Origin of the sequence: Chryseobacterium balustinum (genome assembly GCF_900168205.1) — a bacterium.
Lineage (GTDB): Bacteria > Bacteroidota > Bacteroidia > Flavobacteriales > Weeksellaceae > Chryseobacterium > Chryseobacterium balustinum.
The window spans coordinates 1-57671 of record NZ_FUZE01000025.1; the positions used below are offsets into that span (position 1 = coordinate 1).

52 protein-coding genes, 8 tRNA genes and 1 other RNA gene (1 of these 61 running past the window's edge) are annotated in these 57671 nt (G+C 35.0%); 40 read left to right on the top strand and 21 right to left on the bottom strand.

All coding sequences use genetic code 11. From position 1 onward, the window contains the following. Positions 1-429 precede the first annotated feature (429 nt). From coaE to ruvB, 5 genes are read right to left on the bottom strand one after another with little or no spacing between them, the layout of a single operon-like run. Positions 430-1065 (bottom strand): dephospho-CoA kinase, encoded by a 636-nt coding sequence (coaE, locus tag B5X64_RS19215; RefSeq protein WP_079466785.1) that lies wholly within the window; start codon positions 1063-1065, stop codon positions 430-432. A gap of 8 nt (positions 1066-1073) precedes the next feature. Next, positions 1074-1940, bottom strand: a complete 867-nt coding sequence (locus tag B5X64_RS19220; RefSeq protein WP_079466786.1) for an MBL fold metallo-hydrolase — start codon at positions 1938-1940, stop codon at positions 1074-1076. A gap of 26 nt (positions 1941-1966) precedes the next feature. Further along, positions 1967-2578 (bottom strand): FMN-binding negative transcriptional regulator, encoded by a 612-nt coding sequence (locus B5X64_RS19225; RefSeq protein ID WP_079466787.1) that lies wholly within the window; start codon positions 2576-2578, stop codon positions 1967-1969. Between the two features lie 28 nt (positions 2579-2606). After that, positions 2607-2975, bottom strand: a complete 369-nt coding sequence (locus tag B5X64_RS19230; protein ID WP_079466788.1) for a four helix bundle protein — start codon at positions 2973-2975, stop codon at positions 2607-2609. A gap of 34 nt (positions 2976-3009) precedes the next feature. Beyond that, positions 3010-4032 (bottom strand): Holliday junction branch migration DNA helicase RuvB, encoded by a 1023-nt coding sequence (gene ruvB, locus B5X64_RS19235; RefSeq protein ID WP_079466789.1) that lies wholly within the window; start codon positions 4030-4032, stop codon positions 3010-3012. 305 nt (positions 4033-4337) lie between these two features. On the opposite strand from ruvB, the gene hutI reads away from it, so the two are divergent. From hutI to B5X64_RS19255, 4 genes are all read left to right on the top strand, one after another. Then, positions 4338-5564, top strand: coding sequence for an imidazolonepropionase (hutI, locus tag B5X64_RS19240; RefSeq protein WP_079466790.1), 1227 nt, complete (start codon positions 4338-4340; stop codon positions 5562-5564). A 1-nt stretch (position 5565) separates the two neighbouring features. After that, positions 5566-6672 (top strand): DUF695 domain-containing protein, encoded by a 1107-nt coding sequence (locus B5X64_RS19245; RefSeq protein ID WP_079466791.1) that lies wholly within the window; start codon positions 5566-5568, stop codon positions 6670-6672. A 9-nt stretch (positions 6673-6681) separates the two neighbouring features. Next, positions 6682-7596, top strand: a complete 915-nt coding sequence (hutG, locus tag B5X64_RS19250) for a formimidoylglutamase (protein WP_079466792.1) — start codon at positions 6682-6684, stop codon at positions 7594-7596. Positions 7597-7731: 135 nt separating this feature from the next. Continuing rightward, positions 7732-9024: an aldehyde dehydrogenase family protein gene (locus tag B5X64_RS19255; RefSeq protein ID WP_079466793.1), complete on the top strand. Its 1293-nt coding sequence runs from the start codon at positions 7732-7734 to the stop codon at positions 9022-9024. 61 nt (positions 9025-9085) lie between these two features. Here B5X64_RS19255 and pyk read toward each other — a convergent pair whose 3' ends face one another. Genes pyk through B5X64_RS19280 form a run of 5 tightly spaced genes read right to left on the bottom strand, consistent with a single transcriptional unit; the run spans position 9086 to position 13267 of the window. Continuing rightward, the gene (gene pyk, locus B5X64_RS19260; protein WP_079466794.1) at positions 9086-10531 is read right to left on the bottom strand and encodes a pyruvate kinase; all 1446 of its coding nucleotides are present in this window, start codon (positions 10529-10531) and stop codon (positions 9086-9088) included. Beyond that, entirely contained in the window at positions 10524-10997 is a 474-nt protein-coding gene (locus tag B5X64_RS19265; protein WP_079466795.1) for an IPExxxVDY family protein, read from the bottom strand. Before B5X64_RS19265 ends, pyk begins: the two co-directional genes overlap by 8 nt. Beyond that, positions 10975-11739 (bottom strand): ribonuclease III, encoded by a 765-nt coding sequence (gene rnc / locus B5X64_RS19270; protein WP_079466796.1) that lies wholly within the window; start codon positions 11737-11739, stop codon positions 10975-10977. The genes B5X64_RS19265 and rnc overlap by 23 nt, the downstream gene beginning before the upstream one ends. Positions 11740-11749: 10 nt before the next feature. Continuing rightward, entirely contained in the window at positions 11750-12994 is a 1245-nt protein-coding gene (fabF, locus tag B5X64_RS19275) for a beta-ketoacyl-ACP synthase II (RefSeq protein WP_079466797.1), read from the bottom strand. A gap of 33 nt (positions 12995-13027) precedes the next feature. Then, on the bottom strand, positions 13028-13267 hold the full coding sequence (locus tag B5X64_RS19280; RefSeq protein ID WP_002976354.1) for an acyl carrier protein: 240 nt from the start codon (positions 13265-13267) through the stop codon (positions 13028-13030). 457 nt (positions 13268-13724) lie between these two features. Between B5X64_RS19280 and B5X64_RS22885 the strand changes: the two genes are divergently transcribed. From B5X64_RS22885 to B5X64_RS19340, 13 genes are all read left to right on the top strand, one after another. Next, a complete protein-coding gene (locus B5X64_RS22885) occupies positions 13725-13889 on the top strand; it encodes a bacteriocin-like protein (RefSeq protein WP_164463466.1) in 165 nt (54 codons plus the stop codon). A gap of 411 nt (positions 13890-14300) precedes the next feature. Then, the gene (locus tag B5X64_RS19285) at positions 14301-15542 is read left to right on the top strand and encodes a tyrosine-type recombinase/integrase (RefSeq protein ID WP_056013289.1); all 1242 of its coding nucleotides are present in this window, start codon (positions 14301-14303) and stop codon (positions 15540-15542) included. 15 nt (positions 15543-15557) lie between these two features. Then, complete coding sequence (locus B5X64_RS19290) at positions 15558-16292, top strand: hypothetical protein (protein WP_079466798.1); 735 nt, start codon at positions 15558-15560, stop codon at positions 16290-16292. A gap of 78 nt (positions 16293-16370) precedes the next feature. Further along, on the top strand, positions 16371-16649 hold the full coding sequence (locus tag B5X64_RS19295) for a helix-turn-helix domain-containing protein (protein ID WP_002976362.1): 279 nt from the start codon (positions 16371-16373) through the stop codon (positions 16647-16649). A gap of 73 nt (positions 16650-16722) precedes the next feature. After that, a complete protein-coding gene (locus B5X64_RS19300; protein WP_079466799.1) occupies positions 16723-17961 on the top strand; it encodes a primase-helicase family protein in 1239 nt (412 codons plus the stop codon). 265 nt (positions 17962-18226) lie between these two features. Next, the gene (locus B5X64_RS19305) at positions 18227-19105 is read left to right on the top strand and encodes a toprim domain-containing protein (protein ID WP_079466800.1); all 879 of its coding nucleotides are present in this window, start codon (positions 18227-18229) and stop codon (positions 19103-19105) included. 149 nt (positions 19106-19254) lie between these two features. Further along, entirely contained in the window at positions 19255-19704 is a 450-nt protein-coding gene (locus tag B5X64_RS19310; protein WP_079466801.1) for a plasmid mobilization protein, read from the top strand. Beyond that, a complete protein-coding gene (locus B5X64_RS19315) occupies positions 19697-20845 on the top strand; it encodes a relaxase/mobilization nuclease domain-containing protein (protein ID WP_079466802.1) in 1149 nt (382 codons plus the stop codon). Before B5X64_RS19310 ends, B5X64_RS19315 begins: the two co-directional genes overlap by 8 nt. 22 nt (positions 20846-20867) lie before the next feature. Further along, positions 20868-21479, top strand: a complete 612-nt coding sequence (locus tag B5X64_RS19320; RefSeq protein WP_079466803.1) for a hypothetical protein — start codon at positions 20868-20870, stop codon at positions 21477-21479. Between the two features lie 166 nt (positions 21480-21645). Beyond that, positions 21646-21972, top strand: coding sequence for a DUF6660 family protein (locus B5X64_RS23270; protein WP_079466804.1), 327 nt, complete (start codon positions 21646-21648; stop codon positions 21970-21972). A 128-nt stretch (positions 21973-22100) separates the two neighbouring features. Further along, the gene (locus B5X64_RS19330; RefSeq protein ID WP_079466805.1) at positions 22101-26465 is read left to right on the top strand and encodes a CusA/CzcA family heavy metal efflux RND transporter; all 4365 of its coding nucleotides are present in this window, start codon (positions 22101-22103) and stop codon (positions 26463-26465) included. A 1-nt stretch (position 26466) separates the two neighbouring features. Then, complete coding sequence (locus B5X64_RS19335) at positions 26467-27723, top strand: efflux RND transporter periplasmic adaptor subunit (RefSeq protein WP_079466806.1); 1257 nt, start codon at positions 26467-26469, stop codon at positions 27721-27723. Positions 27724-27741: 18 nt separating this feature from the next. Next, positions 27742-29787 carry a heavy metal translocating P-type ATPase gene (locus tag B5X64_RS19340; protein ID WP_079466807.1) on the top strand — a complete coding sequence of 682 codons (2046 nt, stop codon included), beginning with the start codon at positions 27742-27744 and terminating at the stop codon, positions 29785-29787. A gap of 260 nt (positions 29788-30047) precedes the next feature. On the opposite strand, the gene B5X64_RS19345 is transcribed toward B5X64_RS19340, so the two are convergent. Both B5X64_RS19345 and B5X64_RS19350 read right to left on the bottom strand, forming a co-directional pair. After that, positions 30048-31142, bottom strand: coding sequence for a hypothetical protein (locus B5X64_RS19345; RefSeq protein ID WP_079466808.1), 1095 nt, complete (start codon positions 31140-31142; stop codon positions 30048-30050). A gap of 1 nt (position 31143) precedes the next feature. Continuing rightward, positions 31144-31959, bottom strand: a complete 816-nt coding sequence (locus tag B5X64_RS19350; RefSeq protein ID WP_056028938.1) for an RNA polymerase sigma factor — start codon at positions 31957-31959, stop codon at positions 31144-31146. A gap of 387 nt (positions 31960-32346) precedes the next feature. On the opposite strand from B5X64_RS19350, the gene B5X64_RS19355 reads away from it, so the two are divergent. After that, on the top strand, positions 32347-32580 hold the full coding sequence (locus B5X64_RS19355) for a helix-turn-helix domain-containing protein (protein ID WP_056028936.1): 234 nt from the start codon (positions 32347-32349) through the stop codon (positions 32578-32580). 362 nt (positions 32581-32942) lie between these two features. On the opposite strand, the gene B5X64_RS19360 is transcribed toward B5X64_RS19355, so the two are convergent. From B5X64_RS19360 to ssrA, 8 genes are all read right to left on the bottom strand, one after another. After that, positions 32943-35486 carry a multicopper oxidase domain-containing protein gene (locus B5X64_RS19360; RefSeq protein WP_096030810.1) on the bottom strand — a complete coding sequence of 848 codons (2544 nt, stop codon included), beginning with the start codon at positions 35484-35486 and terminating at the stop codon, positions 32943-32945. A 3-nt stretch (positions 35487-35489) separates the two neighbouring features. Further along, positions 35490-37529, bottom strand: coding sequence for a copper-translocating P-type ATPase (locus B5X64_RS19365; protein WP_063969328.1), 2040 nt, complete (start codon positions 37527-37529; stop codon positions 35490-35492). 90 nt (positions 37530-37619) lie between these two features. Next, entirely contained in the window at positions 37620-38090 is a 471-nt protein-coding gene (locus B5X64_RS19370; protein WP_063969327.1) for a heme-binding domain-containing protein, read from the bottom strand. Between the two features lies 1 nt (position 38091). Further along, positions 38092-38751 carry a DUF3347 domain-containing protein gene (locus tag B5X64_RS19375; protein ID WP_063969326.1) on the bottom strand — a complete coding sequence of 220 codons (660 nt, stop codon included), beginning with the start codon at positions 38749-38751 and terminating at the stop codon, positions 38092-38094. 39 nt (positions 38752-38790) lie between these two features. Continuing rightward, positions 38791-39303, bottom strand: coding sequence for a DUF305 domain-containing protein (locus B5X64_RS19380; RefSeq protein WP_228419028.1), 513 nt, complete (start codon positions 39301-39303; stop codon positions 38791-38793). Positions 39304-39324: 21 nt separating this feature from the next. Continuing rightward, the gene (locus B5X64_RS19385) at positions 39325-40194 is read right to left on the bottom strand and encodes a DUF3347 domain-containing protein (RefSeq protein WP_056028928.1); all 870 of its coding nucleotides are present in this window, start codon (positions 40192-40194) and stop codon (positions 39325-39327) included. A 226-nt stretch (positions 40195-40420) separates the two neighbouring features. Beyond that, entirely contained in the window at positions 40421-40603 is a 183-nt protein-coding gene (locus tag B5X64_RS19390) for a hypothetical protein (RefSeq protein WP_056012959.1), read from the bottom strand. A 284-nt stretch (positions 40604-40887) separates the two neighbouring features. Further along, positions 40888-41289, bottom strand: a transfer-messenger RNA (tmRNA) gene (gene ssrA / locus B5X64_RS19395). Positions 41290-41437: 148 nt separating this feature from the next. Between ssrA and rpsU the strand changes: the two genes are divergently transcribed. The 16 genes from rpsU to B5X64_RS19475 all read left to right on the top strand — a co-directional run bounded on the left by rpsU (position 41438) and on the right by B5X64_RS19475 (position 52546). Next, positions 41438-41635, top strand: coding sequence for a 30S ribosomal protein S21 (gene rpsU, locus B5X64_RS19400; protein WP_034723363.1), 198 nt, complete (start codon positions 41438-41440; stop codon positions 41633-41635). Positions 41636-41718: 83 nt separating this feature from the next. Beyond that, positions 41719-42606 (top strand): tyrosine-type recombinase/integrase, encoded by an 888-nt coding sequence (locus tag B5X64_RS19405; protein WP_079466809.1) that lies wholly within the window; start codon positions 41719-41721, stop codon positions 42604-42606. Continuing rightward, entirely contained in the window at positions 42603-42893 is a 291-nt protein-coding gene (locus B5X64_RS19410; RefSeq protein WP_079466810.1) for an HPF/RaiA family ribosome-associated protein, read from the top strand. Before B5X64_RS19405 ends, B5X64_RS19410 begins: the two co-directional genes overlap by 4 nt. Before the next feature lie 107 nt (positions 42894-43000). Beyond that, positions 43001-43074, top strand: a tRNA-Thr gene (locus B5X64_RS19415). A 20-nt stretch (positions 43075-43094) separates the two neighbouring features. After that, positions 43095-43175 (top strand) — tRNA-Tyr (locus B5X64_RS19420). Positions 43176-43273: 98 nt separating this feature from the next. Beyond that, positions 43274-43346: transfer RNA gene (locus B5X64_RS19425), tRNA-Gly, on the top strand. A gap of 93 nt (positions 43347-43439) precedes the next feature. Continuing rightward, positions 43440-43513, top strand: a tRNA-Thr gene (locus B5X64_RS19430). A 20-nt stretch (positions 43514-43533) separates the two neighbouring features. Continuing rightward, positions 43534-43614, top strand: a tRNA-Tyr gene (locus B5X64_RS19435). 87 nt (positions 43615-43701) lie between these two features. Next, positions 43702-43774: transfer RNA gene (locus B5X64_RS19440), tRNA-Gly, on the top strand. Positions 43775-43814: 40 nt separating this feature from the next. Further along, a tRNA-Thr gene (locus tag B5X64_RS19445) sits at positions 43815-43886 on the top strand. Positions 43887-43967: 81 nt separating this feature from the next. Continuing rightward, positions 43968-44342 carry a hypothetical protein gene (locus B5X64_RS19450; protein WP_079466811.1) on the top strand — a complete coding sequence of 125 codons (375 nt, stop codon included), beginning with the start codon at positions 43968-43970 and terminating at the stop codon, positions 44340-44342. A gap of 166 nt (positions 44343-44508) precedes the next feature. Continuing rightward, positions 44509-45189 carry a response regulator transcription factor gene (locus B5X64_RS19455; protein ID WP_079466812.1) on the top strand — a complete coding sequence of 227 codons (681 nt, stop codon included), beginning with the start codon at positions 44509-44511 and terminating at the stop codon, positions 45187-45189. Between the two features lie 41 nt (positions 45190-45230). Next, a complete protein-coding gene (locus B5X64_RS19460) occupies positions 45231-46595 on the top strand; it encodes a HAMP domain-containing sensor histidine kinase (RefSeq protein ID WP_079466813.1) in 1365 nt (454 codons plus the stop codon). Between the two features lie 317 nt (positions 46596-46912). Further along, positions 46913-48154: a TolC family protein gene (locus tag B5X64_RS19465; RefSeq protein ID WP_079466814.1), complete on the top strand. Its 1242-nt coding sequence runs from the start codon at positions 46913-46915 to the stop codon at positions 48152-48154. Positions 48155-48161: 7 nt separating this feature from the next. After that, positions 48162-49244, top strand: coding sequence for an efflux RND transporter periplasmic adaptor subunit (locus tag B5X64_RS19470; protein ID WP_079466815.1), 1083 nt, complete (start codon positions 48162-48164; stop codon positions 49242-49244). Between the two features lie 200 nt (positions 49245-49444). Next, on the top strand, positions 49445-52546 hold the full coding sequence (locus tag B5X64_RS19475; protein ID WP_079466816.1) for an efflux RND transporter permease subunit: 3102 nt from the start codon (positions 49445-49447) through the stop codon (positions 52544-52546). 96 nt (positions 52547-52642) lie between these two features. Here the strand turns inward: B5X64_RS19475 and B5X64_RS19480 are convergent, their stop codons facing one another. Continuing rightward, complete coding sequence (locus tag B5X64_RS19480) at positions 52643-54145, bottom strand: DUF4394 domain-containing protein (protein ID WP_079466817.1); 1503 nt, start codon at positions 54143-54145, stop codon at positions 52643-52645. Between the two features lie 247 nt (positions 54146-54392). Between B5X64_RS19480 and tuf the strand changes: the two genes are divergently transcribed. The 6 genes from tuf to rplA all read left to right on the top strand — a co-directional run. Then, entirely contained in the window at positions 54393-55607 is a 1215-nt protein-coding gene (gene tuf / locus B5X64_RS19490) for an elongation factor Tu (protein WP_076452082.1), read from the top strand. Positions 55608-55659: 52 nt separating this feature from the next. Continuing rightward, positions 55660-55730 (top strand) — tRNA-Trp (locus B5X64_RS19495). A 12-nt stretch (positions 55731-55742) separates the two neighbouring features. Continuing rightward, positions 55743-55949, top strand: a complete 207-nt coding sequence (gene secE, locus B5X64_RS19500) for a preprotein translocase subunit SecE (RefSeq protein ID WP_079466818.1) — start codon at positions 55743-55745, stop codon at positions 55947-55949. A gap of 18 nt (positions 55950-55967) precedes the next feature. Next, positions 55968-56510 (top strand): transcription termination/antitermination protein NusG, encoded by a 543-nt coding sequence (gene nusG / locus B5X64_RS19505; protein ID WP_079466819.1) that lies wholly within the window; start codon positions 55968-55970, stop codon positions 56508-56510. Positions 56511-56929: 419 nt separating this feature from the next. Further along, a complete protein-coding gene (gene rplK, locus B5X64_RS19510) occupies positions 56930-57376 on the top strand; it encodes a 50S ribosomal protein L11 (RefSeq protein ID WP_034679146.1) in 447 nt (148 codons plus the stop codon). A gap of 11 nt (positions 57377-57387) precedes the next feature. Continuing rightward, a protein-coding gene (rplA, locus tag B5X64_RS19515) for a 50S ribosomal protein L1 (RefSeq protein ID WP_066678609.1) crosses the window boundary here: on the top strand, positions 57388-57671 show its 5' portion. It continues 409 nt past the right edge of the window; the window shows 284 of its 693 coding nt (coding positions 1-284); it begins with the start codon at positions 57388-57390; its stop codon lies off the right edge, out of view.

Below are 57671 nucleotides of genomic sequence, written 5' to 3' on the forward strand. Positions count from 1 at the left end.
CAGAGAAAATTCATTAAAGAATAAAGCAATTCATTAAATAGAATAAGCTCTCAGAAATGAGAGCTTATTTTTTTATTATAAAAGCAACAAAAAATGTCATGATGCAATAAGCATTCAAAAGCTAGCAAAATAAGTAATAAATGAAAGTTTTACATTTTGTGAACTTTTGAATTTCTTTTTTTTGAATTATTTTTTTGTTTCGTTTGTGGTAAAAAGGAAATTTAAGTTTTTTGTCATTTGTTAAAATCTAAAGCTTTACAAAAATCCCGCTGAAAAAATTTCAGCGGGATTTTATTTATTCAAAATGTATGTATTGTCGGGTTCTAAAAACTGATAAGCTATAAAACCAGAAAGGTTTTCATATTTTACTTATTAATATTTGTGCATTCGTGGCAAAAATAAATATAGATAAGCGAACAAAAATTAGATTTATTCAATCTCAAAAACGATTCTTTCAGTTTGATCTTTAAGGTCATCAAGATTGGTATTGTTATAGATTATACAATTGGCCAACTTAATTTTTTCCTTTTCAGGCATTTGCTTCTCCATCACAGATTGTACTTCACGATAGGTTTTTCCGTCCCGATCCATCACTCTTTTTATTCTTATATTATCTTCTGCAGTGACCAAAACAGAACGATAACATTGCTTATGAAGTTTTAGCTCAAACAGTAAAGCAGTCTCTTTAAATACTAAATACTTGGTCTGCTTTTTTACCCAATCTTCAAAATCAAGACGCACTGCAGGATGAATAATCTCATTAAGACTTTGAAGTAATTCTTTATCATTAAAAACTTTTCCAGCGACAAATTTACGGTCATAAATCCCATCTTTGTCATAAGAATCATTGCCTAATAGTTCTTTGATTTTATGCTTTAAATCATTGTTTTCATTCACAATGTCTTTCGCTCTGTCATCCGAATAATAAACGGGAAACCCAAACTCTTCAATAAATTTTGCAACGGTCGTTTTTCCAGAACCAATTCCTCCTGTTAAACCAATAATCTTGGGCTCTGATGGCGAATCAGGTTCGCTTTTTTGACTCTCTGAATACAATTCTTCCATAATTAATATTAATATCCAAAAACATCATTAAAACTGAAAGTCTCATCAAGACGAACTCCTTTCTCAGTCATTTTTAAGCTTGCCAATTCGTTGTGGGCATCATGTTCAAAAAACAATAAATAATCATTGTCTACACATTGTTTCAAAAACTTGGCTTTTTCTTCAATCGTCAGCAAAGGTCTTGTATCATAACCCATTACATAAACCTGAGGAATATGTCCTGCTGTAGGAATTAAATCGGCTGCAAAAACAATTGTTTTTTCCTGATACTGAATCACGGGTAACATTTGCTTTTCCGTATGACCATCTACAAAGATGACATCCATTTTCAAGTCTGGTGCAAAGCCATAATTTCCGTTTGCGGGAAGGGGTAAAAAGTTTAGTTGCCCACTCTCTTGGATAGGAATAATGTTTTCTTTTAAAAAACTTGCTTTTTCTCTGGCATTCGGTTCAGTTGCCCATTGCCAATGGTTTTCATTGGTCCAGAACTGAGCATTTTTAAAAGCCGGTCTGTATCCCGATTTATCATCGTTCCATTCAATGGCGCCTCCACAATGGTCAAAATGAAGATGGGTAAGGAAAACATCGGTGATGTCTTCTTTCACAAAACCGTATTTTTTTAAGTTATGATCTAAATTATCGTCTCCCCAAAGCGAGTAATGACCAAAAAACTTGTCATCCTGCTTATTTCCGAGCCCGCAATCAATTAAAATTAATTTTTTTCCGTCTTCCACAAGAAGAGATCGGGTTCCCAATTCTATTAAGTTTCTTTCGTCTGCAGGGTTTGTTTTTTCCCACAGACTCTTTGGGACGACCCCAAACATGGCACCTCCGTCCAGTTTAAATTTCCCACATTGGATAGGATATAATTTCATATAATATTAGGTTTTTATAATGTTGTTTATTTTTTCAGTTGTTTCATCTTTGCGGCAACTTGTCTTCCGTTCTCATCGCCATTTTCAAGATTTAAAATAATATTTTCAAAATCATCTTCTTTTCTGTTTTGAGACAATTTTTGTTTAATGAAAATCTCAGTTGGAATGATCTTTAAACCAAAAGCACCTTTCATTTCCTTTTCAACAAATTCTTTTCCCATATCTTTCATCATCATCGGACATTGCTGAAATTTTTCATATTTTGAAGTTAATTTGTCTAAATGTTGATACAATTCATCATGATTCATCAGCTCAACTTTTCCATAAATCTGTACCGCTTCATAATTCCATGTCGAAACATTAATATGGTCATACCAACTACTCGAAATATAAGTATGTGCTCCTAAAAAATCACAAAGAACTTCATCTCCGTTAGTCAAAGTTTTCGCTTGCGGATTTGCCCTTGAAATGTGAGTTTCAATATAAATATTTTCCCGATTATCTTCATTCAACATCATCATAGAATGGGTTGCACGAATTTTATCCACCGAGGAAATTAGTAAAGCAAAAGAATTTTCTCTGATGATTTCTTTCATCAAATTGTAATCTTCACTTTTATATAATTTAGGAATAAACATTTTATAATTAAAAATTAAGAATGAATAATTAAGGGTTTTGTTTGGAAGTTTTTAAAATTGTAGTTAATAGTTTTATGATTTCCTCAATATTTATTTTTATAGAATTAAATTCTGTATCATTAATGAACCCTGTTTTATGTAAAAGCTTAATCCAATAAAAAGATTCATAGGCTTCTTTATAGGATATTTGTTTATAGATGAATTCTTTTTTACTAAACGAGGCAATACCTTCTTCTATATTTGCTCCAATTGAAGTTCCGCTTCTAAGCAATTGCTTTGAAAGAGTTTTTTCATTTCTTTCATTGTAAAGAACTTTATACAAGTTGATAATTCTAATTGAAAAATCAAAAGATTTATTTCGAATAATATTATCCTTTTCTTGAAAGTTACTTTCCATTTTCCGATATTAATTATTCATTTTTAATTATTCATTAAAAAAGTTCTCCAGGATTTCTCGGTATCGCAATATTCAAATGCTTATAAGCCTTCTCAGTAACCTCTCTTCCTCGTGGAGTTCTGATAATAAATCCTTCCTGAATTAGAAATGGTTCATAAACCTCTTCCAATGTTTCAGGATTTTCTGCGATAGATGTAGCCAAAGCTGAAATTCCTACAGGTTTTCCTTTGAAATTTTCAATCATCACACGCATGATTTTATTATCCATTTCGTCTAGCCCAAATTCATCTACATTTAAAGAATTTAAAGCATATTTGGTAATTCCTATTTCGATTTCGCCATCACCTTTAATTTCTGCAAAATCACGGACTCTTCTTAAAAGTGCATTGGCAATTCTCGGAGTTCCACGGCTTCTTCTTGCAATTTCAATCGCAGCATCTTCATAAATTTTCACACCCAAAACTCTTGCACTTCGGATGATAATCATAGACAAAAGTTCAATGGTGTAATATTCCAATCTGCTTTGAATGCCAAATCTTGCCAACATAGGCTTGGTCAACATTCCGCTTCTGGTTGTTGCTCCCACCAATGTAAAAGGATTTAGTCCGATCTGAACACTTCTTGCATTCGGACCGGTTTCCAGCATAATATCGATTTTGTAATCTTCCATTGCAGAATACAGATATTCTTCCACAACAGGTGAAAGACGATGAATTTCATCAATGAAAAGCACATCGTTTTCTTCCAGATTGGTTAGTAAACCAGCTAAACTTCCCGGTTTATCCAAAACAGGACCGGATGTGATTTTACAGCCTACACCAAGTTCATTCGCAATAATATTTGCCAAAGTTGTTTTTCCCAATCCGGGAGGACCGTGAAGCAAAACATGATCGAGCGCACCACCACGTCTTTTGGCAGCGGTAACGAAAACTTCAAGATTTTCTAAGGTTTTTCGCTGTCCTGCGAAATCCTTAAAACTCTGCGGACGAATCTGCTCTTCCTGAATGAGCTCTTCGTCGGAATAATTGTCTTTATCTGGATGTAAAAAATCGGGCATTAATTCAGTTTCATTTACCGTAAAGATAGGAAAATTAGGTTAAGATTTAGATTGAGTCTGAGATTAATTTCAGGCTGAAGCTAAGGTTTAGGTTAAGATTGCAGACTCGACCTTTTATCATTTACAAGATTGATATATTTTAAGTAATTTTGAGAGAGAAAATTTTAAATATAAAAATTGCTTAGCTTCTAATATCGTTTAGATTCCTACGGAATGACAAATTATACGTTCTTTTTGTCATTCCGTAGGAATCTCGACGAAGTATATTAAAAGAAAAGTTAAACTTTAGCTTTTAAACTAAATAAATGAAATTAATTGGCCCTTTCAAGCAAGTTGTAACACTTGCCAACCTTCCGTTAAGAGGAAAACTTTCTGATGAACAACTTGAGATTATTGTTGATGGCGGAATTTTAATTAATAAAGATAAAATCCAACAAATTGGAAATTTTGAAACTTTAAGATCTGAAAATCAAAATATAGAAATTGAAACCATTGAAGGCGAGCAAATCGTACTTCCTGCTTTTGTAGACTCTCATACTCATATTTGCTTTGGTGGAAACCGTGCCAACGATTTTGCAATGCGAAATGCAGGAAAAACCTATCTTGAAATTGCCGAAAGTGGAGGCGGGATCTGGAGCTCAGTACAACATACCAGAAATGCTTCAGAAGAAGAATTATTAAAAACTTTACTAGAAAGAATCGACTTTTTAATTGCTCTGGGAATTACAACCATTGAAGTGAAAAGCGGATACGGTTTGGATGTTGAAAACGAGCTGAAAATGCTTAGAATGATTAAAAAAGCTCAGGGACAAACAAAGGCTACTTTAGTTCCGACGTGTCTTTCAGCACATTTAAAGCCAAGAGATTTTGAGGGAAGTAACGAAGAATATTTAAACTATATTTTATCTGAAATTCTACCAAAAGTAAGAGAAGAAAACCTTGCAAAACGAGTAGATATTTTTATTGAAAAATCAGCATTCCAACCTGAAGAAAGTAAAGAGTTCTTACTTAAAACTAAAGACTTAGGTTTCGAAATTACGGTTCATGCAGACCAATTTACACCGGGAAGCTCCAGAGTTGCCGTCGAAGTTGGCGCGAAATCTGCAGATCATTTGGAAGCTACAATTGATGAAGATATCGACTTTTTGGCAAAGTCTGAAACCGTGGCAACTGCTTTGCCGGGAGCTAGTTTGGGATTAGGTGAAAAATTTACTCCTGCAAGAAAATTATTGGATGCTGGAGCAATCGTTGCAATTGCAAGTGATTGGAATCCTGGTTCTGCACCAATGGGAAATTTGATTACACAAGCTTCTATTTTAGCAACATTTGAAAAGTTAACAACCGCAGAAGTTTTGGCAGGAATGACATTCCGTTCGGCTTTTGCCTTAGGTTTGGAAGACAGAGGTCAACTGAAGTCAGGTTTAAAGGCAGATTTTGTAACTTATAAAACCAACAATTTCCAAAATGTTCTATATAATCAGGGAAGCTTGCAGGCAGAGAATGTTTACATCGACGGAATTAAAGTAAAATAATATGGGAATTTTCGATAAATTTTTCAGTAAAAATGAAGAGAAAGAAGATGCTAAAATTAAAAATTATAAAAATTTTTGGGATTGGTTTCTTACTAAAGAAAAAGATTTTTTTGAGGTCGTAAAAAACCACGATAATATAGAAAATAACTTTTTTGATGTTATTGCTCCAAAACTTAAAGAGTTAAACGGAGGATATTATTTTCTTGCGGGAATGAGTGATGATTCTACTGCAGAATTAATTCTAACGGTAGAAGGTGATATTAAAAATATAGTTTTTGCTGAAGAAATTATTACCAATGCTCCAAAACTTGATCGCTGGAAGTTTACCGCATTAAAACCGGAAATGAATCTCACAAGCGGAATTGAAATGGACGGCACAAAATTTTCAGGTGAAAATATTTTCTTTTATGAGAACGAAGTCGAAGGATATCCTGACGAAATCGACATCACATTTGTTTACGAAGGTTTAACCGAAGAAAACAAAGATGCTATTGTAACAGGAGTCTGTGTTTTTCTTGATAACTTTTTAGGGGAACTGAATTTTGCCACTCAGATTGATACCTTTAATGTAATTGGAAAAGATAATGCTCAAAAAGAATTGGTACCGGTTACGAAACTGAAAGACTTTTTATCGTGGCGCGAAAGAGAGTTTACTGAAAAATATAAAAATGTGAAAAGCTTTAGCGAAGAAGATAAATTTTCTGTTTTTGAAGCGACTCTGCAAAACGGTTCTCCTCTTATTGCGACGATCAATACATCTTTGTTAACCTACGATTCAAAAGCTTCGTATCCATGGATTTCTATTTTGAAAGTTCAGTATAATGGAGAAAATAATAATGGGCTTCCCCAAAAAGAAGATTACGAAAAATTAAGCGATATCGAGGAACAGATTATTGAAGAATTGAAAATAGAAGATGGTCATCTATACATCGGAAGAGAAAATGCAGATAACATGAAAGAAAGTTATTTTGCCAGTAAAGACTTCCGAAAACCTTCAAAAGTTTTGAAAAAAGTAATGGATGATCACCCTGAATATAAAATGACACTCGAAATTTATAAAGACAAATATTGGCAGAGTTTTGAACGCTATAATGTAAATCAAAATTAAATTAAAATCATGATTTGGCAAGGAAGATTAGACGGTGAAGAATTACTTTATCACAGAATATTTCAGAGAGTAAAAGCAGAGAATAACTACGATGCAATTTCAACTAACGATTTCGTTTTACACGGATTTGCTGTTGACGAAGGTGTTCGCAGAAATAAAGGGAAACAGGGTGCAAAAGACGCTCCTGATATTATTCGAAAAAATATGTCTAATTTTCCTGTGATTCGCCCGGATTTTTCACTTCTTGATTTTGGAAATATTACTTGTGAAGATGGAAATCTTGAAAATACTCAAAATGAACTGGCGAAAAAAGTTTCTAAAGTTTTGCTAAAAGGAGGTAAATCTTTGGTCTTGGGAGGTGGTCATGAAGTTACTTTTGGTCATTACCGTGGTGTGAAAACTGCTTTTCAGGAACAGAAAATTGGAATTGTCAATTTTGATGCTCATTTTGATAACAGACAACCTGAAAATGGAGTAGGAGCTAGCTCTGGGACTGGTTTTTGGCAAATTTCTCAGGAAGGCGAAATCAATTCTTTACATATCGGAATTCAGAGAAATTCTAATACGTTAAAACTTTTCGATACGGCTCATCAGTTTGGAATGAAATATATTCTGGCGGATGAATTGTTTTTTGAAAACCTTCCGTCGATCTATGAAAGAGTCAATGAATTGGCAGAGTCAGTAGATTTTCTTTATATGACGATTTGTATGGATGTCTTCAATGCTTCAATTGCGCCAGGAGTTTCTGCTTCGGCTTACAACGGAATTTTTGCAGATGCTGCATTCATGCATTTGTACAGACATATTCTTAGAAATGAAAAACTAATTGCCTTGGATATTGCAGAAGTTAATCCGAGTCTTGATATTCAGGATCATACCGCAAGATTAGCTGCAAGTTTGGCCAATGAGTGGTTTATGATTTAGCCTTAGTAAATAAATTTCATAGAATTTATCATTAATTAAATACGATATAAGGAACAATATTTGTTGCCTTAAAAATGCTTAATCCAAAAGCAGAAGATTCGCGATTCTTGAATCTTTAAAAATGGAATTTTTAACATGGAAAATTTAATAGAAAACAAGCTGTTAAAAGCTGACCAGGCTTTTCAGGAATGGAAAAAAGTTCCCTTTGAAGAAAAGCAGAAACTTATTGCAAAAGCTGCTGAAATTTTTAAAAATAAAGCTGAGGTTTTTGGTGAATTAATTACTGATGAGATGAATAAGCCCATTTCTCAAGCCATGTCTGAGGTTGAGAAATCTGCTGTAATGATGAATTATTATGCGGATGCTGAAAATATTTTAAGCCCGGAAAAAATAGAATCTGAATATAAAATTTCAGAAATTCATTATGTTCCGAAAGGGGTAATTTTAGGAGTAATGCCTTGGAATTTTCCGTTTTGGCAGGTTTTAAGATTTGCAACGCCTGCAATTTTAGCTGGAAATACAGTCGTTTTAAAACATGCATCCATTTGTTTTGGAAGTGGAAACGCCATAGAAAAAGTTTTTATTGAAGCTGGTTTTCCTGAAGGAATTTTCCAGAATCTTGAAGTAGGGCATGGTGAAGTAAAAGAAATTTTAGAACATAAAACAATTAAAGGGGTAAGTCTTACGGGAAGCGAAAAAGCTGGAGCTGAAGTAGCGGCAACTGCCGGAAAAAATATCAAAAAATCTTTGCTGGAATTAGGTGGAAGTGATGCTTTTATTATTTTGGAGGATGCCGATTTGGATGAAGCTGCAAAAGTGGGAGCTTTAGCCCGACTACAAAACTGTGGACAAACCTGTGTTGCTGCAAAAAGATTTATTATCCAAAGGGAGGTTGAATTTCATTTTCTTCCGAAGTTTATTGAAGAATACAAAAAATACGTTCCCGGTGATCCTAAATTGAAAGAAACAAAATTGGCCGGAATGGCAAGACCCGATCTTGCAGATGATCTTGAAAAGCAATATCAAAAAGCATTAGATCACGGTGCGGAAGTGATTATTCCTCTTGAAAGGATTTCTGAAAATGAATTTATTCCGGGATTAATAAGAGTAGAAGAGGGAAACCCTATTTTACAGGAAGAATTATTTGGTCCTTTAGGGATGGTGATGATTGCTCACACTGATGATGAAGCTTTAGAAATTGCCAATAATATTCCGTTTGGTTTATCCAATTCGGTATGGACGAAAAATGAAGAACGTCAACAGTTCTTTATTGACGGCTTAGAATCCGGAACAGTAAATATCAACAGAATGACAAGTTCTGATCCGCGTTTTCCATTTGGAGGAACCAAATCTTCAGGATATGGAACCGAGCTTTCATTATTAGCTTTAAAAGAGTTTGTGACTGCGAAAACAATATTGGGAAAATAGATATAAAAAAACCTCTCGAAAATTATTTTTCGGGAGGTTTCATTTATATCAAAAACAATAATTAAATTGTTGTTAATCTCAATGTATTTGTTTTTCCACCTTCATAAGACGGCGTTGCATTGATGTTAATTACGAAATCTCCGGTTTCTATATAACCGTGATTGTGTGTCAACATATTTACCTGAATGATGGTTTCATCCGTTGGTTTGTTCATATCGTAATAATAAGCACGAACTCCCCAAAGTAAATTAAGCATTGTAATGACTCTCTTGTTTCCACTGTAAACAATGATGTGTGAGTTTGGTCTGTGTGCAGATAACTGGAATGCTGTGTAACCAGAACTTGTTAAAGTTACGATTGCAGCAACATTAGTGCTTTTTGCAATTCTTACTGCTGCAAGACAAACTCTGTTTGTAATGAAACGTTCGTCGATACAGTTGTAATCTTTTTCCAGCGGCTCATTTTTGTTCTGATAAAAAGAAGTCATTTCGATATTCTTCACAATTTTCGCCATATTTTCAACAACCTGAATAGGATACCTACCCACAGAAGTCTCTCCTGAAAGCATTACCGCATCAGCTCCGTCTAATACAGAGTTGGCAACGTCATTTACTTCAGCTCTTGTAGGAGTTAAGCTGTTAATCATTGTTTCCATCATTTGAGTGGCAATGATTACAGGTTTTGAGAAGAATCTTGCTCTTTCAACCAAGTTTTTCTGAATAGCAGGAACTTCTTCCATCGGAACTTCTACACCCAAATCTCCACGAGCAACCATTAAACCATCACATTCCAATAGAATTTCATCGATGTTCTTAACACCTTCAGGTTTTTCTATTTTTGCAATAATCGGAGTTTTAAATTTTCCGTTTGGATGCCTTTTGATAAGCTCTTTTAGGTCGATAATATCTTGAGCGTGACGAACGAATGATAAAGCGATCCAGTCCACCTCCATATCCATCATGAAATTGGCATCCTGAATATCTTTTTCAGTAAGAGCCGGAAGCGATACGTTTGTGTTAGGAAGGTTTACTCCTTTTTTAGAACTCAAAGGTCCTCCTTGAATTGTTTTTGCTTTTACGGTGTCTATTTTGTTGGTTTCAATAACCTCCAACATTAGTTTTCCGTCATCAATAAGGATTCTTTCACCCACATTTACATCTTGAGGAAACTGTTGATAAGTCATGTAAACTTTTGTAGAATCTCCTTCAATTTTTTCATTGGTAAAGGTAAGGATATCCCCAGGATTAAGGTATGAACCTTCTTTTACAACACCTACTCTTAGTTTTGGACCTTGTAAATCTCCTAAAATACTTACCGAATAACCATATTCTTTATTAAGGTCTCTGATGATTTCTATATTGGAACGCACTAAATCATAGTCGGCATGAGAAAAGTTTATTCTAAAAACGTCAACACCCGCTCTCATCAATCCTAACATTACCTCCTTCGAAGATGAAGCAGGCCCTAGTGTTGCAATAATTTTTGTCTTCTTTAAATACTTATTCATAATACTGTATTATTTGATAGAGCTCCTCTTCAGAACTCAGATTGTAATCTTGAATTGGAAATGCAAGATTTTCAGCCAGCAAAATTACGGAAAAATCAGGAAACTGTTCCGAACTATGCAGAATATATTCTACATCTGGATGATTAATTAATAAAAATTTAATGTTTTCTTCTTCTGAGAAGAGCTCAGTTTGTAATTTTTTTTGATTACTTTCTGAAGATTTGTTGGAAATGAATGTAAAATAGGTTTTGGTATACTTATGATAAGCTTCAAACCTGGGAAAATAAAAATCGTAATGAGACCCATGATAGACAAGATCTTTTATTCTAGAAAATTTTAAATCGTTGTGTTGATTAACTTTAAAAAAAAACTCGTGATCTGGTATATGTTTGACTAATCTTACCAAAGCGATGGCAATATCTTCAAATTCTATATCATCTATATCATAAAGTTTTTGGATTTCCAAGTATATTTTCTTTTTTATTTAAAATATAAAATGCTCTCTGTGCAGCTTTTTCTTCTGCTTTTTTCTTTGAAGTTTCTGTGGCATTCGAAATCTTTTCGCTTCCCAGCCACACATGACATCGGAAGACGACTGACTTGTTAACCTGAATTTCTTCACAAGTTTCGTACTTTATATTCAGTTTCTTTTTCTGGCTCCATTCCAGCAAAAGACCTTTGTAACTTACAATTTTATTTTCAAGCTTATTGATTTCTGATGGCGTAAGAAGTCTATCCAAAACGATTTTTTTGCAAATTTCGTAATGGAAATCTAAATAAACAGCACCAACTAGCGCTTCAAAGAGATTCCCTGAAATGTTTTCTCCTAAAGCAACAGCATGATTGTTTTTTTGTAAAAGATCGGTAAGCTTTAAATCTTCCCCTAATTTGTTTAGATTTTTCCTATTTACAATTTTAGATTTCATCTGCGTCATATATCCTTCATTAGCTTTAGGATAAGCTTGAAACAGATGGCACGAAACAATTGTACCCAAAACAGCGTCTCCTAAAAATTCAAGTCTTTCGTAGTTGCTTTCCTGATTTTTAGAAGAAGTTTTAATTGAAAAAGCCTCACGATAAAAATTGACATTTTGAACCTCAATCCCTAAAATTTTATTTAGTTCTGTGCTCAGGAAATAGTCTCTTTCTGTAAGCTGTCTTTTTCTTTTTTTGATAAGGAATTTAGAAAAGTATTTCTGTAACTCCATTCAGTAATAATTAGATTTTCTTAAAAAGAACGCAAGCATTGTGCCCACCAAATCCAAAAGTATTACTCATGGCTACTTTTACATCTTTTTTTACAGCCTCATTAAATGTGAAATTTAGTCTGCTGTCGATGTTTTCATCATCAGTAAAATGGTTGATTGTAGGAGGAACAATACCGTGAATAATAGTTCCTAATGCAGCAATAGCTTCAATAACACCGGCTGCACCCAAAAGATGGCCAGTCATTGATTTTGTAGAATTAATCTGAATGTCAAAAGCGTGCTCACCTAATAATCTTGAAATTGCGTTGGATTCTGCAACATCTCCTAATGGAGTAGAAGTACCATGCATATTGATATGATCTACTTCATCAGTAGTTAATCCTGCATCTTCCAGACAATTTTTCATTACCAAATAAGCTCCTAAACCTTCAGGATGAGGTGCCGTCATGTGATGTGCATCTGCACTCATACCGCCACCTAATAATTCTGCATAGATTGTTGCTCCACGCTTCACAGCGTGTTCGTACTCTTCAAGAATAATAGATCCTGCTCCTTCACCCAAAACAAAGCCATCTCTGTCTTTGTCAAAAGGTCTTGATGCTGTAGTAGGGCTATCATTTCTTGTAGAAAGCGCCATCATTGCATTAAATCCTCCAACGCCACTTGCTGTAACAGCAGCTTCAGACCCTCCGCAAACGATAACGTCTGCTTTACCAAGCTGAATAAGCATTTTAGAATCAATTAATGCATTTGCAGATGATGCACAAGCAGAAACTGTAGTATAATTGGGACCATGGAAACCATATTCTATAGAGATATGTCCCGGTGTAATGTCCGCAATCATTTTAGGAATAAAGAAAGGATTAAATCTTGGGATGTCTGTATTTGCCCAACCCAAAACCTCGGTTTCGAAAGTTTCTAAACCACCAATTCCTGATCCCCAAATCACTCCGACTCTGTTTTTATCAACATTGTCTTCCATGATTCTTGAATGGCTTACTGCTTCTCTCGCAGCAACTAGCCCAAGCTGAGTGTTTCTATCCATTTTTTTAGCCTCTTTCTTATCGAAATGATCTAATGGATTGAAGTTTTTCACCTCACAAGCGAACTTAGTTTTAAAGTTTGTGGCATCAAAAAGAGTAATAGGAGCGGCTCCGCTCTTGCCTTTTACAAGACTTTCCCAGTATTCATTCGCATTATTACCGACGGGTGTTATTGCGCCAAAACCAGTTACAACTACTCTTTTTAATTCCATAAACTTTGTTTAAATTTCTTTTGTTGAAGAATATTATTTATTTACTACTTCTTCGATATAAGCGATAGCGTGACCTACAGTAGTAATTTTTTCAGCCTGATCATCAGGAATCTGAATGTTGAATTCTTTTTCAAATTCCATAATTAATTCAACGGTATCCAAAGAATCAGCTCCTAAATCGTTAGTGAAGCTAGCCTCAGGAGTTACTTCTGTTTCTTCAACGTCAAGCTTATCAGCGATGATAGCTTTTACTCTTGATGCAATGTCTGACATAGTAAATTTTTTTTTATTGTTAGATGGTGCAAATATATAAAATTCTTTACGATAAAACATTTTTTTAAACTTTTTTGTCACGAGTCTAATGTAATTTTATTCTATCAAGTTTTAGTCTTTTCGTAATCAGGGTTTTATATTTGGGTTTAATTTTTCACCTCTCTCGATGTATTGATATTTCAAGATGAATGTTTTGAAATGTTTTAGAATTGAAAATAACAAAAGAGATGAGATAATTATTATGATTTAATAATTTATAGGTTTTATTAAGTTTAAAAGTAAAAGGAGTAATATGAATATTATATTTTTAGCGTATTCTTTTGCTTAATTTGGATTGACGAAAAAATAATTGAAGCTTTTATTTTTAAATAATATAAAATTCTATTAATACTAAAGTTATATTGTATTTATGTTTTAACTATCTTTATCATATCATTAAAATCTTAAAAATAATAATATGAAAAATTTGAAAAAATTAGGAAAAGATCAATTGAAAACAATTAAAGGAGCAGGTGGTATTAAGCCATTGCCGGAACCTGATTTTTGTATGTATTATTGCGATGGTGTTGTAGTTTGTGCAATTTGTAGCGATGATTTTAAATGTCCGGATAATTCTATTTAATTTAAACTGAATTTGAAAAGCGCTCTAAAAGAGCGTTTTTTTTTTTTTTTTTTTTTTTTAAAATTTGATGCTTTGTTTATTTATATGTTTTCTTGCTGAGTATTAAGAGGGAGACGCATAGAAAAATTAAGATTGAAATGAGGAAATAAGGATTGTATTCTATAGAATAAGATTGCCATGAGAGAGGGGTGTGAGAGAATACTTATTAAATAAGAATATGGGTGAAAATAATGAAACCGCCTAAGGTAGGCGGTTTAAGTGGAGTTGGAGGTTTTAGAACCTTACATATTTTAACATAACTTAAAATATGTAAGTTCTCTATTTATCAGCATTTTAACTATATTTGTATAAACTAATATACTTAGTTTTTATGTCTAAATATAGAAGAAGTAGCACCTAAACTGGCACCTGATGAATTACACTTTTAAACTCAAGCAACCCAATGGTACAAAGGAAACTCTGATTTATTTCCGTTCATTTTTCAACAATGAAAGTAAGAATTTTATCTATTCTACTGGTGAGAAAATAAAACCAACCGAATGGGATTTTGAAGGTAGGCAACCTAATGACCTAAACGGAAGAACTAAAAGAGCAGAGATTCATCGAAGCGTTAAAATGCAGTTGGATCGATATAGTAGTTTTTTTACAGAGATAGTTAATCGATATAAGAACATAAATGAAGAACTTACCGTTGATATTCTTAAACAAAGATTTGATGAAAAATTCAAAAAAATAACAGTTAAAAGTGATTTCTTTAGAATTTATCAGGAGTTTTTAGATGAGAAGGAAAACGACTATACTGGTAATTCGATTTCAAACTCAACTCTAAAGCGTTACAAATGCAATAAGAATTTACTCGAAGATTTTGAAAGCAATAGCAAGGTAAAGATCAGCTTAGGAAAATTTGACAATAAACTTTATAACAAATTTCTAAAATATTGTATTGAAGAAAAGAAACATTCTGCAAATACATTACATAGAAATGTTGGTCTGCTCAAGACCTTTCTTCTTTGGGCTCTAAATAAAAAATATACTTACAATAACAATTTTATTGCTTTCAAGAAACCTGCGAAATTTACAACTGATGAAATAGCTTTGAATTATGAACAAGTTGAACTCATATATAATTACAATCTCAGTGAAAACAAAAGATTAGAAAAGGTTCGTGATCTTTTTGTTTTTGGTTGTACTACAGGAATGAGGTTTGGCAATTACAGTACGATTTCAAGAAGTGATGTTGACGGAAATTTCATACGGGTTATTGATTTAAAAAGTAAATCTAAAAACTTAGCAATTCCTTTAAACAGTATTTCTAAATCAATACTGGAAAAGTATGATTATAATCTGCCAAGTATTACAAATCAAAAGATGAATGAATATATTAAAGAGGTTTTTAAAAAGTTAGAGTTTACTGATGAAATAAAAAAAACTATGAAATATGGTGATGAGCTGGTAGACCAAAAAGCTGAATTTTGGACGAGAATTTCCTCGCATACTGCAAGAAGAAGTTTTATTACTATAATGAAGAACAAACGAGTTCCGGATAAGGTAATTATGAGCTACACGGGTCATACAAGCTTAGAAGTGTTTAATGCCTACTACAGACCAAGCGAAGATGATAAGATCAACTATATGAATGAGGTTTTTAAATAATCACTATTATAAATTATGGATCATAAAAAACTTTACGGACGTTGGAATTTTTGGGAGGAATTTGTCGGCTATCCTATGATGATTTATCATTTGATAAAACGAGAAAAGATTCAGGAGCGGTTTCACAGGAGAATTGAAAAAGCCAAGCAAAAATCCTCTAAAGTTGTACTCAATGAAAAATTGAGGAATGAGTATTTGATTGGATATGAAAAGTTAGACAACTTCTTCAGTTTTCATTTCAAAGATATTGATACATCACGAAATCATAATTTTGAAGACAAGATTCGCTATTGTTTAGATCAATATAAGAAAGAATCAAACAGCCTGATAAGTTCAAGTAATTTAATGAAGTTGCAAGGCAATTTTCTAAGTGGGGCCGAAACCACGCTTTTTCTATATTTTGCTTTGCAAAGCAAAACAAATAGAGAAGTTCGTTTATCAGATATTATGATTGGTGAAAATAGTTCTAAAATTTTCATCGCTTTTTTAAAAGACAAAAAATTCATCGATGAAAATCACAATCTGCTCGTGGATCAAAAATCTTCTTTCATCAGAATCCACCGATTCTTAAAAGACAATCATATTATAAATCCGGATTTTCAAGATACCACTATTATTGAGGCTATGGAAAACGAATATAATTCCAATTTTGACAAAGGAACATTTTCACGGGCAATAACTGTGAAACCTAATGATTTTGAGGAAACTATCTATCACGAATTATCTAAGCTGTTTAATATCAAGCATTAAACTTTACGCAATTGAATAGAATTGCATTATTAGTTATTCTAATCATACAATTTTGTCTGCAAATAAATATCACAGATTATGCAGACAACAAATCCATTCCAAACAATTCTTGACGAACTAGGGGAAGTGAAAGACTTACTCTATTCTCTCAAAAAAGAACCTGAAATTGAGTTGAAAAAGAAACTATACTCTATCAAAGAGTGTTCAGAAATTCTAAAACTCGATTATCAAACCGTACGCTCACATATTTTAAAAGGTAACATTAAGGCGGAACAAATTGGAAGATTCTACAGAGTCAACCATTTTGATCTTATGGATGCTTTAAACGAAGTCAAGTCGCTTAAGTATAGAAGATAGATAGAGACTTTTATTTATCAAGCATTCCAATTCACCCTTCTGTATTTCCTGTACAGAATCAAACCTTTAAAATATGAGCGAAAAAATCCCTTATCTAAGAGTAGGAACCACCTACTATAAAACTATTGAGAAACCGTTAATCTCAGGAGATAAGATCTCAATACTAACTCGATGGAATCGTGAAACCATTATCAGCGATCACGGAAAGATATACGTCTCAAAAGTTCCCAAGTATGACGGCTTCTGTTGTATTCCTTCCCATTTGCAATACCAACAAATTATCCAAGGATTCTACAATGTTTACAATGAGATTCCTTATCAGCCGATTAAAGAAACACCGGAGCAAACAAGCCTAAAAGAGAAGATTCCATTTTCACTTAGATTTATGGAGCATATTTTCGCAGAACAGTTGGAATTAGGATTGGATTATATCAAGATCTTACTGCAATATCCAACACAGATACTTCCGATTCTTTGTCTTGTAAGCAAAGAAAGATCTACCGGAAAATCCACTTTCATAAAATGGCTGAAATCCATTTTTGGACTTAATATGACCTACATCAAAGGAGATTCTTTCAGCAGTCAGTTCAATTCGGATTGGACATCAATGCTAATCGTTGCTATTGATGAAGTATTCTTTGATAAAAAAGAAATTACGGAACGATTAAAATATCTTTCAACGACTGATAAAGACAAGAAGGAGGCAAAAGGAAAAGATCGTGAAGAAGTGGAATTTTTTGGAAAATTCATTCTCTGTTCCAATAATGAAGATAACTTCATCCAGATCGATGAAAATGAGATCCGATTCTGGATTATTAAAGTAAGATCAATCAAAAGCGAGAACACTGAATTTCTCCACAATCTAAGCAAGGAGATTCCCTATTTCCTTCGTTACCTAATCCAAAGACCTTTTCACAGCCGTAAGGAGACAAGAATGTGGTTCACTGATTCGCAGATCAGAACAAAAGCCCTTCAGAAATTGGTTTGGAAAAATAACAATAAACTGGAATCTAAGATCATCGAACTTTTATATGAGTTTTTCCAAAGTACCGAAGACAAGATTATTAACTGTATTCCGCAAGATATTTTCAATATGCTTGGTAAAATGTTCAGCAAACAATATTGGACAGTAAACGATATACGGAAACTGCTGAAAGAAATCTGGAAGCTCGAGCCTCAAAACAATTCATTAGCCTATATCAAATACGACCTAGATTATGGCTTAAGTTTTTTTCAACAAAACAAAACAGGGCGGTATTTTACAATAGAAAGGAATTTTATTCTCCAAAAATTTGATGAAATGATGAATTAATAGGTAATGAAAAGAAAATCAAAGTGTTATCTCTCATCAAAAGCCTCATCAAACTTTTAAACCTTGATTTTTGATGAGAGGATGATGAGAAGAATATTTCCACTTTGATGAGGTGATGAGACTTTGATGAGACTTTAAATTATTGTTAATCAAGTTTTTACAAGGCTTTCTCATCAACTCATCAAACATTAGACAAAACTAAATCCGTCTACTTTACCCATCAAAATTCATACGATTATTACTAAAAACATTAAAAAGTACAACAATGAACTGCAAACAATTCAACAGCATATCGTTGGAAGAAGTCCTCCTTTCTCTCGGACACCTTCCAACGAAACAAAATGAAAAAGAAGCTTGGTATCTCAACCCTTTTGCCAACGAATCCCAAGCCTCTTTTAAAATTAATAAAAGTCTAAACTATTGGTACTTATTTTCAGAAGGGATCGGAGGAACGAATACCGACTTTATGAAGAAATACCTGAACGCTTCGGTCAATGAAGTTTTAGTATGGGCAGAAAATCAAAATTTTTCTTCATTTCATCAGCAAAGTATTTCAAATCAGAAAGCAGAAAATTTATCTAGACAATATGAGATCATTGAAATTAAAAACGTTCAGCATCCTGCACTTTTGGAATATTTAAGAGACAGAAAAGTTGGAAATCAAACTCAGTTCTTAGACGAAATCCATTACCGAATGAAAGATAAAAACTATTTCGGAATTGGCTTCAAGAACGATTCTGGCGGTTATGAAATTCGCAATAAATATTCGAAAATTTGTTTGGGAAAAAAAGATATTTCAACCATAAAAAACGGATCAGAATCGCTTCGGATTTTCGAAGGCTTTTTCGATTTTCTTTCCTGTAAAAATGTAGAGAAATTTTTAGAAAAAGAACCTGTCGATTATCTCATTTTGAATTCCGTTTCGATGATTTCTAAGATTAAAAATTCAATTGAAAAGTATGAAAATATTGAGCTTTATTTTGATAATGATGAAGCAGGAAATCGTGCCATTGAAATGATTAAAAATGAAAACAAAAACGCAGAAGATTGTCGGGTTTTATATTCAGATTTTAAAGACTTAAATGATTGGATGATTCATAAAAACCCATCACCTGAAAGACAAGTGAAGCAAAGACGTAGGTGAGTAAAGTAAACACAGGTACAATATGGTGGTATGTTAGTGCAAAAAGTACCCAAAGTTTACAATAAGCGTACCCGCTGATTGTAAAATTGGGATTTTTGATTTCTTCCTATCGTCAGAAATGTTTTTTTAAATGCAATAAAATTTACACTATGGAAAAAGACTTTTTAAAAGAATTTATAAAACGAGCCACCAAAGAAAATGAAGTCAAAATTGCTAAGGAAAAGAGAAAAAAATATTTTCAGGAATTAGGTCGTAAAGGTGGTTTGAAAACCAAAGAAAATAAAAAATTGGACAAAGTTATTTCAATACGAATGACCAATTCTGAATATGAAATTCTACTTCAAAAGCAAGAAAAGCATCCGCTAAAATTGTCCACTTATATCCGGAATGTTTTGTTCGAAAAAGAACTTAAAATCAATGAATTTCAAACTGATGAAGTCTTACTTCAATACGGAGCCCATTTCAAAAAAATCACCAATCTTTTACGAAATCGGGAATGGAATGCTTTTGAAAATAAGAAAGAAATTTTATTAAGAATTGAAAATCTGATCGAATTGATTTATCAATATTTATATTCAAAAATTCAGAAAAATGAATAATTCCGCAACCACAAGAACCATTACAAAAATTGCTTTGGAATACAATGGCAACGATAAAGGAACAGCAGAAATGGTTGCTTCAAACTATATTTTGAGTGAAACTGCTGAAGGTCAATTTCACGAAATGAAGACCGTAGCTGAAAGAAATTCCAAAGTGAAGAAATGGGCATTGACAGGATATATTTCTCAACCAGACGAAATTGGCAGAAAATTGAAGGATGAAGAATTTTTAGAAATCGCCACAAAAGCATTAGATAAAGTCGGTGTGACGGCAAACAACCAGTTTCGGCTTGATATTCATAATAGCACCAAACATAAGCACATTCATTTTATCGTGAACAGGATTGATATTTCGGGAAAGTGCACTGTGAAATCACACGATATCGGAAAGAGATTTGGTGAAGCTGTCAGAGAAGTTTGTAAAGAGAGAGGATTATTGACCGATGTAGAAATTGGAGTGCAAAAAAAAGCCGAGATGTTGAAAAGCTTGACTGAAGCTATTAGGTCAGAAAATAATTTTGATGGTCTCATTTCAGAAATGAAGAAAAAAGGTTTTGAAGTTCAATTGTCTTCAAATGTCAAGGACGGAATTTCGGGAATGCGAATATTGCTGGAAAAGGACAAAAATCATCAAACTGAAAGGATTTATAAAGCTGGTTACAAATTGTCTGAAATTTCAAATCAATTGAAAATCTCTCAAATAAAATCTTTGTTTGAAGTTAAAACTGCGGTTAAGGAAGCACAAAAATACGCTAGCAACTTAAAGGAATTTCGGGAAAATATACAACAAAAAGGATTTTCTGTAAAGATGCAATACAATGGAGAATTTAAAGCCAATCAAAAAAATGAAATTCAAGATATATGGATCAATAAAGTTGATAGTAATCAACAGAAAAGCGGATTGTTTTTCAAGAAAAATTTAGGTTTTTCTCTGTCGGTAATAGATTCTGGCCTGGGTGATCTGGTAAAATCATTAAGTAAAAGTAATGTAAATAATGATGCAAGTAATCATCTAAAATCAGAAACAAATGAAAGCTTAATAGAAATTGCAGGCGGATTATTCGGTGACTTCCTTAATCCAACCTATATTTCTCAGGACGAAGATGAACTCTGGAAAAAGAAGCGAAAATTAAGAAGATAATTAAAAATTTAAAATAATAAATATGGAAAATGAAAATAAAGAATCTAAAAGTAACGGAATGGAACTTTTAGAAAACGTGATCAAATCAAATACGGAAAATATTGAACAAAATATCAAACTGCAGTTTGCCATTGAAGATCATACGACTCTATTGAATGACTTAAAGACATGCTTGGAAGACGGACAGTCAATCAATAATGAAACTGTGGTCTTTTTCAAATTAGTGCAAGCCAAAATAACTCAATTAATTGCCAGTATTCCTGCCCAGACAGAAATGGTTCTTTCAAAAGAAACTAAAGATTATTTGGACGGTTTAGGGAAGGATATACGATGGAAGAAGAAATTTATTTGGAGCGGAATTGGAGTTTTTGTCTTTGCGATTTTTGTACTGATCGCCTCAATTAATTTCTCAAACAAATGGTACAAAGAAAGCATCAGAGCCAAAAGTGAACTACGCCAAGATATTTTAAATGAAATTGCTGATGATGGAAAAAAAATCTATGATAAAAATGAGATAATAATGTTGAGAGAAAATACTCAAGTTATGCAATTGTGGATTAAGAATAATCCTAAAAAAGCAGAGGACTTTCTGAGGTTTAAAGATGGATATAACGCGAGCAAGAAAAATTATTAAAAAATTATCAAGCAGTTGGAGGGTTAAGTTAATTTGGTAATTAGAAAAAAATGAGGTAATGTATTGTATCGACTATTTGAGTTCTTTGTGAATTACACCTCCAACTCCTTATAAGATAGTTTTTACTAAAAGTAAAACATAAATTAAAATTTATTACTTTTGTGAAGTGAAAATTTTGAGACTTCTATTAACATTTTATTTCATAGCACTGCTTATCATTCCTTGCAGTGATGTTGAAACGCAGCTTGTTGTAGGTCATCATAGTGAGATTTCCATAAGCGCCGAAAATTCCCAGCCGGGTAGTAATGATGGTACTTGTTCTCCTTTTTGCATGTGCAATTGTAGCCATGTAAGTGTCATTGCATTTAAGGTAGAACCTTTGCTGGAAATTCCTCTGCAGGTTCAATTCTATTTTTCCAAAAAAATTCTTTTTCATAAGAATAACATTGCCTATCAGGTTTATGACCATATCTGGCAACCCCCTAAGATTTAATTTTTTTTGACAGTTTTTTAAAGATTTTGCCGTAAAGCAGTGTCTTTAATGGTTACGATTACTGTACTTTTTACAGGATTTTGTGGCTATGTTGAATTCGTAAGCAATTTCAATAAAATTAAAATTAAATGTTAGATAAAATCATAAAATTTAGCATCAACAACAAGATCGTCATAGGAATAATGACCTTGTTACTGATACTATGGGGTGTTTGGAGCGCAAACCGATTGCCCATTGATGCTGTGCCCGATATCACCAACAATCAAGTGCAGATCATAACTGTCTGTCCAACACTTGCGGGTCAGGAAGTGGAACAGCTGGTCACTTTCCCCATTGAGCAAAGCATCGCCAATATACCAGATATTGAAGAGACTCGAAGTATCTCACGATTCGGTCTTTCTGTCATTACCGTGGTATTTAAAGAAGATGTCGATATATATTTTGCACGCCAACTGATCAGTGAAAAATTAAAAGAAGCTTCAGAAGAAATTCCAAAAGGTGTTGGCACACCAGAACTCGCACCTGTGAGTACTGGCTTAGGAGATGTATATCAGTATATTCTGCATCCGAAGAAAGGAAGTGAAAAAAAATATTCATCTAAGGAGCTGAGAACTATGCAGGACTGGATCGTCAGAAGACAACTGAACGGAACGCCGGGAGTTGCGGAGGTAAACAGTTTTGGAGGGGAACTGAAACAGTATGAAGTGGCTGTCGATCCCAATCGGCTCCGAGCAATGGGGATCAGCATCACAGACCTTTTTACTGCATTGGAGAAAAACAATCAGAACACAGGAGGTGCTTTCATAGACAAAAAGCCGAATGCCTATTTTATCCGTGGCATAGGTGTAGTAACTTCTCTTGAGGATATTAAAAATATAGCAGTCAAGAATGACAAAGGAAATGTCCCTATTTTCATTAAAGATGTAGCTGATGTTCGTATTGGAAGTGCAGTTCGTTACGGAGCCATGACATACAATGGTAATGTAGATGCTGTTGGTGGCATTGTAATGATGCTAAAAGGTTCGAACAGCAGTGAAGTTGTAAATCTCATCAAAGATAAAATTCCTACTATTCAAAAATCTTTGCCAGACGATATTGTAATAGAACCTTTTCTTGATAGGACAAACCTTGTTGGCAGAGCAATCAGTACAGTTGAAAAGAATCTTATTGAAGGAGCACTCATCGTGATTTTTGTATTGGTTGTATTCTTAGGGAATTTAAGAGCAGGATTGATCGTTGCCTCAGCAATCCCATTGTCACTCCTTTTTGCATTAGGAATGATGAATGTTTTTGGAGTCAGTGCCAATTTAATGAGTTTAGGCGCAATAGATTTTGGGTTAATCGTTGATGGTGCCGTGATTATCGTGGAAGCGACACTCCATCATTTAGGACTTAGAAAATCTACGCAGAAACTGACGCAGTCTGAGATGAATGAAGAAGTTTTTCTTTCCGCCTCGAAAATCAGAAATAGTGCGGCATTTGGCGAGATCATCATTCTGATCGTTTACATTCCTATTTTAACTTTGGTCGGTGTTGAAGGGAAAATGTTTACACCGATGGCAAAAACAGTAGGGTTTGCTATTTTGGGAGCTTTGATCTTATCTCTGACCTATATCCCGATGATGAGCGCATTGTTTTTATCAAAAAAAATATCACAAAAGGAGACTTTTTCAGATAAGCTGATGAATAAACTTCAGGGTATCTATCAACCATTACTAAAAAGAGCTATCAAAATCAAGGGTATAATTGTTTCCGTTACGGTACTTTTATTTGCAGTGAGCCTATTTATATTCAGTCGAATGGGTGGTGAATTTATCCCACAGTTACAGGAAGGCGATTTTGCTTTTCATTGCATCTTGCCTCAGGGAAGCTCACTGTCGCAAAGCATTGAGACTTCAATGCAGGCTTCCAGAATTATCAAGAAATTTGATGAGGTAAAAATGGTGGTGGGAAAAACAGGGGCTGCCGAAGTACCTACCGATCCGATGCCTTTTGAAGCTACAGATCTGATCATTGTTTTAAAGCCACAAAAAGAATGGAAAAGTAATAAATCTTATGATGAATTAGCGGACGAAATTTCAGAACAACTAGAATTGATTCCCGGTGTATTTTTCGAAAAAAATCAGCCGATACAGATGCGTTTTAATGAACTGATGACGGGAATTCGCCAGGATGTGGCCGTGAAAATTTTCGGTGAAAATTTGGATTCTCTCGCTATTTATGCGGATAAAGTTGGAAAAGTAATTCAGACTATTGACGGCACAACAGAGCCTCAGATCGAGCGCATCAGCGGACTTCCACAGATCAATGTGGAGTATGATCGCACAAGAATGGCAAATTACGGACTAAATATTGAAGATGTCAATAATACTTTAAGCACTGCATTTGCGGGTAAAGCCGCAGGTCAGGTTTTTGAAAACGAAAGACGTTTTGATCTGGTGATTCGTTTGGACAGCCTGCACAGAGCTAATATTGATGATGTCAATAATCTGATGATATCCACCAATACAGGAAACCAAATCCCACTTTCTCAAGTGGCTAATATCGGCTATAAACTCGGCCCGGCACAGATCAGCCGTGAAGAAGGGAAACGAAGAATAGTTGTAGGTTTTAATGTCAAAGGTCGGGATGTAGAAAGTGTTGTCGATGACATTCAAAGCAGACTTGAACAACAAATAAAGCTGCCATCGGGATATTATTTCACTTATGGCGGACAGTTTGAGAATCTGCAGGATGCGAGCAAGAGATTGCTGATTGCTGTTCCGGTTTCTTTACTCCTGATATTTTTCTTGTTATACTTCACATTCCGCTCATTTAAGCAGGCTGCATTAATTTTTACTGCGATACCGATGAGTGCCATCGGCGGGATCTTCGCCTTATTGATCAGAGATATGCCATTCAGTATCAGTGCCGGAATAGGTTTTATCGCATTGTTTGGCGTTGCTGTTCTCAACGGAATTGTCCTCATAGGAACTTTTAATCAGCTGGAAAAAGATGGCGAAACAAATCTTATGAAACGTGTCGTAGAAGGTACTAAAACTAGACTTCGGCCAGTTCTGATGACTGCAACAGTGGCTTCATTAGGATTTCTTCCAATGGCAATTTCAACAGGAGCCGGAGCAGAAGTTCAGAAACCTTTGGCAACGGTGGTAATAGGTGGCTTGATCACTGCGACTTTTCTGACGCTATTTGTTCTACCGATTCTTTACATCATTTTCAACAGTAACTTCAGAATTAAAAATATGAAGATGAAATCTTTGACAACAATTATCGTGTTAGGATTTCTACTTGTCGGACAAACATTGAATGCTCAAACAACAAAAACACTTTCTGTGGAACAGGCTACAGAAATGGCATTGAGCAATAGTTATTCAATAAAAACGAAAGATTTGGATATTAAAGTTTCCGAGGCCTTGAAACCGACCGCTAGTGAACTGCCAAAAATGAATTTCAATGCACAGTTAGGTCAATACAACAGTCCGAAGTTCGACCAGTCGTTTTCAATTTCACAGAGCATACCATTTCCGACTTTGTTCAAAGCCAGAAAAGACCTGATTGCAGAAGAGATTAAAGCTAAACAGATCAGTAAAGACATCACCGCCAACGAAGTTGCACGGCAGGTCAGAACTTATTTTTACCAGATTGAATATCTGCACTACAACCAGACCAAACTGATGAAGCTCGACAGCCTTTATCAGGATTTTATCAGGATAGCCACTGTCAGATTCAATGCAGGTGACATCAAAAAAATTGAAATCAGTACAGCAGAAACTCAGAAAGGGGAGATCGGTCTATTGCTAAATCAGAATAAAATTTATCTTGATAATGCATACAAAAATCTGAAAGCACTATTAAATACAGACGATGATATAAAGGTTTTGTTTAAAGAAAATTATGAGCCTATGAAAGCGGAGTATGTTCTGGACAGCACTACAATTGCCAATCATCCAACCGTCAAAGCATTCTACCAGGAAATGGAAATTGCCGAGAAAAATAAAAACGTAGAGCGATCGCAGGGCTTACCTGAGTTCAGTTTGGGTTACACGAACCAGTCAATCATAGGTTTTCATACACTCAATGGGCAGGAAAAATATTTTGATGCAGGAAACCGATTTCACATTGCCAATCTTGGAATTTCAATTCCTTTGACTTTTGGAGCGACGAAAGCGAGAATCCAGTCTTTGGATTATCAGAGGCAAATGGCAGAATCGAACGCAAAACTCCAGCAAAAACAATTGACAGTTCAACTTGAGAATGCCTTAGAGCAATATAAGCAGGATGTACAGCAATATGAATATTATGTAGGTCAGGCTATTCCAAATGCAGAAAAAATTGTAAAAGCAGGTCAGCTCGGTTACAAAACCGGAGAAATCTCCTACGTCGAATATCTTTTCGCTCTGCAGACTGCAACCAATATTCAGCTTAAGTATCTGGAATCCATTCAACAAGTCAATCAGTCTGTAGTCATCATTAACTCTTTAATCAATAAATAATATGAAAAAAAATATCATCTATACTGCTTTCGTTTTTGTTATTCTTATGAGCTGTGGAAAGAAGGAGGCCAACACAGAATCGGAAAGCGAAATCAAAACTGAGCAGGCAGAAGAACACGGTGATGAGGTTCCCCAGACCATAGCAAGCCTGTCTGAAGAACAGATTAAAGCGGTTGGCATCAATCTAGGAAAGATTGAGATGAAGGAATTGACCTCTACCATCAAAGCCAATGGAGCACTTAGAGTTCCGAACAATAATAAAGCGACCGTCACATCAATGTATGGTGGGATTATTAAAACTTTGAATGTACAGATCGGGGATTTTGTAAGAAAAGGACAGGTAATTGCCTCCATATCAAATCCGGAATACATTCAGTTGCAAGAGCAATACCTGACCGTGAAAAGCAGGATTGCATTTGCAGAACAAGAATACAGGAGACAAAAGGAATTATTTGATAATGATGCCGGCGCAAAGAAGAACCTTCAGAGTTCAGATGCTGAACTGAAAACCCTGAGAACACAAAGATCATCTTTGCAGAGACAGCTTCAGATTATGGGCATCAATCCCGCCAATGTCAATAATGGAAATTTGCGATCCGGTTTAGTTATCACATCACCAATCAGTGGAACGATAAGTACTATTTCCTCACAAATTGGAAGTTACGTTGACATCTCATCGCCCGTTGCGGAAATTATAGATAATGGTTCCCTACATCTTGATTTGCAGGTTTTTGAAAAGGATCTGCCAAAAATGAAAGTGGGACAAATCGTTCATTTTAAATTAACAAATAATCCTGAAACCGAGTACGATGCCATAATCTACAGCATTGGTTCATCCTTTGAAAACGACAGCAAAACAATCTCCGTTCACTGTTCTGTAACAGGAAACAAATCCGGATTGATCGACGGAATGAATATCACAGGAATCGTAAGTCTCGATAAAAGTACCACGCCTGCGGTTCCCAATGAAGCCATTGTAGAAGCGGACAGCAAATATTTCATTTTTATCAAAACAGACAAAAAGGCTGAAGAGCATCAAGAAGAGGGAGAAGATGAACATTTAAATGAAAAGAAAATATCTAACAAAGAAGAAAAAATGACTAATTTCGAAAAGATAGAAGTTGTGAAAGGTTCTTCTGATATGGGTTACACGGCGATTACAGCTGTCAATGAAATTCCGGCAAATGCTGAAATAGTAGTAAAAGGCGCATTTTTTGTCAATGCTAAGCTAAGTAATTCAGGTGAACACGAAGATTAAATTTTTAAAATAACTGTAATGGAACACAAACATATTTACGACGAGGAAGGAAACCAGCTTTGTTGTACAGCGCAGGAAGGCAAAATTTACAAAGACGCAGGTGCCAAAAAATTGCTTAATAATGATAGCTGCTGCTCTACAGAGAATAATAAATCTGAAACGCACAGTGACGATGATGAACATGACCATAACGATGGTGAGAAAAATACATTTCAAATGTTTTTACCAGCAATTGTTTCTCTGGTTATACTTTTGATAGGGATCGTACTGGATAACTTTTTTCCGCAGGAGTGGTTTAAAGGCTGGGTACGGATCGTATGGTATGCGGTGGCTTATTTGCCTGTCGGTCTACCCGTTCTAAAAGAAGCGTATGAAAGCATCGCCAAAGGTGACGTGTTTTCGGAATTTTTTCTAATGGGCATTGCTACTATAGGTGCATTTGCAATCGGTGAATATCCGGAAGGGGTTGCTGTTATGCTTTTCTACAGTGTAGGAGAGGTTTTCCAGACACTTGCTGTTTCGAGAGCAAAGAATAATATCAAAGCATTGTTGGATCAGCGTCCTGATGAGGTGACCATTCTTGAAGGTAACCAACCAAAGATCATCCCTGCCAAACAGGCGAGAATTGGGGATATTGTACAGCTAAAATCAGGAGAGAAGCTGGCTCTGGACGGAGAGTTGGTAAGTGAATCCGCATCGTTCAATACCGCTGCATTAACTGGTGAGAGTAAGCCTGATACCAAAAACAAAGGTGAGAGTGTGCTTGCCGGAATGATCAATCTACAGACTATTGCTCAGGTAAAAGTGACAACTGCTTACGAAGACAGTAAGTTGAGCAAAATTCTGGAATTAGTACAAAATGCGACGGCTCAGAAGGCACCTACCGAACTTTTTATCCGAAAATTCGCAAGGATTTATACACCCATTGTCGTCGGACTCGCAGTACTGATATGCCTACTACCATATCTGTTCGTGGAAAATTATGTTTTCCGTGACTGGCTTTACAGAGCATTAGTGTTCTTAGTGATCTCTTGTCCTTGCGCTTTGGTTATTAGCATTCCTCTAGGTTATTTCGGCGGAATTGGCGCAGCTTCAAAGAACGGTATACTGTTTAAAGGAAGTAATTTTTTAGACATTATCGCCAATATTGAAAATGTGGTAATGGACAAGACCGGAACAATGACCGAGGGCGTCTTTAAAGTTCAGGAAGTTACTTTAAAATCTGAATTTAATAAAGATGAAATTCTGAAGATGGTAAATGCTTTAGAAAGCAAAAGTACCCATCCGGTCGCTACGGCAATCCATCAATATGTCGGCGAAATCGACCATTCTATACAATTAGAAAATACAGAAGAAATTCCTGGGCACGGATTGAAAGCCAATATCAACGGGAAAGATCTGCTTGTGGGAAATTTTAAATTGATGGATAAGTTCAATATCAAATATGATCTTGACCCTACGCAGATCGTTTATACAATAATTGCAATCGCATATGACGGAAAATTTGCAGGCTACATTACTATTGCAGACAGTATAAAAGCCGATGCACAGCTGAGCATTGATAAACTTAAAGCTTTAGGTGTAAAAACTACGATGTTAAGCGGAGACAAGAGCACTGTTGTACAATTTGTTGCAAATCAACTGGGAATAACTAACGCCTTCGGTGACCTGCTGCCGGAAGATAAGGTTAACAAAGTAAAAGAGATCAAATCACAAAATGAAACAGTTGCCTTTGTGGGAGACGGCGTCAATGATGCCCCTGTTGTTGCCTTGAGCGACGTAGGTATTGCAATGGGCGGATTGGGAAGTGATGCAACCATTGAGACCGCAGACGTAGTCATTCAAGACGATAAGCCAAGCAAGATACCGATGGCAATCAATATCGGAAAGCAAACCCGGAAGATTGTTTGGCAAAATATTTTTCTTGCTTTTGCTGTAAAAGCGATTGTACTGGTTTTGGGAGCTGGTGGATTAGCAACAATGTGGGAAGCAGTTTTTGCTGACGTAGGAGTTGCTCTATTAGCTATATTAAATGCTGTCAGAATTCAAAGAATGACTTTTTAATAATGCTATTTATAAGTATTTAAAAAACAGAGATGCTGTAAAAGTACATTTGTAATTCATATTTAAGGCTCAACTAGATGGTTGAGCCTTAAATATAAAAGTTATTACCCTGAAGTAATCCTTTAATTTATTAATGAGCGTTTGAAGTATTTTAAAACATAAGTAAAAAAAGAGCCCACGCCGTTGTATATACTCACTGAGTATTTAGTGAGTGTTCAACACCTCACCCTGCGGGTGTACAAGCACCCTCGTTATTTTTTCTATCCAATAATTAACTCAATACCGGCTTTTTCTGCTTTGTATTTTATTTTGGTCTGCAATTCATAATAACTCCAGTTGCGAAGCACAAATTCCTGTTCTCTTGCAATGCCTATTTTATCTTCCTGATTTTTAAGAATCAATGTGCCTGCCTGTTGCTGGATACAGAAATCGATAAGTTTACGGCTATAAAGGTGAAGCCGATGACTTACATATCTGCTTTCCAGATTCTCTGTCTTATACAATGCTTTCTGTTTGCGTTTAACTCCATTTCCTGAACGGGTATAGGCGATACCGTCTTGAATCCTTTTCTGACTTGCCTGAATAGCAAGCCTGCGATACAGGAACTCCTCTTTCGAGCCAATATTGATTCGCACATTGTTGGCCTTTACCACTATCGGGTGTTCCAAAGACAGGGAAGCCTCTGCAATGATTTCGGGTTTTAATTTATGTTCTTCTTTTTCAAATTCAAATACTGCAAGCCAATAGATCTTTCCGGCTTTCAGCTGGATCTGCGATGTGCAAAGCTTTATCTCTTCTCTTAAGAGGCGTTCCATTATCACTCGCTTATCAGAGTAGTCGTTTCCCAAATACGTTTTAACAGGAATAGCAAACATATTGAAGCTATATGCTTTCTTTTCGGGATCATACTTCATTTTGCTGATGCATTTGACCGGAAGCGGAATTGGAATATCTTTCTTAAAGTTTCGCAATGATTTTGTTCCCTGCCAATAGTCGGCTTTAGTTTTAGAGAAGGTTGATTGAATCGTATTGTTCAGGCTTCCCAGAATATCTGTAGGAATTTCTCCTTTGAAGCGATCAAAAACCATACGTGCAGTTGTGTGTGTTTTCGAACGGGTGAATATTCCCATTTTATCTTTGTTTTCATCAGCAAGTTTGTATTGGATATCTTCTGTGAGGTAAAAGAAATCTTTGATCATTTCCTGAACATACAGATGGGAAACAATAAAATTAGCAGCTCTGAAACAGCGGTTCTGATACCGGTAGAGTTTTTCCCACATCTCTTTTTGTTCATTTGCAGGAAGATCAATCAGTAGCTGAATTCTTCGGGTCAATGTCATCGTGGATTTTTCCATTTTAAAGAGGTATTTCAGAAGTGTTTTGATTTTGTAAATGTTGATATGCATACAGAAATTCCCGATGTACTTCCTTTTCAGGTAATTTGAGTTCTTGGGCAATAACTGCAAATGAAGATTTCTGCTCAAACCTTCTTTTCAAAATATCGAGTTGTTGACTACTGAGTTTTTCTGACTGCTTTTTATTATCGAGAGCTTTTCCCTTTGGCTGCTCAGAAGAACTTCTATTAAGAATTTTCCGAAGGTCATTTATAGCTCTGCTCACCTCATTGCTGATATCTTTCACACTGCTTCCCATTGCTTCTGCGATTGGTTTGTGCTGAAAGCCATATTCCAAGCAAAGTTCAATCAGGTGTTTTCTTTTGGGATCCAGAACGGGTAAAACCTTTTTAACTTCATCGAAATTTTTCTGATCGGATTCCTGACTGAGAAGATACTCTTTATCTTTTAGCGGGTCATAACCTGCAAGATAATCCTGATAATTCTCAAAACTGTCAAGAGAAGCCATTAAGCGGTTGAATTTATTTCTTGGAGCAGTAACATACGATATACAATCCCTTTTCATTACAAACCGTAAAAATCCTGTAATATGATCAGGCGTTTCAATGGTGTCGCGGTGCAGCCACAATTTGAGGAAGGTATCCTGAACAATAGTGTCCACTACAAAATCATCTTTAAGCACCTGCCATCCAACCCAAAAAAGAAGTCTTTTGTAACGCAGATGAAGATGTTCCAAAGCGGTCGGATTGCTTTTTTTTAGCAGTTCATACAACTGAAGATTGGTCAACTTTCGGGGCAAAGAGTTTGTTCTTTTCATAAACAGCGAATTTTAATTAAATTATTGCTGAAGGAATTGTTTAGATCTTTATATGAATTATCTGCAACATTCAAACATTATCTCACTACATATTGCCAAAAAGAATGCGTGGAACTCAACTTACCGACTGGTGGTACTGGCATACCGAGCAACGATAAGTGAGCCCTTGCCGAGGTCGTGGGCACATTTACTTAATAACTCGTTGCTTTTTGAAAAGTGCCAGTTTTCCAGTCGAGAATCTAAAGCAATAGCTTCTATATTTCTTTGACTATCACAAAATTACCTTTATAACTAATTTGTTCAAATATAAGAAATTTCCAATTTGTTACAAGAACTTGTAACAAAATTTGCAAATAAAATTACGCCCTTTGTATAAAATGTTAGCAAATGGATGTTTTAAAAGATGAAATACTAAAAAAATTTGGTGAACACGTTAAAGATTTAAGAATTAAATCAGGACTTACCCAAGACGAGGTTGTGCTAAATAGTAGTAAAATTACTAAAGGTACAGTAAGTGATATTGAAAATGGGAAAAGAAATTTTGCTTTTACTACTTTAATCGACTTAGCTAAAGGTTTAAATGTGTCTCCTAAAGATTTGCTGAACTTTAAAATTGACTAAAAAATTCTGAATAGTTGTAATTTCTCTAAAGGAAATTTTTAATTTTGACGAAAAGAGGATAGAAAAATTACTCTCGAACAATTTTTTAAACTATAAATGAATAAAATACCGATTATCATCGGTATTTTTTATTAGTGAAATTCTGGACTAAGTTCTTTCTTTATTTAGATTATCATGGTTTCATCACCGCATCACGCATTTGAAAAAGAAGAGTTAATCTAAAGTAAAGAAAGGAGGGATTGTTAATGATTGCTGTAAATTATAGCAACAAAATCCATCTCAAAAAGATGGATTTTGTTTTAACGTAAAATAAAGGTGTGCTAATATCTTTACATTACAGCATAACTCGCCGTAATTAGTAATTAATAATTAATCGAAATACCAAATCCCCATCCCATATCACTGTCATAATGTGTACGAATGCCCACATTTTTATTAATAATATATTTTAGTTCTGTCATATATTCCATATCGGTGTTGACCATAAAACCTGCTCTCAATCTTTTTGTAATGGGGATGTCTTCACGCATTAAGGAAAGACGTACAATACCATCGTGATAGACTTCCGCCTGAAAGTTTACTAGCATTGGCAAAGTGTACATCAAACCTAAACTTATGGCTCTACGTGTATCTTTTTCATTTTTCTGTCCAAATAAATTGGTTTCGTGTTCATCCATACCCATTTTACGATACCTCCAGTCAAAACCGATGAATGGCATAAACCATTGCATTTTACCAATATATCGTCCTAAATGAGTTTCTACTTCATAACCATGCATATCATTATAACCTAAACGCCATTCTGTACCTAAGCTCCATCTTGCATTCTGAAACATTGCATCACCATCATTTCCATTGGTAGCAAAATCGTTCTGAGCCATAAAGTGTGGCATATTGCTTTCTCTTTGCAACATATTATATGCTTGCCTTTTATCAGGCAAATTTGGATTTTGATAATCGTCAACTGCAAATACCCTATTCATTCCTGACATCATGTGATAAAGGATATGACAGTGGAAAAACCAATCTCCTTCTTCGTTTGCTAAAAACTCAATAGTGTCAGTTTCCATCGGCATTATATCTAAAACATTTTTAAGGGGAGATTTTTCACCTTTGCCATTAATAACTCTAAAATCGAAGCCGTGTAGGTGCATTGGATGTCTCATCATTGAGTTATTGTACATTGTGATGCGTAAAATTTCTCCTTTCTTAACAGGGATTTTATCAACTTCTGATAGGATTTTGTTATCCATACTCCACACATAGCGGTTCATATTTCCTGTAAGCGTAAATTTTAATTCTTTTACAGGTGCATCTTTAGGAAGTGAAGTACTATTCGGTGATTGTAACATTGCATAGTTAAGGGTTTTGATTTCTCCCAAAGCATTTGCATTATAACGGTTGGGATCATTTTCCATATTCATATTCATATTGTGTTGGCTATGGTCTTCTTTCTGCTTACTATCTCCTGTGATTTCAGGATACATTACTACGTTCATATCCATTTGGTTCAAGCTCATTTTCATTCCCATATCATCCAGATCTCCGTTCATCTTCATCATATCATTCATCATCTTCATCCCCTCAAAATATTTCAATCTAGGGAGCGGGGAAATTAACTGCTTTATGCCGTTGCCTACAAAATAACTTGCGGATTGTGTCCGGTCTTCGGTTGTAGCTAAAAATTCATAAGCAACACCATCTTCAGGAATTGTGACAACAATATCGTAAGTTTCGGAAACTGCAATGATTAATCTATCGACCTCTACTGGTTCTACATCATTACCATCATTGGCTACTACAGTAATTTTACCACCCGCATAACGCAACCAAAAGTAAGAAGATGCCCCACCATTTGATATTCGCAACCGCACTTTATCGCCTGCTTTCAGTGTTTTTCCATCAACTGTTTTTAAGTCGGTAGCATTATTTCCGTTGATTAATATTTTATCGTAATACACATCGCTAACATCCATTGCCAGCATACGTTTCCATTCGTTGGTTACTTTTGTTTTGAAATGACCTTCTTTGATAGCTTCTGCGTAAGATTGTGTAGCATTTTTTTTGATAGCCGCCCAATCATTGGCGTTGTGCAACATCCTGTTAATGTTATCAGGATTAAGGTTTGTCCACTCACTTAAAATGATGGGTTCGGTTGGCAAATCATCAATTCCTTCTCTAAAATTTTTATCATCCTCACGCTTTTTCATTACAAAACTGCCATACATACCGATCTGCTCCTGCAAACCCGAATGTGAGTGGTACCAATGCGTGCCATGTTGGATAATCGGAAAACGATAGGTATAAGTGTCGCCCGCCTTAATTGGCTTTTGTGTAAGCCAAGGCACACCATCCTCTTTATTGGGCAAGAACACACCATGCCAATGCAGTGATGTACTTTCTTTTAATTGGTTATGTACGACAATTTCGGCTGTATCGCCTTCAGTAAATGTCAACGTGGGCATAGGTATTTGACCATTTACGGCAATGGCTCTCTTTTCTTTACCTGCATAGTTTACTAGTGTATCTGTTACATATAATTCGTATCGAACTGTTTTTGGAGGTTTTGTGTTTACAATTCTTTTTACGGTTTGAGGCTTTTCTTTTGGCATAGACATATTGTTCATTTTGTCCACCTTTTTCGGCTGCTCTTTTGGAGGTATCTGCATTTCATCATTTTTTTTGTTTGATGACTGCTTTACCGTTTTAGCCTTTTCTTTTATCAATTTCATACCACACTTTGGGCAGTTGCCTGGTTTTGTGGCGTGGATTTCGGGATGCATCGAGCAAGTATAAGTTGCCTGTTGAACCTGTTCTTTTTTACTCATATCCATACCTTTCATATCCTGTGCTTGTGCAAAGGTGTACGTTGCAACGATGAATATTATTAATGTTATCTTTTTCATTTTTTATTTTTTTACTTTTAAAAAACTTGCATTGATTGCAACTACAACTGTGCTAACCGTCATTAAAACCGCACCTGCGGCTGGGCTTAACAATATGCCTTGCTTGTACAAAACACCTGCTGCCAAAGGCAATGAGATTACATTGTAACCCGTAGCCCAAATTAAATTCTGTATCATTTTACGATAGGTGGCTTTGCCAAATAAAATAAGATTTACAACATCCTTAGGGTTACTGTTTACTAAAACAATACCTGCGGTTTCGGCTGCAATATCACTACCGCTTCCAACTGCAATACCAACATCTGCAATTGCCAATGCTGGTGCATCGTTTACGCCATCACCTGTCATAGCTACGAATTCGCCATTGCTTTGCAGGTCTTTTATCTTTTCTAATTTTTGATGTGGTAATACTTCGGCAATAAAACTATCCATGCCCAACGTATCGCTTACACTTTTTGCTACCTTGTTATTATCACCGGTAAGTAAAATAGATTTGATATTATTTTCTTTCAAGGTCTTTATTGCTTCGGCAGCTTCAGGTCGAATTTCATCTGACAAAGCAATATAACCTGCCAACTCATTATTTACGATTACAAACACAACCGTTTCTGTGTCGTTGGCATTAAAGCCTTCGGGAATTGCTAAATTATTTTCTTTTAAATATCCCGGACTGACTATCAATATTTTTTCGCCTTCAACCATTGCTTCAACTCCTTTGCCTGTTATGGCATTAAAGTTTTCCGTTTCAGGAATGGTGATCGATAGGGCTTTTGCTTTTTGCAAAATGCCTGTTGCAATAGGATGTTCTGATTTTTGTTCTAATGCAGACGCAAGACGAATGATTTCATTTTCATTGAACTCTTTTTGCAGCGATACAATTTTTGACACTTCAAATCTTCCAACAGTTAATGTTCCTGTCTTGTCAAAAACGATAGTGGTTATTTTTCTTGAATTTTCAAACGCTGTACGATTTTTAATAAGTAAACCATTCTTAGCTGATAATGCTGTTGATTTTGCAACAACCAATGGTACTGCCAAACCCAAAGCATGAGGGCAGCAAATAACAATTACGGTTACCATTCTTTCCATTGCAAAGGCCAATGATTGGCCTGTGAGATACCAATATAAAAATGTGGCCACGCCTGTAACCAATGCAATGATGGTTAACCACCTTGCCGCTTTGTCTGCCAGTAGCTGCGTTTGTGATTTAGATTTTTGTGCATCATCAACCAACTTTATAACCTGCGATAAATAAGAGTCTTTTGCAGCATGAGAAACGGTAACCTTTATTGAGCCATTACCGTTGATCGCACCTGCAATTACTTTATCGCCTTTTACTTTTTGTACAGGTTTGCTCTCGCCTGTAAGCATACTTTCATTCAGATAACTTTCGCCTTCTAATATTATTCCATCTGCTGCTACTTTTTCACCCGGCTTTACTAAAATAATATCATTCTTTTTTAATGTGTCGGTCTTCACATCATGCACCATGTTTGGCATTACCATGTGTGCATCGGCTGGCATTAACTGCACCAATAATTCTAATTCTTTTGAAGCTCCTGCAACGGATTTCATTTCTATCCAATGCCCCAAAAGCATGATGAGGATTAGAGTTGCCAATTCCCAAAAAAAATCCATGCCCTGCAAACCAAATACAATTGCCACACTGTAGGTGTAGGCAACGGTAATTGCGAAACCAATTAAAAACATCATGCCAGGATTCTTTGCTTTTACTTCGTCAACTAATCCTTTTAAGAACGGAAATCCTCCATACAAAAATACCACTGTTGATAATGCAAACAGGATGTATTGCGAACCTCCAAATTGCCAATTAACACCTATCCAATGCTGTATCATTTCTGATAAAAGCATAATCGGGATAGTAAGTATTAGTACTATATAAAATCGCTTTTTAAAATCTGCAATCATCATGGCATGATGATTATGACCTGCCATCCCCATTGATGGGTTTGCTCCATGATTCATATTGCTCATGTCATGCCCTGCGTGGTCTTCTTTTTTTACTTCATGTTGATGTTCCATATAAATAATTTTATTTGCAACAATCTTTTTTGCGAATATAGATTGCTTTAAAAGTGCTGATTAATATTTTTTTGATTTTGTGCATTGCTTTCAATTTTCTGTTGAAAGGCTGTCTGCTTTTTTGTTCATCCAATTCATTAACAAACTTTTTTGCTCTTTTGAGAGCTGTGCATTTCTGTGCATTATTTTATAAGAACCTAAAGGCATTTCTTCGTCTTTAATTTGGTTTGCTATTGCTCTCAATTTACTTATTTGCCTTCGACTACTAAAACTGCCAAACTCACTAAAGTTTAATTGTTCCTTGCCGTTATCAATATGCTTTTTCATCAGCCACGCCATTGGTTGAATGTTGGAATACCAAACATTATTGGTATTGTTGCTATGACAATCGTAACAGGCATTTTGTAAGATGTTTTGCACATTTGGCGGAACGGTATAAACTTTCGAAAAATCGGCCGTGTAAACCTGCCCCTTATCTACATTAAGGGCAGGCTGATAAAACTGAATTGCAATAAAAATAAACAGCAGTATTGCCAATATTATCTTTAATACTTTCTTCATTTTAGAACTCTTTTTTTACAGAGCCACAGCTAAGCATCTTACTACCATAGTAGGGGTTTTTGATAGCTTTGGCTTCGCTAATCCAAACCGCACCTTTACTGTCATTGTACATCGGACAATAATCCTGATATAATTTTTGAGTAGTTCCAAACAGTGTAATAAGGTCGGAAACGTCTTTACTTAATGATGCTAAATGCTCTCTTTGATGGTCTATTTTGCCAGCATTGTCGCCAATGTGTTCTGCATTTTCCTTAGCATTTTCGAAAATATCCATAAACTCTTTATGCTTTTTGGCGGGTACGTTTTTCATATCCACCTTGCTTAAAGTGGCAAAAAGTTGTTTTCCTGCATTAGCAGCTGCTTTGTCATTGTCAGCAACGAGTGCATTTTTTAAAGCCAGATAATCCTTTACAATGGGTTCAATAGAGAAATTTTGTGCTTGCTCTTTTTTAGCAGATTTTTCCACCTTTTGAGATACTGTATCCCTTGAAGTAACGATAGCTGCTGTGTCACTTTGTGCTGATGATGACAAATCTTGAGTTTCAAGTACCGCTGTACTATTATTAGCTTGCTCGTTGTTTTTTTTTGAAGACTGATTGCACGAAACTGTTATTGTTGCAACCGTTGCCATTGCGATGATGGAGAAAAATATATTTTTCATTTTAATGCTATTTAATGTTATTAAAGAAATTTTTGTTGTTTACTTGTTTTCAAATTCTTTCAGCTTTCGCTTCATAAATTCGATTTCCTTTGCTTGTGTTTCCAGTATGTTCTTTTGTAGCTCAATTAATTCGGGGTCGGTAAGCTTTGCTTTTTCAGACATTAATAATGCGGCTGCGTGATGCGGTATCATCCCTTTTACAAATTCCTTATCGCCCACATTTATTTGCTCCCGAATACCAAACCAAGAAAAGATGCCAATCGCAAAGGAAACCGTTATGATTGCCCAGTTGATTTTTTTGTTTTCATACATTCCTTTCATTATCAATAGTTCTATGATCAACATTGCAGAAATCATCAGCAATGTCATATATAAATTATTGATGTTCAGGATAAGGTTCTGTAAGCCGTCAATCATAGCATACATAATGAAGTACATAGCTATGAACATAGCAACAGCCATTACAGTAAAGCGTTTGTACATTGCTAAAGAATGATTAGTATTATGCTTTTCATTCTTATGATTGTGTTGTATTTCGTGTTGGTTTTCCATACTTTCCATAACAATTGCGTTTTATTTGTTATTAATAGTTTCCTGTACGCTTCCGCAAGTAAGCATTTTGGAGCCGTAATACGGATTTTTAATTGCTTCTTCTTTGCTTAGCCAATTTGCTCCTTTACCATTATTGTACATTGGGCAATGCTGATAATAAACAGGTGTTTCTTGTTTTGAAACTTTGGCTAATTCGTACATATTATTAGCCAGTAAAGCGAAAATTTCTCTTTGTTTGGTAACATCTTTTGCTACTGCAATTTTTTCTGAATTAGCAGTTAAATCTTTCATTACTTTCATCCAAACGGTATGTTCTTCGTTGGAAAGTTTTGTCATTTCTACTGCTTTAATTGCTTTTATCAGTTCAGAAGCTTTTGCGGATGAAGTACCTGCGTCGGTTTTCACCAAAGCATCTTTCACAGAAAAATAATTATCGAAAACTGCTTTCAGTTGTGGTGCATTTTGGGTAGTTGTCATTTCTTTTGAGTTGTGGTTACCGTGTTCTGCTTTCATATCCATATTTGCAACTTCAACTTTTGCAACTGGTTTTAATTCTCTGTTGTATTGGCAGCATCCGGATAGTTTAGCATATACATCATCTGGAGCTAAAAATTTCTCGCTGTCGTACCCTGCTAAAGCAATACGTTTCAGTATTTCATCCTGGCTTGTTTTTTTATCATCGTATTTAAGTGTAGCCATTTTGGTGTCTTTATTCCATTCTACTGTGGCTACATTTTTTACGTTTCCTGCTTTTTCAATTGTGGTTTTACACATATCACAGTTACCATATATTTTTACGGTTTCTGTTTTTGCATTTTTGATTTGTGCAAAACTGTTTACTGCTGATAGTAATACGGTGATTACCATCAATATTTTTGATATTGACTTCATTTTGAAAATTTTAAAATTAATAAGATATATAAAAGGATTGCGAAAACCGGATTTAGTTCTCGACAAGACGTAACTGTGGCTAACAAGCCATAGTTTTATCCTATTTTAGGCGGTTGCCAAAAAGAATGGTAACCCGAAGAATAATAGGTTTGTTTGAAACCGAATTTTTGCGTTTTAATTTCTGCAAAGTGGTTTTCTGTTTTTATATCTACCAGTATAGGTAAACTTAATGAAGATGAAGAAGTGCTACATTTGCAAGAACTGTGTTTACACTTACCGTTGCAGTCGTGACCATCGTTGCACTTAGTACAGGACTGATTCTTACATCTGCTTTTATGTTCTGATTTTGAATATTGATCTTTAGAGCAACTTTTCTGTTCTGTATTAGCTGTTTTTTTTGCACAAGCATAGCTTAAGCTGGGAATTAGAAAAAAGCCCAAACATAGTAAGATAATAAAGCTGATATGTTTACTAAAAGTTTTCAACACAACAAAATTATGAAATTATTTCTTTTTGATAGTTATAATATGATTATTTTATTTAAGTAAATGCAATAAGAGAGCTAGATTTGTTATCATTGGCAAAGTATGATGGTAATTATTTGATAATTCTTAATAAAATAGAATTTAATATAGCACCTACACTAGCATCTTTAAAAATAAAACCCTGTAAATCAGTAATTTACAGGGTTTTAAGTGGAGTTGGAGGGATTCGAACCCTCGTCCAAACAAGCAATACATAAGATTTCTACATGCTTATTTTGCTATTGGTTTTCGAATATAAGCAGAGAGCAAACACCCAACTTATATCTTATCTTCTAAAGTTTTCGAGTCTTGGCCGAAGCTTCCAAAACCTTATTTCTGCATTACTATATCTCAGAATCAAACGCCGCAAAACAGAGCATTTGTGAGACATCTTGCTTCCCTACTGAAATCTTCGGGAAAACGCTTGATCTACTATACTTCGATATTAAGCTGCAAGAGCGAACTCTTCGTTGCCAGTTAAAATTTTGTAGCAAGGGATTAAAGAGATCGCGCTACGGTTCTCTGCATGCTTACTTACCCATTGGTCTTGCTGTCGAAACCAGTCAACCCCATAGATTAGTAATGCAAATATACGTTTTTTTTGTTAAAATTAAATTCACTTTGAAGTAACTTTTGTAAAAAAATAAAATTTAAGCATAGATAGTTTTGTAGTTTCACAAAAAACCTTTAGTTTTGCAATCCAAAATGAGATGTAAATTATGTTAATAATACCTGTAAAGGATGGTGAATCCATCGATAGAGCACTTAAAAAATACAAGAGAAAATTTGATAAAACTGGTACAGTTCGTCAATTAAGATCTAGACAAGCTTTTATTAAGCCTTCTGTAACTCTTAGACAATCTAGGCTGAAAGCAGCTTATAAGCAAAGAGGATTAAGCAAGGAAGAGCAAGCTTAAGAAATTTTCTTAAACACATACTGAATCACTTCTTAAATAGTTATATTTGAGAAGTGATTTTTTTGTTTTTTATACTTACCAAAATGCGAAATAAATTTTTAGATTATTTACAGTTTGAAAAAAGGTATTCGCCTCATACCATTATAAGTTATCGTCGAGATCTTGACGATTTTTATTCTTTTTATCTTAAAACCGAATCGTCAGAAGATTTACTTAAAGTCGATAAAAAGATAATAAGAAATTTTGTTGTTGAGCTTAGTGAAAACGGGATTTCCAAAAGAACGGTCAATCGAAAGCTTTCTACGCTTCGCAGTTTTTATCTATTCCTTCTAAAACTAGGCGAAATTGAAGTTTCTCCGGTTGAAAGTATATCTTCATTAAAATTTTATCCCGAAAAGCAAATTCCCATCTCTCAGGAAGAAATGGAGGTCTTGCAGGATGAAATTTTTTCTAATGTAGAAGATTTGCTTGAAAAATCTATTGTTGAAGTTTTATACCAAACCGGAATTAGGAAATCCGAACTTTGTGGCTTAATATTTGAACGAGTGAACTTAGAAGAAAATGAGCTGAAAATTTTAGGAAAAGGTAATAAAGAAAGATATATACCGATTTCTGAAAATTTGAGTTCTTTGCTTAAAGACTATTGTAAGATACGAAAACCACAAGAGGAATTTAAGTCTTATTTTTTTATCAATAAAAAGGGAAAAAAACTCACAGAAAAATTTGTCTATGTAGTAGTTAATAAGTACCTTAGTCTTATAACTTCTAAACAAAAAAGAAGTCCTCATATTTTAAGGCACAGCTTCGCGACGCATGTTTTAGATAATGGGGCAGAGATATCAAAAGTTAAAAAAATATTGGGTCATTCAAGTCTTGCAAGCACACAAGTGTACACTAATGCCAATATTGAACAGTTGAAAAAAGTGTTTAATCAGTCTCATCCAAGAGCAATTAAAAAAGAAGAATTATGAAGATTTCAGTACAAGCAATCGGCTTAACTCCACACGAACCACTAGAGTCACATGTAGACAAAAAAGTAAGTAAACTAGGTACTTTTTATGACAAAATTCAGGAATGTAAAGTTTTTTTGAAAGTTGAAAACAATGCAGACAAAATAAATAAAACCAGCGAATTGATTTTGGTCGTTCCAGGTGATGATATTGTAGTAAAAAAGACATCTTCGAGTTTTGAAGAAAGTTTAGATCTTTGTGTTGATGCGGCTAAGAAACTGTTAATCAAGAAAAAAGAACTAGCATAGTAAAAAAAGTAAAAAAACTTTGATAAAAAGTTTGAGATTTCAAAAAATCTGTTCTATATTTGCAATCGCAAAAAAGAACATCGATCTTTTGAAATCTTTTTAATTTTGCCTCCATAGCTCAGTTGGCTAGAGCAGCTGATTTGTAATCAGCAGGTCGTGGGTTCGAGTCCCTCTGGAGGCTCAATTTAATATAAAATATCTGGGGAGATTCCAGAGTGGCTAAATGGGACTGACTGTAACTCAGTTGCTTCGGCTTCGCAGGTTCGAATCCTGCTCTCCCCACATTTTATATTAAAAAATAATTAAAAAAAAGTCTTGCAGGTTCGGAATAATTTTTCTAGATTTGCAAACCGTTAACCAATAGTTTTGGAAACAAAATTGCGAAAGTAGCTCAGTTGGTAGAGCGTCAGCCTTCCAAGCTGAATGTCGCGAGTTCGACCCTCGTCTTTCGCTCAAATTTCACACCGCATTAGGCGTGATTTTTTTAACAGCTGTCATAGCGCAGAGTAGAATTTCTCTGAAAGCGTACAGTTTTAGTTTTAAATTGCCTCCGTAGCTCAGCTGGCTAGAGCAGCTGATTTGTAATCAGCAGGTCGTGGGTTCGAGTCCCTCTGGAGGCTCAATTTAATATAAAATATCTGGGGAGATTCCAGAGTGGCTAAATGGGACTGACTGTAACTCAGTTGCTTCGGCTTCGCAGGTTCGAATCCTGCTCTCCCCACATTTTATATTAAAAAAAGTCTTGCAAGTTTTAAAGGTTTTTCCTTAGATTTGCACAACGTTAACCAATAATTTTGGAAACAAAATTGCGAAAGTAGCTCAGTTGGTAGAGCGTCAGCCTTCCAAGCTGAATGTCGCGAGTTCGACCCTCGTCTTTCGCTCAACAAAAATCATACTCTATAGTGTGATTTTTTTGTTTAGGCCGACTTAGCTCAGCGGTAGAGTGCTTCCTTGGTAAGGAAGAGGTCACGGGTTCAAGTCCCGTAGTTGGCTCACTTTTCATCCCGATTTCTTCGGGATTTTTTTTGCCTAAATATTGACGACTTATTTACAATTAAAGATTATTTTTAATTGATGAAAAAATATATCTTAATTATCATTTTAATACTAATATGTTTAATAATTATTTTAAATATTGACTTCCCTGTCGGCTCTAATGACTGTTTTGGTAAATACGCAAATATGAATTATGATGCTGCTGTCTGTTGTGTTGAAGCACCGCACGAACCTGACACATTAATTTTACATAAAGACGGTAGCTTTACAAGTAAATTTTATGGAAATGGCACCTTTGTTACTGAAAACGGACTTACTCGAAGGATTATATTGAAATATTCGGATTTTGGAAAAGGTTCAATTTATAATACGTACTTTACCAATAAAATTAATGAAGAACTTAGAATAATATTAAATGCAGATAGTAACCACTATTATGAAAAAATAAAGTGATTACATGTAAAGTTTAATATTATTTTAATCAATCATAATATAAGGTTTAAAAGACTTTAGAAAGAAGTCTTTAGGAAATCTGAAAATTAAACTTAAAGGTTCTATCAAATTAATTCCAACAAATCATCTTGAAATTTTCATTAAATTCGTAATAAATATATTGTTGATGAACATTCTCTTATTAGAAGATGACCTTATTCTTTCGGCAGAATTGAGTAAATTTTTAGAATCAAATCATTTTACCTGTGATAGAATTTATGATGGTGAAACTTTTCTCCGCCAGATAAAGAATAGCAGCTACGATCTGTATCTTTTAGACATTAATGTCCCAAAAGTTAATGGGCTAGATGTTTGCCAAACCATTCGCTCTTTCGATAAAAATACACCGATTATTATTATTTCGGCTTATGGAGATATTTCCGATAAGAAAGATGCTTTTACGAGATTGGCAGATGATTATTTGGTGAAGCCTTTTCAGTTTGAAGAATTATTACTTCGAATGAATTCTCTTTTAAGAAGAAAAGTCCCTTCAGACAATATAGATTTAGATATTATAAGGATTGATGATTTAATTATCAATAAAACCGAACAAAAAGTTTTCCGTGCAGGAAACGAAATCGCTTTGACCTTAAAAGAATTTCAGCTTCTTGTTTATCTTGCAGAAGCGCAGGGTAGAACGGTTTCTAAACAACAGATTACCGAAAATGTCTGGGAACATAATTTTAACACCAATACCAATACGGTAGAAGTTTACATCAATTTTCTAAGAAAAAAGATCGATAAAGAATATAAAGTAAAGTTGATTCACACCAGATCAGGTTTTGGTTATTATCTAAATCCTTTATAAAGTAACCAACAACTAATAACGGATAACTAAAAACCATCTAAATGTCTTTAAAAAGAAAGATTGCGCTTACCTTAAGTGTTTCGTTTTCCCTGCTTTTTGGGGTTGTTTTGATCATTATTTATATTTCGTTTAATGATTTCCGCAGGGAAGAGTTTAAAGACCGATTTGTAAGGCGATTAGGGTTTACTACCAATTTTATTTCGAAATCTAAAAATTTTGAGAACGAAGCGCCTATCTTTTTTAATGAAAACTCAGATAATTTTCTTCTCAATGAAACCATTTTAATTTTTAATGGTCAAAAAGAGTTAATCTACAGCACCATAAAAGATCAAAAAGTAACCTGGAGTAAAGAACTTCTTACCGAGCTCGATAAGAAAAAAGACATTTACAACGAAGAAACGGTTCCGGAAGTATATGCAGCTTTAAAAAACATCAATGGAGAAAATTATTACATTCTCACCAGTGCGTACGATACCAACGGAAAATCGAAGCTTGAGTATTTGAAATATCTTTTAATTACCGCTTTTATTACCTGCACTTTACTGATTGGTTTTTTTAGTTATTATTTCATGGGGAAATTTCTTCGTCCTTTGGAAGATTTGAACAAAGAAATTTCTGAGGTCACCGCTCATAAACTGACAACACAAATCCCGGTGGAGCAGTCAAATGACGAGATCAGCATTTTGGCGCAGTCTTTTAATACGATGATCGTAAGATTGAATGACGTTTTTCAGTCACAAAAAGATTTTACGGCAAGTGCGTCCCACGAAATTAGGACACCGATTACAAGAATGGCTTTTCAGTTGGAAAATTTAATTAAACTCGAGCAGCATTCTCCTGAAACTCTTTCCGCTCTTAAACAGATGTTGAAAGATGTGTATCAATTGTCTGATCTTACGAATTCTTTATTACTTCTCACAAAATTCGATAAAGAAAATATTCAGAGTATTTATGAAGAAGTAAGAATTGATGAAGTGATTTTTGAATCGTTCGACCGGGTGCAGAAAAGCTATCCCAATCTTAAAATGGACTTTCTTATTTCTGAGGAAACGCAGGAAAATGCTTTTCTTATAATTAATGGAGTTCAATCGCTTTTAGATATTGTCTTTATAAATTTATTGAAAAATGCTGCAGTCTATTCTGATAATGCTGATGTGAAAATTTTAATTACCGAAAATGAAACTTATCTTTCAGTAGATGTATTTTCAGAAGGGAATACCATTTCAGAAGAAGAACAGCCAAAACTTTTTGAAGCTTTTATGCGCGGAAATAATTCTCAGAATATTTCCGGCTCCGGTCTTGGACTTCGAATCGCAAAAAGAATTTTAGAATATCATAATGCAAAAATTGAATATAATTCTCCTAATGAGAATATGAACAAGTTTAGCGTGATTTTTAATAAGTGAGACTTTTAAAATATTATATTCAAATTTTTTCGCTTTTTTAAATAGAATCTGTGCAATCTGCAGGATAAATAATAAACCATTAAGATTTATTAAGGAGTTGAGCATATTAAGCTGAGCTTCACTTTAAGTATTTATCATTTTAAAATCTATTGATTTTTCTTAATAAAACTTAACTTCTTAAATTCCCTTAATGGTTCCAAATTAATAGTTCAGAAAATATTTTCATTCCCTCCCAAAACCAAATTTAATTTTTTTTTAAGCCTCCTTTAAGTTCGTTTTAATCGAGCAGCCGCACTTTTGTCATCAAAATTGAGAGAATGAACAAAATTGCAGGACTGTTCGTGGTTATTTCTTCGGTGATATCGGCGCAGCAGCAAATGTCGCTTTTGGAGTGCGAAAATGCCTTTCAGCAAAACAATCTTCAGCTTCTTGCCGAGCAATACAGCATCAATATGGCAGATGCAGATATTTTGCAGGCGAAAATCTGGGAACTTCCGCAGATGAGTGGCTATATCAATGCTTACAATCCCCAAGACAAAAGAGTTTTGGATGCAGGAAGAGCAAAAGGTTTCGAAGTTACCCAACTGATTTATATGGGTGGGAAAAAGAAAAACGAAATCGCTTTTGCAAAATCTAATAAAGAATTGGCTCAATTACAGTTTTCACAGCTTTTGGTAGAGTTGAGAACTCAGCTTCACACCAATTATTACAATCTTTATTACGAAAAACTCAAGCTTGAAAATACCAACAAGCAATTGGGGTATATGAACGATCTTTTGAAAGCGTACAAAGTACAGTCTGCAAAAGGAAATGTTTCGCTGAAAGATGAAGTGAGGCTTCAAAGTATCGTTATTCAGTTGAATAATGATAAAGTAAATATCAATAAAAATCTTTTGGAGTTTGAGCAGAATCTTAAAGTGCTTACCGGAATTACAGAAAATATCGAGCCTGAGATTTCAGAAGAAGAAGCCAAACTGGTTTTGACGGCACAGCCTTTCGGCGATAATGATGAATTGAAAAGAAAAGCGCTAGAAAACAATGCAGATTATTTATTTATTCTAAAACTGATTGATAATTCTAAATTATATGCGCAGTGGCAAAAATCGTTGAATGTTCCCGATTTGAATGTCGGTGCAGAATACGATCAGGCTTCAGGTACTTTTAATAATGAAATTAATCTGAAGGTCGGAATTCCCATTCCATTATGGAAAAGCAATAAAGGAAATGTAGAAAAGGCCAATTACGCCATCAAGCAGAATCAGAAAAACGCAGAATTTCAAAAACTCAATTTAGAAACGAAAGTACAATCTGCATTTCAAATCTGGAAAACCCAATATGATCAGTTAGCGGAGATAAAAGCAACAGACTTAAGTAATCTTGATCTTGTTTATGACGGAATGCTTAAAAATTTCAGAAACGGAAATATCAGTCTGATCGAGTTTACAGATTTCATGGAAAGCTATCGCCAAACCGCATTACAGATCTATGATATGAAAAATGATTTGATGGAATCTGCCATTCAGCTTAATCAATTAGTACAAACCAAAATCTTCTATTAACAATACAATGAAAAAAATAATTATACCCTTGTTTTCAGCTTTGCTTTTATGGTCATGCTCAAAGCCTGAAGCTCCAAAAACTCCCGAACCAAAAGGTTTTGAACTGAGCAATACAATGCTGGAATCAATTTCTACAGCGAAAGTTGAGAACAGAAATATAGAAGATTCTTACAGTTTTTACGGTAAAATTTCTGCTGATAGAAATTCTTATATCGATGTCTTTCCGTTGGTCGGAGGAAATGTAATGAGTGTGAATGTGGAACTGGGAGATTATGTAAGAAAAGGGCAGGTTTTGGCAACCATAAGAAGTACCGAATTGGCAGAAGTACAAAAAGATGTAAGTGATGCAAGAACCGATTTGCAAGTTGCTAAAAACAATCTTCGTGTTGCAAGGGAAATGTACGAAGGAAAGCTGAATACAGAAAGAGATGTACTTGAAGCAAAAAGCCAGCTTCAGAAAGCAGAAGACCAAATGCAGAGAGCATCTGCAGTAAGCACGGTCTACAATGTGAAGAACGGAAATATTTACAGTGTTTTGGCACCAATCAGCGGTTATATTGTTCATAAAGACATCAATAAAGATATGCAGCTGAGAAGTGACAGAAGTGAAAATATTTTTGATGTTGCCAATACCACAAATGTTTGGGCAATTATGAATATCAATGAAGCGGATATCGACAAAATAAGCCTTGGAATGCCAGCTCAGGTTTCTACATTGTCTTATCCGAATAAAGTTTTTGACGGGAAAATTGATAAAATATTCAAAATTATCGATCCTGAAACCAATGCAATGCAGGCAAGAGTTGTTTTGGATAATGCGAACGGATTGTTGATTCCGGATAGTAAAGCAACGATTAAAGTTTCAAAATCTGAAAATAAAATGGCCCTTTCTATTCCTTCAAAAGCCGTGATTTTTGATGATGACAGAAGTTATGTTGTGGTTTTCAAATCGAGAACTAATGTAAAGATTAAAGAAATTCAGGTTTTAAAACAGCTTGGTGAGGTCACTTATATTTCAGAAGGCCTTTCGGAAGGTGAGAACGTAATTACCAATAATCAGCTGTTAATCTATCGCTCTCTAAAAAATTAATTTACCAAACCATTAAGATATTTTGAATACATAAGCGATTAAAATTAACCTTTATTTAACCAAAGCTAAGTCATCTTTTTGATGCGCTTTAATTCAGCTTTACCATTCTATTTTCTTAATGGTTTTTAAATCATTTAGATACAATTAAACATTAGAGATTAGCCTGAAAACTAAAAACCTAATATCTAACATCTATTCACATGAATAAATTCATAAAAAATATAATATCGTTTTCACTTAAAAATAAGGCTTTTACCTTTATTTGGGTTGCGATTTTGGCAGTTGCAGGATTTATAAGTTTCAAAAATATGCCGATTGAAGCTTTTCCTGATGTTACCAATACGCAAATCGTAATCATTACCCAATGGGATGGCAGAAGTGCCGAAGAAGTAGAACGTTTTGTCACCACACCGATTGAACTGGCGATGAGTCCGGTTCAGAAAAAAACAAGTGTGCGAAGTACCACAATGTTTGGGCTTTCCATTGTTAAAATTCTCTTTGATGACGGGGTTGATGATATGTTTGCCAGAAATATGGTCAACAATCAGCTTCGAAATGTAAGCCTTCCCGAAGGAATTGATCCCGAAGTGCAACCTCCTTATGGACCAACCGGAGAAATTTTCAGATATACTTTAGAAAGCAAGAAAAAAGATTCCCGCGAACTTCTCACTTTACAGAACTGGGTCATCGACAGAGCGCTTCGTGGTGTTCCGGGAGTTGCAGACATCAATGTTTTCGGAGGTCAGGATAAAGTTTTTGAGTTGAGTATCGATCCGAGAGCTTTAGATAAATATAATTTAACACCGCTGCAGGTTTATGAAGCAGTGACAAAAAGTAATCTGAATGTAGGTGGTGATGTTATCGAAAAAAACGGCCAAGCCTATGTTGTACGAGGAATTGGTTTGGTACAGTCGATAGACGATATTGGCAATATTACCATTCATAATGACAGCGGAAACCCTATTTTGGTAAAATATGTTGCTGAGGTTCATGAAAGTTCGCGACCGAGAGTGGGGCAGGCTGGATTAAACAATCAGGACGATACCGTAGAAGGAATTGTCGTGATGAGGAAAGGAGAGAATCCGCGTGAAGTTTTGGTAGGCGTGAAAGCTAAAATTAAAGAGCTTAACGAAAAGATTCTTCCTAAAGATGTAAAAATGGTCACATTCTACGACCGTGATAATCTGATGGATTTTACCACAGAAACCGTGATGCACAATTTGATGGAAGGAATCATCCTTGTTACGGTAATTGTGTTGATTTTTATGGCAGATTGGCGAACGACTTTAATTGTTTCCATCATCATTCCTCTGTCTTTGCTTTTTGCATTTTTATGTTTAAAAATAGCAGGAATGAGCGCCAATTTACTGTCATTGGGAGCGGTAGATTTCGGAATTATCATTGACGGAGCCGTCGTCATGGTTGAAGGAATTTTCGTAATGCTCGACCATAAAGCCAAAAAATACGGTACTGAAAGATTTAATAAGCTCGCAAAAGCAGGCTGGATCAAACAAACCGGAACAGGTTTAGGAAAAGCTATTTTCTTTTCAAAATTAATTATCATCACCTCGTTAATTCCGATTTTCTCATTCCAGAAAGTGGAAGGTAAAATGTTTTCACCTTTAGCATTTACCCTTGGTTTTGCATTGTTGGGAGCTTTGATTTTTACTTTGACCTTGGTTCCTGTTTTAACGCATTTGCTTTTAAATAAAAATGTAAGAGAGAAGAACAACCCATTTGTGAATTTTTGGGACAGGATTGTGTTGAATGGTTTCAAATTTACATTTAAGAATAAAAAATTAAGCTTAATTATTTCAATCTCATTTGTAGCAGTGACTTTATTTTCAGGGAAATTTTTGGGAACAGAATTCTTACCTCAATTAAATGAAGGTTCACTTTGGATTACTGCAGAAATGCCAATGAGCTCATCTTTAAAAGAATCTTTGAAGACTGCCGATATTTTAAAGAAAGATATTATGAGCGTTCCTGAGGTGACCGATGTTTTGGCGCAAACCGGACGAAGCAACGACGGAACTGACCCGAACGGATTCGGATTTGTACAGTTTGCCGTAAATCTTAAACCTAAAGATGAGTGGAAAAGAAAGATTAGCTATGAACAACTCACCGAAGAAATTGATAAAAAACTCAGCAATTATCAGGGAATAACATTTAATTATTCTCAGCCGATTTCTGATAACGTTGCTGAAGCGGTTGCCGGTTTTAAAGCTGAAAACGGAATTAAAATTTATGGTGACAATCTTCAGACTTTGGATGAACTGGCTGATAAAGTTTTAAAATCAATAAAAGATGTTGACGGAGTACGTGATGCCGGAATTATTAAAAATATCGGTCAACCGGAAGTAAATGTGGTTTGGGACAGAAATAAAATGGCAGCATATGGTGTAATGCCGGAAGATGCGCAAACTGTTCTGGAAATGGCTTTTGGTGGGAAAACAGCTTCAGAAATGTATGATGGCGAAAGAAAATTCCCGATTCGTTTGAGATATTCTCACGAATATAGAAAAGATGAAAATGATATTGCTTCACTAATGATTCCTACGCAGGAAGGAACGATGATTCCATTGAAGGAAGTTGGAAATATTGAAAAAAATAATGGAGCAGCATTTATTTATCGTGATGATATCAAACGGTATATTGGAATTAAATTCTCGATTCGTGACCGGGATTTGGGAGGAACCATTGCTGATGCACAGAAAGAAGTGGCAAAAATTAATCTTCCGGAAGGCTATAAAGTAGGCTGGACCGGTCAGTTTGAAAACCAACAAAGAGCAACAGCACGCTTAACAGAAGTAGTACCCATCAGTATTTTAGGGATATTTTTCCTGCTATTTATCCTTTTTGGAAACATGAAAGATTCACTTTTGGTTTTGGCGAATGTACCGTTTGCTTTAATTGGCGGAATCATCGCATTGCATGTGACCAAAATGAATTTCGGAATTTCTGCCGGAGTTGGGATGATTGCTTTACTGGGAATCTGTATTCAGAACGGAGTGATTTTAATTACAGAGTTCCATCAAAATATCAAAGATGGCCTCAAACTGGATGAAGCTGTTTTTAATGGAGTAAAATCCAGAACAAGACCCGTCATTATGACTGCTTTAATGGCATCGATCGGATTATTACCTGCAGCATTATCTACCGGAATAGGTTCTGAATCTCAAAAACCTTTGGCAATTGTCATTATCGGAGGTTTGATTACGGCAACTCTTTTAACCCTGTTAATTTTCCCAATTATCTTCTGGATCTTTAACCGAACAAAGAAAACAATAGAAATTATTTAAAATTATCTTTCATTTACATTATATAGTTAGAAGCGCTGAAAAATTAATTTTTCAGCGCTTCTTTAATAAATATTAAAACTATGTTGAATTTCTATTTTAGAAACCAAGTCCTACTGTAAAACCTCTTACAGAATTGGGATAATTAGCTAACGATGTGGCAGAGCCATTAGTTGTATTCACGGTATAAATTTTTGTAGTTCCGGCTGTAGTAGCTACCAAATAAGCTTTTTGGCTTGTACTTCCAATATCGAAACCATTTGCACCGTCGATATTGATGCCTAAAGATCCCTGCTCAATCAAAGTTCCATTGTTGGGTGGGTTTTGTAGATATAATTTGTCAGTAGAATGATCAATTACAAATAACGAAGTAGTCGTTGCGCCCGCAAAGTTGTTGGTGTAAGCCGCTGCACCCAAAGTAGGCGTTCCCGGATTAATTACGCCGTCTGTTGCAGTGATTCCTCCGGTTACAGGATCTAGCCTTAAATTCTGTCCGGTATTGCTTACTACTCTTATTTTATCAACGATTGGGTTAAAATCAAAACCAAACTCAGTTCCTGCCAATAAAGTAGGAAGCTGTGTTCCGACTGCGGTTGCTGCACCATTTCCTAGATTGATGGTGTAAATTCTGCTTGAGCTTCCTAATGCGTACAATTGTCCGTTTAAAGGTCTGAAATCAATACCCAAAATATTTTCTCCAGATTGAAGTCCGGTAATTGCTTTTGTTACAGGTTGAGGATTATTAGGATTAAAGATTTGTAATGAATTAGCATTGTCAACTGCATAAGCAACAGGATTTGTAGGAATTGCCAAATCGATTACTTTTTGTGAAAGATTTCCAAGACTTGTCGCTTTTCCGTTGGTTAAATTTACAGTATATAGACTGTTTTGTGTACCGGTTGTAGCCGCCATTACTGCCAAAGTATTATCAGGATTGATATCGAATGCAGCTTGTCCTGTAAAAGTGATACCCAGACTTCCTACTTCTACTAAAGTTCCGTTATTTGGAGGATCTTGTTTAAAAAGTTTTCCTGCAGTAGCATCAAGGTCATATAAAATCGTAGAAGCTGCTCCCGAAACACTGTTGGTGTAAGCAATTCCCATAATGGAAGAAGTGGTTACAATATTCGTGTCAGTAGCTGCAATAGCACCCGTTTCAGGATGTAAACGTAGATTTTGTCCGGTGTTGGTTACTAATCTTATTCTGTCTACAGTAGGATTAAAATCAATTGAAGCAACGATTCCTGAGATTACAGGTGAAAAAGACGTTGTACTTACCATTCTGGTAGAAGCGGTAGAAGTATTAATAATATAAAACTTGCTTGCATTAGATACAGCATAGAGCTCGCCGGTTGCCGGTCTGAAATCAATACTTAGCAGTTTTTCTCCTGATGGAATTCCCATAATGGGTTTTGTAGAAGTAAATGTTGAAGAGTTATTGGTATTAAAAGTTACCAATTGATTATTTTCTGTTAAAGCATATACCATCAGATCGGGAGCCGTGGTTGGCTCTTCGGGCATTATGTTAACATCTTCATTATCACATGATAATAACGAGACAATGGCAAATGTAGCCATGCAAAAGTTAAATAGTTTTTTCATAATAATTTATTTTAAAGGATCTCTGATGTGATATACGAAAGAAAATTATCTGCGGATTTTTACAAACACTTTTTTTTAATCCATTTTTTTGTTTAAATTTGCAACTCTGTTTACAGAAATAGATGAGGTTTGCGAGTTTGTGGGTTTGATTGTGAAATTTTTTTGGATAAAAAGATTTTGGTATATAAAAATTCATTATATTTGCACACCGAAAATTTGAATAACAATAAAATAAATAATTTAAATCATGGCAAAGGAAACGTTTAATCGTAACAAACCACACTTGAACATTGGTACTATTGGTCACGTTGACCATGGTAAAACTACACTTACTGCAGCTATTTCTGCTGTACTAGCTAGCAAAGGTCTTGCTGAGAAGAAAGATTTCTCTGCTATTGACTCTGCTCCTGAAGAGAAAGAAAGAGGTATTACTATTAATACTGCTCACATTGAATACGAAACTGAAAAAAGACACTATGCTCACGTTGACTGTCCAGGTCACGCGGATTACGTAAAGAACATGGTAACGGGTGCTGCTCAGATGGATGGTGCTATCGTTGTATGTGCTGCTACAGACGGACCAATGCCTCAAACTAGAGAGCATATCCTTCTATGTCGTCAGGTAAACGTACCTAGAATCGTTGTTTTCATGAACAAAGTTGACATGGTAGACGATGCTGAATTGTTAGAGTTAGTTGAAATGGAATTAAGAGACTTATTGTCTACTTACGAATTCGACGGAGATAACTCTCCAGTAATTCAAGGTTCTGCTTTAGGTGCTCTTACTGCTGCTACTGCAGAAGGAGGTGCTAAGACTGATGACCAATGGTTCAAATCTGTTGAGCAATTAATGGATGCTGTTGACGAGTGGATCGAGCAGCCGCCAAGAGATACTGATAAGCCATTCTTGATGCCAATCGAAGACGTATTCTCTATTACAGGTAGAGGTACTGTTGCAACTGGTAGAATCGAAGCTGGTATTATCAATACAGGAGATCCTGTAGATATCATCGGTATGGGTGAAGAAAAATTAACTTCTACTATTACAGGAGTTGAAATGTTCAGAAAAATCCTTGATAGAGGTGAAGCTGGAGATAACGTAGGTCTATTGTTGAGAGGTATTGAAAAAACTGACATCAAGAGAGGTATGGTTATCGCTAAGAAAGATTCTGTGAAGCCTCACAAGAAATTCAAAGCTTCAGTTTATATCCTTTCTAAAGAAGAAGGTGGACGTCACACTCCATTCCACAACAAATACCGTCCTCAGTTCTATGTAAGAACTACTGACGTTACAGGTGAAATCTTCTTACCAGAAGGTGTAGAAATGGTAATGCCTGGTGATAACTTAGAGATCACTGTAGAATTGTTACAACCAATCGCTCTTAACGTAGGTCTTAGATTTGCGATCAGAGAAGGAGGTAGAACAGTTGGTTCAGGTCAGGTTACTGAAATCTTAGACTAATCATCTTAAAATAATTAAAGTTCCGTAAGGAAACTTACGGAACTTTTAATCTACGGGCATCGTCCAATGGTAGGATACCGGTCTCCAACACCGTTGATCAGGGTTCGAATCCTTGTGCCCGTGCAAATATAAATTATGAGTTCATTTATCGATTTTTTAAAAGGTTCTTATAACGAATTCAGGCATAAAGTTGAATGGCCAAAATGGTCAGACTTGCAGTCTTCTACAATTGTAGTTACTGTTGCTACTGTCATTTTAGCATTATTTACTTTTGGTGTTGATGAATTGTTTTCAAAATCAATCAGCAATATCTTAGGAATACTAATTAACAGCTTCAACTAATAAAAACTATTTTCCATAATGAGCGAATTGAAATGGTATGTGCTGAAAGCAATCAGCGGACAGGAAAATAAAGTGAAAAACTATATTGAGACAGAGATCAAACGTTTAGGGTTTGAGCAATATGTTACTCAGGTGGTTATTCCTATGGAAAAGGTGATTCAGCTTAGAAACGGAAAAAAAGTTCCTAAAGAAAGACCTTACTATCCAGGTTACCTGATGGTAGAAGCAGAGTTGATGGGAGAGATTCCTCACGTTATAAAAAATATTCCAGGTGTAATTTCTTTCTTAAGTTTAACCAAAGGAGGAGATCCTGTACCGATGAGAAAATCAGAGGTTAACAGAATGCTGGGTAGAATGGATGAGCTTTCAGAATTTGCTACAGATGCAGAAGTTCCATTCATTGTTGGAGAGAATGTAAAAGTAGTCGATGGTCCTTTCAACGGATTCAACGGTACTGTAGAAAAAATTCTTGAAGATAAGAAGAAAGTAGAAGTATCAGTTTTAATTTTCGGAAGAAAAACTCCAATGGAGTTGAGCTACATGCAAGTAGAAAAAGTATAACTTATACCTTTATAAAATATCAATACCGTTCAAAATTTGAACGGTATTTTTTGTTTTGATATCAAAATTCTGAATTGATGCGTATTCGTGTTATTGGGATTAAAGATAACAAAGATTATAATGAATTTTTATTTTAAATAAATAATGATTTCTTTTAGAATAGGACTTTGAAGTTCAAATAAATTTCTTTTCATATTGTTTATAAAATTTCTAACGTTGATAGTATTATAATTATAAACAAGAAAGTTATAATTTTTTTATTATTAATTTCTGAATTTTAACAAGTTAAGTATTTGCTAATTCAAAAATATTTCATAATTTTGCAGTCCTAAAAGTAGGTTTACTTTATGTGAGTGCGGTAACCTGCTGAATAATAAATGCTTCCAAACTCATTAATTATTCAATTTAAAAAACAAAAAATGGCTAAAAAAGTCTTTAAAATGGTTAAGCTCCAAGTAAAAGGAGGAGCAGCAAACCCATCTCCACCAGTAGGTCCAGCATTGGGTTCTGCAGGGGTGAACATCATGGAGTTTTGTAAGCAGTTTAACGGAAGAACCCAAGATAAGCCAGGACAAGTTTTACCTGTAGTAATTACAGTGTACGAAGACAAATCTTTTGAATTCGTAATCAAAACTCCTCCTGCAGCGATCCAGTTAATGGATGCGGCTAAAATTAAGGGTGGTTCTGGAGAACCAAACAGAAACAAAGTAGGTGCTGTATCTTGGGCTCAAGTTCAGAAAATCGCTGAAGACAAAATGACTGACCTTAACTGTTTTACTATGGATTCTGCGGTTTCTATGGTAGCGGGTACTGCTAGATCTATGGGATTAAGAGTAACAGGAACTAAACCAACTTTTAACGCTTAAAACTAATAGAAATGGCAAAATTAACTAAAAAGCAAAAAGAAGCTTTAAGCAAAGTAGAAAAAGGAAGAATCTATAACCTTGAAGAAGGTTCTGCTCTTGTAAAAGAGGTGAACACTGCAAAGTTTGATGCTTCTGTAGATATCGCTGTAAGATTGGGTGTAGATCCAAGAAAAGCAAACCAAATGGTAAGAGGTGTAGTATCTCTTCCTCACGGTACTGGTAAAGATGTTAAAGTTTTGGCTTTAGTAACTCCAGATAAAGAAGCTGAAGCTAAAGCAGCTGGTGCTGATTATGT

Coding starts and splice junctions, on each gene's coding strand:
- coaE (WP_079466785.1), bottom strand. CDS start 1,065: ATGGAAGAATTGTATTCAGAGAGTCAAAAAAGCGAACCTGATTCGCCA.
- B5X64_RS19220 (WP_079466786.1), bottom strand. CDS start 1,940: ATGAAATTATATCCTATCCAATGTGGGAAATTTAAACTGGACGGAGGT.
- B5X64_RS19225 (WP_079466787.1), bottom strand. CDS start 2,578: ATGTTTATTCCTAAATTATATAAAAGTGAAGATTACAATTTGATGAAA.
- B5X64_RS19230 (WP_079466788.1), bottom strand. CDS start 2,975: ATGGAAAGTAACTTTCAAGAAAAGGATAATATTATTCGAAATAAATCT.
- ruvB (WP_079466789.1), bottom strand. CDS start 4,032: ATGCCCGATTTTTTACATCCAGATAAAGACAATTATTCCGACGAAGAG.
- hutI (WP_079466790.1), top strand. CDS start 4,338: ATGAAATTAATTGGCCCTTTCAAGCAAGTTGTAACACTTGCCAACCTT.
- B5X64_RS19245 (WP_079466791.1), top strand. CDS start 5,566: ATGGGAATTTTCGATAAATTTTTCAGTAAAAATGAAGAGAAAGAAGAT.
- hutG (WP_079466792.1), top strand. CDS start 6,682: ATGATTTGGCAAGGAAGATTAGACGGTGAAGAATTACTTTATCACAGA.
- B5X64_RS19255 (WP_079466793.1), top strand. CDS start 7,732: ATGGAAAATTTAATAGAAAACAAGCTGTTAAAAGCTGACCAGGCTTTT.
- pyk (WP_079466794.1), bottom strand. CDS start 10,531: ATGAATAAGTATTTAAAGAAGACAAAAATTATTGCAACACTAGGGCCT.
- rnc (WP_079466796.1), bottom strand. CDS start 11,739: ATGGAGTTACAGAAATACTTTTCTAAATTCCTTATCAAAAAAAGAAAA.
- fabF (WP_079466797.1), bottom strand. CDS start 12,994: ATGGAATTAAAAAGAGTAGTTGTAACTGGTTTTGGCGCAATAACACCC.
- B5X64_RS19280 (WP_002976354.1), bottom strand. CDS start 13,267: ATGTCAGACATTGCATCAAGAGTAAAAGCTATCATCGCTGATAAGCTT.
- B5X64_RS22885 (WP_164463466.1), top strand. CDS start 13,725: ATGAAAAATTTGAAAAAATTAGGAAAAGATCAATTGAAAACAATTAAA.
- B5X64_RS19285 (WP_056013289.1), top strand. CDS start 14,301: ATGAATTACACTTTTAAACTCAAGCAACCCAATGGTACAAAGGAAACT.
- B5X64_RS19290 (WP_079466798.1), top strand. CDS start 15,558: ATGGATCATAAAAAACTTTACGGACGTTGGAATTTTTGGGAGGAATTT.
- B5X64_RS19295 (WP_002976362.1), top strand. CDS start 16,371: ATGCAGACAACAAATCCATTCCAAACAATTCTTGACGAACTAGGGGAA.
- B5X64_RS19300 (WP_079466799.1), top strand. CDS start 16,723: ATGAGCGAAAAAATCCCTTATCTAAGAGTAGGAACCACCTACTATAAA.
- B5X64_RS19305 (WP_079466800.1), top strand. CDS start 18,227: ATGAACTGCAAACAATTCAACAGCATATCGTTGGAAGAAGTCCTCCTT.
- B5X64_RS19310 (WP_079466801.1), top strand. CDS start 19,255: ATGGAAAAAGACTTTTTAAAAGAATTTATAAAACGAGCCACCAAAGAA.
- B5X64_RS19315 (WP_079466802.1), top strand. CDS start 19,697: ATGAATAATTCCGCAACCACAAGAACCATTACAAAAATTGCTTTGGAA.
- B5X64_RS19320 (WP_079466803.1), top strand. CDS start 20,868: ATGGAAAATGAAAATAAAGAATCTAAAAGTAACGGAATGGAACTTTTA.
- B5X64_RS19330 (WP_079466805.1), top strand. CDS start 22,101: ATGTTAGATAAAATCATAAAATTTAGCATCAACAACAAGATCGTCATA.
- B5X64_RS19335 (WP_079466806.1), top strand. CDS start 26,467: ATGAAAAAAAATATCATCTATACTGCTTTCGTTTTTGTTATTCTTATG.
- B5X64_RS19340 (WP_079466807.1), top strand. CDS start 27,742: ATGGAACACAAACATATTTACGACGAGGAAGGAAACCAGCTTTGTTGT.
- B5X64_RS19345 (WP_079466808.1), bottom strand. CDS start 31,142: ATGGAAAAATCCACGATGACATTGACCCGAAGAATTCAGCTACTGATT.
- B5X64_RS19350 (WP_056028938.1), bottom strand. CDS start 31,959: ATGAAAAGAACAAACTCTTTGCCCCGAAAGTTGACCAATCTTCAGTTG.
- B5X64_RS19355 (WP_056028936.1), top strand. CDS start 32,347: ATGGATGTTTTAAAAGATGAAATACTAAAAAAATTTGGTGAACACGTT.
- B5X64_RS19360 (WP_096030810.1), bottom strand. CDS start 35,486: ATGAAAAAGATAACATTAATAATATTCATCGTTGCAACGTACACCTTT.
- B5X64_RS19365 (WP_063969328.1), bottom strand. CDS start 37,529: ATGGAACATCAACATGAAGTAAAAAAAGAAGACCACGCAGGGCATGAC.
- B5X64_RS19370 (WP_063969327.1), bottom strand. CDS start 38,090: ATGAAGAAAGTATTAAAGATAATATTGGCAATACTGCTGTTTATTTTT.
- B5X64_RS19375 (WP_063969326.1), bottom strand. CDS start 38,751: ATGAAAAATATATTTTTCTCCATCATCGCAATGGCAACGGTTGCAACA.
- B5X64_RS19380 (WP_228419028.1), bottom strand. CDS start 39,303: ATGGAAAACCAACACGAAATACAACACAATCATAAGAATGAAAAGCAT.
- B5X64_RS19385 (WP_056028928.1), bottom strand. CDS start 40,194: ATGAAGTCAATATCAAAAATATTGATGGTAATCACCGTATTACTATCA.
- B5X64_RS19390 (WP_056012959.1), bottom strand. CDS start 40,603: ATGCTTGTGCAAAAAAAACAGCTAATACAGAACAGAAAAGTTGCTCTA.
- rpsU (WP_034723363.1), top strand. CDS start 41,438: ATGTTAATAATACCTGTAAAGGATGGTGAATCCATCGATAGAGCACTT.
- B5X64_RS19405 (WP_079466809.1), top strand. CDS start 41,719: ATGCGAAATAAATTTTTAGATTATTTACAGTTTGAAAAAAGGTATTCG.
- B5X64_RS19410 (WP_079466810.1), top strand. CDS start 42,603: ATGAAGATTTCAGTACAAGCAATCGGCTTAACTCCACACGAACCACTA.
- B5X64_RS19450 (WP_079466811.1), top strand. CDS start 43,968: ATGAAAAAATATATCTTAATTATCATTTTAATACTAATATGTTTAATA.
- B5X64_RS19455 (WP_079466812.1), top strand. CDS start 44,509: ATGAACATTCTCTTATTAGAAGATGACCTTATTCTTTCGGCAGAATTG.
- B5X64_RS19460 (WP_079466813.1), top strand. CDS start 45,231: ATGTCTTTAAAAAGAAAGATTGCGCTTACCTTAAGTGTTTCGTTTTCC.
- B5X64_RS19465 (WP_079466814.1), top strand. CDS start 46,913: ATGAACAAAATTGCAGGACTGTTCGTGGTTATTTCTTCGGTGATATCG.
- B5X64_RS19470 (WP_079466815.1), top strand. CDS start 48,162: ATGAAAAAAATAATTATACCCTTGTTTTCAGCTTTGCTTTTATGGTCA.
- B5X64_RS19475 (WP_079466816.1), top strand. CDS start 49,445: ATGAATAAATTCATAAAAAATATAATATCGTTTTCACTTAAAAATAAG.
- B5X64_RS19480 (WP_079466817.1), bottom strand. CDS start 54,145: ATGAAAAAACTATTTAACTTTTGCATGGCTACATTTGCCATTGTCTCG.
- tuf (WP_076452082.1), top strand. CDS start 54,393: ATGGCAAAGGAAACGTTTAATCGTAACAAACCACACTTGAACATTGGT.
- secE (WP_079466818.1), top strand. CDS start 55,743: ATGAGTTCATTTATCGATTTTTTAAAAGGTTCTTATAACGAATTCAGG.
- nusG (WP_079466819.1), top strand. CDS start 55,968: ATGAGCGAATTGAAATGGTATGTGCTGAAAGCAATCAGCGGACAGGAA.
- rplK (WP_034679146.1), top strand. CDS start 56,930: ATGGCTAAAAAAGTCTTTAAAATGGTTAAGCTCCAAGTAAAAGGAGGA.